Origin of the sequence: Streptococcus sp. LYSM12 (assembly GCF_004569635.1) — a bacterium.
Taxonomy (GTDB): domain Bacteria; phylum Bacillota; class Bacilli; order Lactobacillales; family Streptococcaceae; genus Streptococcus.
On sequence record NZ_SPOZ01000013.1, the window covers coordinates 1 to 57671 of the forward strand.

The following is a 57671-nucleotide window of genomic DNA, read 5'->3' on the forward strand; positions in this document are numbered from 1 at the left end:
CTCAGAGATAGTTAAGTGACGATAGCCTAGGAGATACACCTGTACCCATGCCGAACACAGCAGTTAAGCCCTAGAACGCCGGAAGTAGTTGGGGGTTGCCCCCTGTGAGATAGGGTAGTCGCTTAGCAGTCAAGGGAGAAATCCCTTAAGGGGAGTTTAGCTTAGTTGAAAGGGAGAGGGAATCGAGCTTTCAATCGGGAGATGTGGAAAGCCTTGCTTTCTACTAATCCAGCTGAGCTAGGCTTCCTCCCATGGGAGTTTAGCTCAGCTGGGAGAGCATCTGCCTTACAAGCAGAGGGTCAGCGGTTCGATCCCGTTAACTCCCATAATGATAGTACTTAGGATTAGGAACTTGTCAGAAATTTATCTTTTGTCTAAGATTTTGATTCAGGTACAAATAAGCGGGTGTAGTTTAGTGGTAAAACTACAGCCTTCCAAGCTGTTGTCGCGAGTTCGATTCTCGTCACCCGCTTTTGGATTATATCCAAATACCAAACAGGAATGTTTGGGCGCGTAGCTCAGATGGTTAGAGCGCACGCCTGATAAGCGTGAGGTCGGTGGTTCGATTCCACTCGTGCCCATTATAACAATATGGTCCGTTGGTCAAGGGGTTAAGACACCGCCTTTTCACGGCGGTAACACGGGTTCGAATCCCGTACGGACTATTTTAGCTTTTTCTCAGTGATACTGTAGTAAAGTAGTAAGCAGATGAAAAAGTAATTCTAGAGAAGACCAACTTGGTCTTTTTTTATGCAATCAACATTAGCATCTTAAAGTTTTCAAAGTGCCTGAACCCCAAGGGATTTTACCTTTAATGACTTTGCATCGATTTCTGGCCTATATGAGTAGTACAAAGAAAGGGATTCGGAATGAGGCTTGAAGTGTATACGCTAGAGTCTGAGTGATTACAGTCATTGATGAGTAGTTGAGTGATTTTTTCTTTGATGACGGTTGAGATTTTGTGGGCTTTCTGGATTGGCTAAGGTCATAGTAACAATTATCTTCCCGCAATTTTTATAAGGGAAATGTCCTTTTTTAAGAGAATAACTGTAAAACCAGCACATTCTAGATAAGGGGCTTTAGAGATGCTTTAAAAATCTTATTTAGCCCTCTGACCTTTGTAGGCTAGCTATTTAGAAGCAGGTGTAGTCCAGATAGCTATAGAGTTCCTTGTGTATCCATATGTCTTATTGCCTATTAGTATAGTCATTTCATTTATACTTAGAGGAAATTTTGTTTCCCTATTTCTCACTTCCCATAAGCAATAGTTATGGGAAGTTACTTTTTAGCAATCTCTATTTCTGACTTGATATAATGTGGTTTAATTCGAAGCAACGCGAAGAACCTTACTAGGTCTTGAGATTCCAGTGATTTTTCTATAGAAAACAGCAGTCAGGGAAGTGACTGCTGTTTTATTCTATATGCTCTCTTTCTAATGAGCTGTTTGATTGATTTTCATTGTAGAGATCATAGGCATCTTTTTTCTACCCTTAAAAAGGCTCATAATCTCCTCAGTAGCTTTTCCTACTATAGAAATTATAGAGCCAGATTTTTTGGATAAGAGGGACGAATTGTAGCTAATACATTACTTGGAATATTCTGCAGTCTCTTCACTAGAGAGAGGTATATGTCGTTGGTAGTTCTACTTTTCTATAAACATCTGCAAGAAAAAACATCTATAAATATGTCTTTATATACAATACTTGTATATAAAGTTATTGACAAAGCCAATAACTTTAACTAATTGTTCAATCGTGATTAGCTTTCTTTCAATATGCTCCATTTGGAGAATAGGAGATTGCTTATATAAGGAGGTTTTAGATGTCTCATGCTATCATTCAACAGTTTATAGGAAAAAATAAGGATAATCTCCCGCAAGACGAGATTGCATTACTACGTTACAGATTAGAATATCTGACAGAATCGGAATTAAATGGAGTTATCACTCTGAGCTTACGTCAGCCTTTCAAAGCGATGCTTTTTTGTATTTTTTTTAGATATCTAGGGATTCATAGGTTTTATATTGGACAGGTTGGACTTGGATTTCTTCATTTATTTTGTAATGTATTGATTATAGCTGTCCTTATCTTATATACTTTGGTGTTACAATTTTCATGGAAATCGTGGGGGCTTGTTGCTATCATCTTACCAGCTTGGTTACTAATCTGGTTTGTTATGGATATCTTTACGATTTGGAACGATACTAAGTTAGCGAATTTAGATAAGATAAATGAGCATGTATTATCCATCTACTCGCATTCAAGAGGAGTTTATTAATGAAAGAGTTAAAAAGAACAGATGAAAAGCTAGGACGGTTTAAGGATGCTTCCTCCAATGAACTAGGAGAGCTAGGATTTTCTAGTGATGCCTATCAATATGAGCTGAGTAAAGACAATGTGATGCGGGACTTGGAGAGGGACATCCAAAAACGTAAGCAAGAAAAGTTATTTTATGCATCAAGTATGATAGGGGTTACAATCATTCTCTTACTTCTCCCTCTCTTTTTTATAGGAAAAGAAGACCAGGGGTACTTATCCTCAGAAGATAACTTTAGCAGTGATACTGTTACAGCCTCAAACTCAACCTCTAGTTCATTCTCAATGGAAAGTAGCAGTCAGTCCACAGCTTCCGTCGCAAATGGAGGAAAACCGTCCTCATCGGCTGTTTATGACCCAAGATTTGTTGGTCAAGAATTTTCCGTTCAAGTTTCTGTAACTGACTTAAATATAAGGAGCGAGCCGCAAGATACGTCGGATATAGTAGGGAATTGTCCACCAGGAAGATATACGATAGTAGAGGTGCATCAAAATAATGGCTATACCTGGGGAAGGTTAAAATCGGGAAAAGGATGGATTGCTCTTGATTATACAGACTATATGAACGAGACAAACAAACTCAACATTGATACGAAACGTTTGACAACTCAACAGGTCAAAAATTGGGTGCAAGCAGCCTATGAGCGGTCTATGGCTCCTTATGCTAATCATGATACTATTCGTGAAATTGATGTTCGAAAGGAAAAAGATGGCTTGGTCTATGCCAGAGTTTATGAAAACCGTCATCAAGCAGAATTTCTTTTTCGGATTTCTGCCGACGGCTATTTAGAAAGGCAGTCAGCAGAAGGGCAGTGGTCAATTCTTTCACGGAAGTACTTTGAGTAGTAACGATTGATGAACAGGGAGCAATGGCAGGAATAGCAGTTCTACGGTTGGTATTGAAATCGTTACATATACAATTCATCAGGTAGGAGAATTGTTTCAGACCCTTGTTTGTCAACAACTAATAATTTGGATGGATAAAGGGGGACAAAGGGAATCTGTAAATCAACGGAGAGAGCATTTTGATAATGCTCTTGCGAAAAGGTAACGGTCATTTTCCCCTTGTTATTAGTGAGTTGGAATTGGATAATGGATTTCAAGGGGATGACGTGTTTGAGGTAGTTGTCGATAATGTACCAGATACTGTCAATAACGTTGCCAGGTAGAGAGGTAACGATACCGAAGCTAGCGTATCGTCCAGTCGTATTTGTAAATGCCATAATAGCTCCTTTTTTATTTGCAAGAAAAAAGCCTGAAAATCAGGTTTTTTCTATATGCAACTTTAACGATTTCGTAGTTCTAAATATCGTTTGTACCAAATATTGACATAGGCTTGAGAGAAAGGACCTCGTTTGTTATTGATCCAATCCACAAGGATTTTGACATTTTCTTTGAGAATAAAATCAATATCTGCTGGATAATTCATCTGCCTGCGGTGGCGTTCATATTCATCAACATCTAACAAGCGCTTTTCTCCATCAACGAAAACCTTGACATCAAGGTCATAGTCAATGTATTTGAGAGCTTCGTTATCAAGGACGAAGGGGCTTGCTAGGTTACAATAATAGGATACGCCATTTTCACGAATCATGGCAATGATATTAAACCAGTATTTCTTGTGAAAATAGACAATAGCAGGTTCTCTGGTGAGCCAACGTCTGCCATCATTTTCAGTGACTAATGTATGATTGTTGACACCGATGATCGCATTTTCTGTTGTTTTTAGTACCATGGTATCGCGCCAGGTGCGGTGCAATAAGCCATCATGTTTATAACTCTGAATTGTAATAAAGTCGCCTTCTTTTGGTAATTTCACTTGGTTACCAACTTTCTACAATTTAAGTTTAATCCTATTCATTATACCATAACTTTTAAAGAATAGGAAAAATTTTCATCGATACTATTGTTTTGTTCGGGAATTAAGGTTTAGAGATAGTCCCGCAGTGTGCTTGTTATTTGTTGGGAATCATAGCCTTTGCGCAAGAGCGCTTGGAACAAGCGTTGTTGCAATTCGTAACCGTCGTATTTGCGACTATATTTGCGGTACTGCTTGGCCAATTCTTTTTGGATGAGTTGCTCTTCTAATTCATCATCTGATTTTAAATCAAGGTTTTTGATGGCAGTTTGGGCTTGTGGGTAAGAAAATCCTTTATTTAATAAGGATTGAAGCAATTTATCTTGTAAGGCTCTGGGAGGGAGTTTGTGGGCATGTATTTTGGCAAGCTTTTGGGAAAGACGCTCTGCAATTGGTAAAAAATCAAGTTTTTGGAGTTCTTCTTCGATGAGAGAAATAGAAATTCCTTTTTGAGAGAGTTTTTGTTTGAGGGCTTGGGGCCCTTTGTCTCCTGATAATTGATTTTGGTGGAGAAAGGTTTCGACATATTTTTGGTCATTAATCCAATTATCTGCTTCAAGATTGTTCAAAATGTGAGGAATAATAGTCGGCTCAATTTCGTATTTTTCAAGGTAGCGTTGAACTTCCTTTCGGGTGCGTTGTTTGAAAGAGAGGTGGTAGAGTGCAAGATTTTTACCATAGGATAGTTGGGCAAAGGACTGGATTTCTATCAATGTTTCTGGCGTAATATCCTTGTCTTTACTGAGCATAAAGCGGACAATCGTATCTTCGGTAATATAGAGTTGTTTGTTGCTATCCAACTCTAGCAGATAGAGGCGTTTTTTCTTTTCAAGTTTTGTGATTTTCATTCTTTCATTATACATGAAATTTCGGTAAAATAGTATTATGAGTATACAAGTAAAACAACGGATTGCCTTGAAAATTAAGCGAATGGGCATCAATGGTGAGGGGATTGGCTTTTATCAGAAGACCTTGGTCTTTGTACCTGGAGCTTTAAAGGGCGAGGAAGTCTATTGTCAGGTGACAGCTGTTAAGCGGAACTTTGTAGAGGCACGTTTGCTAAAGGTGAATCGTGCTTCTAAGTTTCGTGTTGCCCCAGCCTGCCCTATATATGAAGCTTGTGGTGGTTGTCAAATTATGCATCTGCGTTACGATCGGCAGTTGGATTTCAAGACAGATTTATTACGACAGGCTCTAAAGAAATTTCAGCCAGCAGATTTTGAAGACTATGAGATTCGTCCGACTATTGGTATGAAAGAGCCGAAATATTATCGTGCAAAATTACAGTTTCAGACGCGTCTGATAAAGGGAAAAGTTCATGCAGGTCTATACGCAGAGCATTCTCATCGCCTGATTGCAATTCAAGACTGTTTAGTCCAAGATAAAATGACGCAGACGGTTATCAATCAGGTAGCAGATCTGTTAACCAAGCATCGTATTCCTATTTATGATGAGCGACGTAATGGGGGCATTCGGACAGTTATGGTGCGACGGGCTCGAGAGACTGGGGAGATTCAGTTGATTTTTGTGACTTCTAGTCAGGTCAATCTGACACGTTTGGTAGAAGAGTTGGTCGGAGAATTTCCAGAAATTGTAACAGTAGCAGTTAATTGGAATGCCAAAAAGTCTAGCGAGATTTATGGAGAAAAAACAGAGATTATTTGGGGACAAGAAACGATTGAGGAGGCAGTCCTAGGCTATGCATTTGCCTTGTCGCCACGCGCCTTTTACCAGTTGAATCCAGAGCAGACGCAGATCTTGTATGGTGAAGCTATCAAGGCCTTGGACATTCAAGGACATGAACACTTGATTGATGCCTATTGTGGTGTTGGAACTATTGGTTTTGCCTTTGCAAAAGAGGTAAAATCTTTGCGAGGAATGGATATAATTGCTGAGGCGATTGAGGACGCTAGGCGCAATGCAGTAGCATTGGGATTAGACAATACGTATTATGAAACAGGGCTGGCGGAAGAAATTATCCCGCGATGGTATAAGGAGGGGTATCGGGCAGATGCTCTGGTTGTTGATCCGCCGCGGACAGGGCTTGATGAACGATTGCTTGCGACTATTGTTCGTTATCAACCAGCAAAAATGGTCTATGTGTCTTGTAATGTTTCTACTTTGGCTCGAGATTTGGTCCAGCTGGCTAAGGTCTACAAAGTAGACTATATCCAGTCGGTAGATATGTTTCCTCATACTGCACGGACTGAATGCGTAGTGAAGCTACAACGAAAGAAAGGGTGAGAATCTTTGATTTTAGCTGCTTCTTCCCGAGTTGGTTATTAGTGAAAGGTAGCGTAGGAACGCTAAAAAGGATAGAAAAGAATAGAGATATTGTCATCTATAGTAAGGTTTATTATAGTAGATAAAAAGATAAATAAGGAGGGAGTGGGAAAGAGCTCGACAGGTCAAAAAAGAGTTCGGTTTTTAGCTTATTTCCTGTATTCTAGCTTAGGGCTGAAACTGTCTATTCCTAGACCGCTTCCCTCCCCCTCCTCGCATCATAGTTCGTAGTGACTGTTGGAGGTTGGAAATGATGCGAACGCGTTCGCATCAGTCGTAGAGGTCAGATGTGGAGTGGGAAACACCAACAAATACGAGTAAAAAGCTCCACTGGAGCTTTTTAGCCTGCTTCCTGAAAAAGAGCAGCATTTCCAACCGTCAACGGCAGGATAGCTATTATAGTCATTTCGTTTACTTTTAGTACTAGGCAAGGAGCTGCAGGCTGTACTAGAGTACGGCAAAGCGAGTGAACGAAGTAACAAAAGATAAACGAAATGACTATAAAGTAAGCAACCACTGTGTCAACATCATTGGGTTCATAAAGTTAGAAGGCTGGGATTTTTTCCCAGCCTCTTTTTTCCCCCTTTTTGTTTGAAAATAGAAAGCAAAATCTTAAAAAATAAGGAACAGCACTCAATCAACATTAAAAATAGCAAACTAATACTTGTCCAGTATTGACCTTTTCCGCCGTTAGATATCTTTTTAAATCTCAGTTCTGGAGGAGGCTAGCTTTGCTATCCTTACTCTTTCATCATTTTTTAATGGTGATGCTCGTCAGACGTAGGTGTTTATAGAGTGTAGGTAGATAGGAAGAAAGGTGATATAGAAAGGGACAGTAAACTGGCTAATGATGTTTACTTGGTAGCTTCTAATCAGACGGATACGCCCTTTTATAGTTTTTTGTTTACTTTTAGTACTAGGAAAGCTGCAGGCTGTACTGGAGTACGGCAAAGCGAGTTAACGAGGTAATAAAAGATAAACGAAAGGACTATAATGCGGAGATAAAGTTGCTGGAGCAGTACATAAGTCTTTAAAGTTTTTGATAAGCGAGCTAGCGACCGATAGGTAGGTAATGATTGCTATACTTGTTGGTGGGGAGAGAGTTGTAAATTACAATACTATTACGTTTACCTATGTAGGGACAAAGAGTGGCTACTATATGGATATAGAAAATGTCATGAGGAAGATTTTTACATACGAAAGCAGAAAGTGACAACGAGCATTGTCCAGCATTTTAAGGAGGCAAGGCTATTAAGGGGACTTCTATCGACTTTATGATTTTTTTCGAAAGTAGGTGGACAGGAATCTATCCTTAGTCTTGCCCAATCATTTCAAAGAAATGGATGCGGAATTGAACGACAACTGTCGAGTAGTAGGATGACAGGTTTTTCTGTTCTGAATGCTCCTGTTTTGTATCAAGTTTATTTTATTTGAAAGAGTCTGCTATTTTGGATGATGTAAAAGATGTCTTACAGAAACTTTCTTCAACAAGTAGAAAAGCTTGTTATTTCTTAGGTCTTGCTCACCAGTTTCAGCTATTATTTGGTAGAAAATAGCAAAAAGCATTTAAATAGTTGCAATAAATTATAGGTTATGCTATAATTTTTATATAAAATAACAAAGGAGAACTACTATGTCAGGACAAATTCGTGTATCACCAGAAATGCTAAAAATTCGTGCTAAAGAATATGGCAGAGCCTCAAATGATATTCATCAAATGGTGCATAATCTTCAACGGTTACAAGATACGCTTCGTAGTGAGTGGGAGGGTGAGGCATTTAATGGCTTTGATAGCCAATTCAATGAGTTAAAGCCAAAAGTTCAGAATTTTGCTGAATTGATGCAACAAATCAATCTTCAACTTGATAAGACTGCGGATATTATGAGAGAAAACGACCTTGCTATTAGGAGTGGATTTGGTCTTCATCATGGCTGATAGTTATAAGCATCAACTTCTTTCGTCATTAGATCCCCTTGCTGGACTTCGGTTCTACCTAGAGTATTAAAACGACAAACATAGGTGTTGGGGTGGCGAAGTTATCATTTCATACTAGGAGAAAACAGTGAACAAGAAACGATTAAGCTGGTTGGGAGTGGCTCTAGTAGTCATTACAATGTTCATGTCTTTTTGGGGGATTATAAAACCAACTCCGATCAGCAAGACTTATTCTGAACAACCGTCACAGAAGCATTCTCTAAAAATTGCAGTTGTCAATGAAGATAAGGGAAGCAGTTATAATGGAGAAGATGTAAACATTGCAGATACCTTGTTGAAATCCATTTCAACTTCAACTGACTATGATATTGAAATGGTATCTCGTTCAATTGCAAGGAAAGGTTTGGAAAACAATACCTATCAGTTAATGATTATTTTTCCAAGTAAGTTTTCAGAGGATAGTTTAGCCATTGAGGCTACAAATCCCTCGCAGGCTGTGTTTCAGTATGAAATGAAGGCTGATAAGCAACTGGTTGTAAAGCAAGCTGAACAAGCTGTGCTTGATTTTAAGAGTATTTTAAACAAAGGTTTAATCAATATTTATTTTCTTAGTATTATTGGCAATCTTCAGACTGCCCAAGCACAAATTTCAGATGTGGTGACCAATGAAGGTAGCGCCTTAGAGGCTTATCATACGAGCTTAGTGAAGCCCTTGAACTCCTATTCTCAGCGATTTACAGGATTAAGTTCGACACCACGTAATTTAGTCAAGACTTATTCTTTATTTAGCAAGGAGCTTCATCATACAAATGATGCATTTACGTCAATTATGAGCGTGGATAAAAGCTATGAAGAAGAAATCAAAACGATTAAATCTTTGCAGGAATCTTGGCAATCATCGCTTGGGACGAGAGAACAGGGTTTAAGACAGTATGATGAAGCATTCTCGAAGATAAGGCTCGAACCACAGTTGGCTCAGATGAACGCTCTCAATTCTTATATTTTAGAACAGTTAAAGGAACCAGAAGTATGGAAAGATACAACAGATCAGGTAAAGAAATTCAATACGGAATTAAGCAGTTTTGTTGCTCGTTTAAGAGAGTTAAATACCGATATTGATACAGCCTTAACCAATTATGATGAAGCGATTGCGATAGCAGTTGAAGAATCATTGAATGATACGAGTGGGCAGGTTGATAAGACTGATGAGTTTAAGCAAACACTAGGGCTATACTTCAAGACCTTGCATGATACAATGCTTTCAAAGATAGATGATGCTATTATGGCGATGCCTTTCTATCATGATGATACCATTGAGAGGATGAGTTTATCGGACGCGGATAAAGCTTACTTAAAGAACATCAATCGTTTTGTAGAATGGTATTCGAAAGAAAATGGGAAGTCTCTGCCAGTAACGCGTGTAGCTACTTTTCACCAGGAGTATTTGGCAGAAGTTAAACAGGCTGTCCTGGACTATTTCCAAACACCGAGATCTATTTCTTTTAGTGACATAGAGGGTGAGGTTACCAGTGTGCAGCTAGTCGTTCCTGCAAATTATATAGTACATGTCAGCACCTATCCTATCTCAAAGATAAGTGATACAGAATATGCAATCAGTGGTTTAAATGGAACGTCATTTATAATTCCATATAGCCTTGAGAGCGCTAGTCCAGAACAAATGGATATCTTCCAAGATGTCCAAGTACGAGCAGTTGTGAAAACCTCCCAAGAAATTGAACTACTTTCTGATGAGAATGAGGAGAAAGAGAGGAGGATGACAGTTCCTGCGGATTTAGAAAATCCAGTCTCCAAACCTCAAGAAATGGAGGTAGACACGGTTCTAGGTAACCCGAAAGCAGCAACAAAGAACCTTACGAGAACTTATTCGTATACAGATATGATTTCTACTGCTCCTGCTTATACAGTGAACAAGGGTGTACAGGCTGTTTATGATGATGTGAAAAGCTATTTAGAAGTTGCCTCTCTTGCTAATGCCTATTATGATATGGACTTGCAGAGTGGTAAAATAAAGCCAGGTCCATCTACTTTATTGAATCAGACAGATGTTGATAGTTTAAAGACAATCATTGGTCACTTAATCAAAGATGCGACGGTTTCGAGTTTGAAAGATCGATTAAAAATTCCGGAGAAAGACTTGCAACAATTTGAAGCCAAGAGTGCAAATGCTGATGGGCTTATTAAAAATATTGAAAAACTAAGAAAAGGTACGTCAGATTTACTCGTTCAGCTAGGAGCAACGATTCAAGAAACTGAGAAAATTCATACGACTATTCAGAACAAGCCTGTGTTCATTGAAACCGAAAAGCATGAGAATACAAATCTAGTGACGATCACAATGGACTTGAACAAGGATCTGACTCAGCTGATGGCAGCCAGTCAAACACTGTTGAACAATACGAAATCACATCAATCTATCTCCAAAACAATAGAAGCAGATGTAGAAAGATTGTCCTTAGATGTTGCTACTCTTGAGAGAGAAGGCGAGTCTTTATCTAATCGCGTGCTAGAATTGAAACATGTGATGGACGATAAATACCAATCGAATAAAGAGTTCTTGCAAGCCTTTTCAACTGTTTTAAGCAATACCAAGACAGGAAATAGTAAAAATGAAGCTGTGTACGACTACTTATCGAATCCAGTTGATGCTGTCAGTATTCAAAGCGTTTTGGAAAACTCTGTACCTATGAAAGTAACGACAGCGCGTCAAGATGAGCGCTCTGGTTTTCTGATTATTTTGATTTGTTATTTGGTTGCTTTAGGAATTGCTTACTTGCTACAGCATGCGGCTCGTTTAGGCTTGCAGCGAGGGAAGATGACCAGTCGAATTCATTGGAAAAATGCGACAAGGCCTCTAACATTCTTAACAATGATGGGAGCTATTACAGGTATTGTCATTGCATGTATAGCAGGCTATAAATTGGACATGAGTGTCGACCAGATTGTCGCATTCGCATTCCTGTTAGGAATCATTACTCTATTTTTTACATATGGTATCAATTTACTGTTAGAAAAGTTGCATAGTTTGGGTTTCTTGATTGGGATTGCGCTATTGCTTTTGTATCTTATGACAGCTAGTCAGTTATTAGATGCACAGTATGTTAGCTCAACTCATTTCTTAGATGCAGTTTCTCCTGTAACGCATCTAGAAAATCTCGTAACAAGTGCTATTAACCATGCCACAGGTTGGATACTGCCAGCGACTCTGGTATTCTTGATGACTATAGTTTTAGGAAGTGTGAATGTACTGGTTTATCAAAAGGTAAAAGGAGCTAAGGAATCAATATGAAAAAACGGCTTGTCTTTCTTTTATTACTTAGCTGTCTATTATCCGAATCTATTGATGCAGCTGATGGCTCATTGAAAATAGATACGACTATTCATTCAAGACAAGAAGAAACCAAGGAGCTTCAGTATAGTGAGCAGGAAAGTGAACTTGTCAAGTTGTTTCATGTAGACACAACTGAAGCGATTCAAAAAATGCAAGAACAAGCAGACGAATTGGAGATAAGAGAAAGGAATCAACTTTTCTTGCAGCACCTATCTAGCGAGAATGTGATAGAAGCTTATCAATCATTGTTGTTTACTTCAACAAGCATGGTGTCAAATACAGGAAACCATCATGGTTCATTAAGTGCAAAGTCTTCTGTCCTTTCATGGCAGGCGGTAGGAATATTAGGTGTGGGATTCTGTGTGATGGGATATTCTATCATTCGTGTCTTCACTAGAGAAAAGAAATGAGAGAGTGTATGGATGGATATGTGAATGTTAGTTTGGATTTGACTCTATTGCTCAATCGGCAATTTGATCTGAGAGTTCCCTCCTCAATGACTGTAAAAGAATTCTTGCAGATTGTATCGGACTCCTATGGTCTTTCTCTAGCTGTCATCAATCCAACTGTACGAGTTGTGCAAATAGGGCAGCTGGTTGCAAGTACAGGGACATTAGAGAAATTGAAAGATGGAGTCTTGTTACAATTAGAAAGCATCTAGGATATCATCTGGAGAGAGTGATGAACGAATTAACAATAGAGCTATCCCTAGGGGATATAAAAGGAAATCGTGAGATAGCTTATGCCTTACTAGAGGCTAGACATCCTCTTTTTCTTACGGCAGCTATCAGTGTCCAAGGGGAAATGCTGTTAGTGGAAGCTTATCTTGAAAATGGGATGTATGGCTGGGAACGCTTGAGTGGTTTAACGGTGGAAGAACGATTACGTCATCTCTTGAATATTGGTCACTTATATAAGGAATTAGAGGTTTCTAAATACACGTATTCATTTGAACCAGAATCTATCGTTTTTACGATGAATGCTAGTCCTCGATTTATCCATAGGGGAATCAAAGGACAAGTACCACCCTACGTCCCAATAACAGAGGAAGAATTTCTTCAAGGCTATAGAGCGATGATTTTATCCCTTTTAGACGATAAGACAGATTATCTTTCTTTGCTGGATGGGAAAATCTCTTTTTACAAAGGAAATCTTTTTTGTGAGACTGTTTTAGAGGCAGAAACAATCCCAGATGTGTTGAACTTACTTCAAAAAAAATATACAGCGGAGAAGCAGTTCAATGAACAGCACTATTTAAGAGTGAGTCACACACTCGTTACGAGATTGAAGCTTTCTGTCCTTATTTCCGTCATTATGGCCGTTTGTTCATTGATTGGGCTGGGCTATTTTCTATTCTTTGCTTTGCCAAGGCAGGAAATCATTTCGGCGCTTCGACTAGCATTTGTTCAAGAAGATTATTCACAAGTCATCTCAATAGTGAAATACGTAGACAGTACATCACTAAGCCGAGATGATAAATATATTGTTGCGTATTCAGTGGTGATGACAGAGCATTTAACAGACGAACAAAAAGCGGAATTAAGTAGGATATCTCGTCAATCTAATGAAGACTATCTTCGTTACTGGGTCTTACTTGGACAAGCTAAGATTGATGAAGCGATTGATATTGCCAGCTTTTTAGATGATCCACAATTATTGATGTACGGAATGACGAAGAAATTGGATGAGATTCAGCGGAATCCAGATATGACTGCTGAAGAACGGACAGAGCAGATGAATAGCTACAAGTCGAAATTACAAGAGTTGAAACTGCAATATTTGACTGTTTCTGATAATAGTGGGCAGGGAGAAGCTGTGGAGATAGACGATTCGTCATCAGCTACTACACGTTCCTCATCACATTCGAAGAGGTAGGAGGAAGAGAGATGATGTATCTTATTTATGGAGAAAATGCTTATCCTCTCTATCCAGAAAAGAATTATGTGTTAGCTCAAGAAGTGGGATCGGATATTCCAATCCCGCTTGGGACTTCTCTTTCTTTAAAAGTGGACAAAGAAATGGTGTGGTTAGCAGACCAGAAGTATACAATAGGGGTTCATGTGATTGCTTTATCAGAAACTGTAACCGTCAGGCTCATGATTCTTCCTGAACCTCAGTACTTTCTTCTCCCAAAAGATGTTCTTTACTTATCAGGTGAAAAAGAGGCGACAATTTGTCTAGGAGGTTACTCGGGAGAAATTGTCTACACTTTTCATGAGAATAGTGAGATTGCTGTTATCAGTAGTGATGTGTATTTTTTAAATGGTCGCAAGCAGTCAGGGAAACAAGCTATTCGGGAAAATGATATTCTTGTTTTAGAGGAGGGGATTGTACTATCTCTTCAGAAGCAGTTTCTTTTTCTATCGACTGTTTTTGATATTGAAACTTCTCTATTGAACTTTTTTGAGCCAGTAGTAGAGGGGCAGGCGAGAGAGTTTCATCGCTCACCTCGCATTATTTTAAGAGAGCCGGACGGGCAGATTACCATTGCCTCTGCTCCAGCAGATGAAGCTATTGTGAAACAGTCATTACTGAAGCTTTTAAGCACTCCTCTAGCGATGATTGTATGTACAGGTTTTATCTATTTCTTTTCTCGCAGTGGAGGAATGGTCTTCATGATGATGGGGATGTCCATTATCACAATTGGAACCTCTCTTTATACCTATTTCTCGGATAAGAAACACCATAAAGAAAAACAGGTACAAATACTACAGGACTACATGTCGTATTTAGATACGAAATACAAGGAACTGTCAGCGTATAAAGAGGAGCAGATAGCAGCACTCCTGTATCACTATCCAGATATGCAGACCATTCTTGAAATGGCAGAAAGAACGGATGGGCGAATGTATGAAAAAGCAGCCTACCATTTTGATTTTTTGACCTATCACTTGGGATTAGGAGAAGTATCGGCTAGCTTCCAAATTGACGATAGCAAGGCCGAGCTAACAAACTGTAATGAGGAAGCAGGACAAAAGGTGCAGGAACTGGTATCGTACTATAAAATGCTAAGTTCAGTTCCGATTCAACATACGATTGCTAGTCCCATTGGTTATATTGGAAATCGTAGGATTGTTATGGAGCAGGTTCAGCAGCAGCTGATGCAAATCGCTGCTTTCCAAAGTTACCATGATGTGCAATTTATTCCCATTTTCCGTGAAGAAGAACTGTCGTTTTGGAATTGGAGCCGTTGGTTGCCCCATATCAAGATTCAAGCCTTTAACAGCCGTGGATTTGTCTATAATCAACGGACACGAGATCAGTTACTGACCTCTTTCTATCAGATTGTTAAGGAGAGAAAGTTAGATAGGGAGCAGGATAAGGATACTGAAAAGCAGTATGCCCCTCGTTATATTTTGTTGATTACAGATCTAAGTCTCCTTTTAGACCACAATATTAGAGAATATATCAATGAAGATTTATCTCATTTGGGAATTCATTCTATTTTTGTAGAAGAAGTCATTGAAAGTTTACCAGAACATGTGCAGACCGTTGTGGATTATCAAGGAGATAAGAAAGCGATTCTTTTGCTTCAGAATGGTCGCTATGTGAATAAATCGTTTGTTCCTTTACCGATGATTGATATGCAGTCTAAGGAGGATTTTGCCCGGAATATGGCAGGGATTCATCATGTTCAAACTTTAGGCAATTCAATTCCAAATAGTGTGACTTTCTTAGAGATGTATGGGGTTAGTCGCGTTGAAGAACTGAATATAGTGACCCGGTGGTCGAAAAATGAGACCTATCAAACCATGGCAGTTCCATTGGGAGTTCGTGGACGTGATGACATTCTCTATCTAAACTTGCACGAAAAAGCTCATGGACCGCACGGCTTAATTGTTGGAACAACAGGGTCAGGGAAGTCTGAACTGATTCAATCCTATATTTTATCACTAGCTGTCAATTACCACCCATATGAAGTAGCTTTCTTATTGATTGACTACAAAGGAGGAGGGATGGCCAATCTGTTTGCGCCCCTCCCACACCTTGTAGGAACAATTACCAACTTAGACGGTAGTCAAGCCAATCGCGCCCTTGTATCCATTAAGGCAGAGTTAAAAAAACGTCAGCGAATTTTCTTAGAAAATGATGTAAACCATATTCATCACTATACAAAGCTTTTTAAAGAGGGAAAAGTAAGTGAACCCCTCCCCCAACTGCTTATTATCAGTGATGAATTTGCCGAATTAAAAGCCGATCAACCAGATTTTATAGAGGAGCTGGTTTCTATTGCCCGTATTGGTCGCTCATTGGGAGTAAAATTGATTCTAGCTACCCAGAAACCAAGCGGTGTGGTTAATGATCAAATCTGGTCCAACTCGAAATGTAAGATAGCTCTAAAAGTTCAAGATGTTGCGGATTCACAAGAAGTCATCAAAACCCCAGATGCGGCAGAAATCACTCAAATAGGCAGGGCTTACCTGCAGGTTGGGAATAACGAAATTTACGAGCTATTCCAAAGTGCCTGGTCAGGGGCGGACTATAATCCAGATGGGGAACATCAAGTCAAACGAGAAACCACAATCTATGAGATTACAGATAGTGGTCAGTACGTACCGATTAACAAAGATTTAAGTGGTTTAGTATACCAGAAAGAGGTCAAAACCATTCCAACAGAACTAGACGCGATTGTTAGAAAAACTCAGGAATTATTTGAGAGTTTGCAGCTCCCTAAAGTGGCCAGCCCTTGGTTACCTCCGCTAGAAGAGAGAGTGTATGCTCATGATTTACAATCGGTAAATTTTAACGATTATTGGAAACATAAGCCTAGTCCACTAGAGATTTTAATCGGTTATCAGGATATTCCAGAAAGGCAGGAGCAATCTCCACTTTATTTCAATATGGAACAAATAGGACACATTCTTCTAGTATCTAGTCCAGGGTTTGGGAAATCCACTTTTCTTCAGAGTTTGGCTGTAGATGCTATGAGAAAACAATCGCCAGCTAATCTGCATTTCTATCTTTATGATTTTGGGACAAGTGGTTTGATTTCTCTATCAGATTTCCCACATGTAGCAGACTATTTTACCCTCGATGAAACAGAGAAAATTCTGAAGTCCATGCGTCGTCTTCAACAGATGGTCAAGGAGCGTAAAAAGGCCTTGTCGGAATTGAAAGCGACGAATTTACACCAGTATAACCAACTATCTGCATCTAGCTTTCCGACACTCTTCATTATGATTGATGGTTTTGATAGTGTCATAGATGCACTATTTGTGGATGTTTTCTATGATGTCCTGAATATCATTGCCCGAGATGGTGCTTCATTGGGCATGTATCTTGTGACGACCATGTCTCGTCTCCATGCAATGCGATTACAGCTTCAGTCTAATTTTAAAACGAAACTTTCTCTCTTTCTGTTTGATACAGGCGATCTATCAAGTATTGTAGGACGTTCGACTATTGAACTAGATGAGATTAAGGGGCGTGCAGTCATGAAATTAGATGAAATTACCCAGTTTCAAATCGCCTTACCATACCTTAGTGAACAATATGGTGACTATATTAAAGAGGTGGCACAAGAAGTATCTGCGATGAAAGCTGCCTACCGAGGTGAATTGCCAAGTGGTGTAGCGATGTTACCTGAAAAGGTAACAGTTGATCATCTTACGGTTTCTACTAACAAATTTGTCTTTGGCTTAGAGAGGGAGTGGGTACAGCCCGTCGGTTTTCATTTTGAAGCTCCTATCTTAATGGCTGCCGAAAGGCTGGTTTCCATTCATCATTACTATAAGATCCTGGATTTTTATATCCAACGATTGAAAGAACAGTACCATGTTGTCGTACTTGATAACAATGAGAAGATACCAAGACAGTTTTTTCAGGGAGCCAATCGCTTTACAAGTGGATTAGAAGTAGGCGGTGTTTTTCGCACCATTGTGGAGGACTTAAAAGATAGGGTTGCTAATCCACAGGTGGCGTATCCAAATTGTTTAGTCCTTATTCCTGATATTGCTACAGCAGGAATGAGTGCTTGTTTGAGTGAAGTAGACATGAAGCTTCTTTTGATTGACGGAGCTAGGAACGGGATTACACTGCTCTTTATAGGAAGCTATCAAGATTTGGTCAATAACAGCTATGATAGTTATGTCAAGCTCATGCTTCAGCTAGTAGAACAAGTCTTTTTAGGTGTTCGCATCAGTGATCAGAATCATACCCGCTATCCGTATATGAACAATGAACCACCTCTCCAACCGAATCAAGGCTATATCCTCTATCCGGAAAGATATGAGTTTGTACAATTACTTGAAATGTAGAATGTGATGCGGGCAGATCTTACAGTCTTTTAGTTGGCTTTTCGTACTAGGCAAGGAGCTGCAGGAGGCTGGGTAAAAAGTCCCAGCTTTCTCACTTTATGAACCGAATGCCGTTGACGCAGTGGTTGATTGCTTCAATGGCAGGATAGTTGTTGAAGTAATCAACTAATGCGCTGAGAGGTCGATCCGAATTCTGAGAAGTGGAGATGAGTTTTTACACCCTCAAGAGTGTTGAAGCTGTATACTAAGCGGGGCTTATCTCTTTGTGAGTAAAGCAGAGGAGATGTTAGGGATGTGAAAAAAGTTATATAAAACAGTTTAAAACAAGGAGAAAGCTGTGCTTAGATGCCTATGGTAGTCATGGTTCTGTGTTTGAATTTCCTAGTTCCAGGATATTTGTCACAATTTTTAGGGAAATTGTGGGTATTCTTGTATTACAACTGAGGAGAAGTAAAAGTAACGGGGGCAGGAGTATTGTCCAGCTTGCATTTAGAGAGAAAATAGCCTATACTTATAGTGGTTATAACCAACAAAGGAGTAAATACCATGGCTGATATATCTAGTACAAAGCCTCTTTATCTTCAACTAGTCGAGACTCTTGAGACAGAAATTCGAGACAAGATGGTAGCAAATGAAAAATTGCTATCGGAAAGAGAATTGACACAGGTTTACGGTGTTAGCCGTATTACTGTCCGTTTGGCCTTGCAGGAACTAGAAAAAAGGGGATTGGTGTATAAGGTTCATGGTAAGGGGACTTTTGTGTCAGAAGTAGGGCATCAAGTAGTTGATTTATCAATGGCCTATAGCTTTACGGAACAAATGCGCAGGGTCGGTCGCGTTCCCAACACACAAATTTTATCTTTCGAGCGGATTCAGGCGACGGATTATTTAGCTCAACGCCTGCAGATTGCAATTGGTGAGCCTGTCTTTGAGTTGGAGCGTTTACGCTTAGCTGACGGAATTCCTATGATGTTAGAGCGGACCTATGTACCTGCCTTGGTGTTTGATTCCTTGTCTGAGGAGGAATTGCAGACGCGATCTTTATATGCTATTTTTGCAGAAGATTACGGTCAGATTATTCGTTTGGCAGAAGAGGAATTTTATGCCAGTATCGCACTTGAGAATGAAGCAAATCTTCTTGATATACATAATGGAGATGCGGTTTTGCACTTGGTTCGAAAAACATACAATGATAAAAATAGAATGATTGAATATACCTTTAGCATTGCACGTGCTGATCAATTTCGCTACAAGATTATCCACACACGCGGAGAATAAGGGGATAAATAAAAAGGGCTTAGCATCAAGTTTATTATAAACTATTGATGTTAAGCCTTTTCTGCTAGATTTAGTTATGATGATTAGCTATAAACTTGAGTTTTTCTCCCCGTCTTATAGTCCTTTCGTTTATCTTTTATTACTTCGTTCATTCGCTTTGCCGTACGCTAGCACAGCCTGCAGCTCCTTGCCTAGTACTAAAAGTAAACGAAAAGACTATATCTTCTAACTAGAATATTGCCTATTGGAGTCTTACAAGTCTGATTGCCTGCGCATTTGATTTATAGGCTTAAAAATAGTTAGTGTTTATTGGCTACAATTTCAAATTTGAAGAATTTCCAATGTTTGTAGGTCTCGATATATTCCAGAATTTCCTCTGTCCCTGTTCGTTTGGTTGTCCGAACCTGAAAAATACTTGGTTCGTTATCTGTCATATTGAGATGTTTTGCTACTTCTGTTGGGGTAGGAAAGACGACTTCGTTGGTTTCAGAATAGAATTCTTCGGACATGTGTAGGTTAAAGTCCAATTTAAAGCGCTGATAAATGGATTTGAAATGGGTGAGTGCTGCATCAGGTTCTTTGATATAGCGTGCTGGAATGTAGGACTGATGATAGATATAGGGTGTTTGTTCAGTCGAGCGAACGCGGATAATTTTATAATAGTAAGAGTTTTTACCAAGCTCCAATTTTTCCAGAATACGTGGGTCATTGCCTTTTTCACAGGCTAGAACCTCCACGCTATCCTTCTCAAGTGGAAAGATTTCAATATCTGAAAATTCGACGAGTTTACCCTTGCGAGAGCGGGAGACAAAGGTTCCCTTTCCTTGTTGGCGAACGAGATAGCCATCTTTGACTAATTCGTTAACGGCTCGAATGACGGTGATAGAGCTAACATTGTAGAGTTTGGTTAATTCAGCCTCGGTATAAAATTTATCACCATTTTCAAATTTTCCTGAAATAATCTGGTGACGTAAGTCATTTTGTATTTGTTGATATTTTGGTACTTTCATGATTTTCTCCTTTAGATCACACATCTTAATATACTTATTATACTAAATTTTTATGAAAATAGAAAAATTTTAAAAAAACAACTGGACATAACCAGTAAAATGTGTTAATATATTGATAGAAAACAAGAAAACGGTTACAAGGAGAGCGCAGTGAATACTTTTCAGATTCGAGAAGAATTTTATATTGATAATCAGCCTTTTAAGATTTTATCAGGGGCGATTCACTATTTTCGAGTGCATCCAGATGATTGGTATCATTCCTTGTATAATTTGAAGGCTTTAGGTTTTAATACAGTTGAAACTTATGTTCCTTGGAATTTGCATGAGCCTCAAAAGGGTGTTTTTACAACGGACGGTATCTTGGATATTGAGCGCTTTTTAACGATTGCGCAGGAGCTTGGCTTATATGCTATTGTTCGTCCGTCACCTTACATTTGTGCAGAATGGGAGTGGGGTGGTCTTCCTGCTTGGCTATTGACAGAGCAGGTACGTGTGCGCTCAAGGGATGAAGTTTATCTACGACATGTGGATGATTATTATGCTTTTCTTTTACCAAAGTTAGCCAAACATCAGCTGTCCCAAGGGGGCAATATCTTGATGTTCCAAGTAGAAAATGAATATGGTTCTTATGGTGAGGATAAAGACTATCTGAGGGCAGTAGCTGCTCTGATGAGAAAGCATGGTTTGACTGCTCCTTTATTTACCTCAGATGGTTCTTGGAGAGCGACTTTGCGAGCTGGAACCTTGATTGACGAGGATATACTGGTCACAGCGAACTTTGGTTCAAATGCTAAGGGGAATTTCGAGCAATTACAGGCTTTCTTTGAAGAACATGATAAAAAATGGCCACTCATGTGTATGGAATTTTGGGACGGTTGGTTCAATCGTTGGGATGAAGACATCATTCGTAGGGATCCAGATGAGTTGGCTCAGGCTGTCATGGAAGCAGTTGAGCTTGGTAGTGTTAATCTTTACATGTTCCACGGTGGTACCAACTTTGGTTTTATGAATGGTTGTTCGGCACGCGGACAGATTGATTTACCGCAGATTACCTCCTATGACTATGATGCGATTTTAGATGAGGCGGGCAATCCAACCAAAAAATTCTACGCCCTCCAAGCCTTAATGAAAGAGCGTTATCCGCAACTTGATTATGCAGAACCCCTGGTTAAAGAAGCAAAGGCTTATCCAATCGTAGCTTTGAATGACAAGTTGAGTTTGTTTGCCGCACTGGAAAATATAAGCGACCGCCAGAGTGCTTTTTATCCAAAATCGATGGAAGAGCTAGGTCAGAATGTTGGCTATACTTACTATAGGACACAAATTGAAAAAGATAAGCCTACTGACGAACGTTTGCGCATCATTGATGCCAGAGATAGGGTGCAAGTCTTTTTAGATGGTCAAAAGATTGCGACCCAGTATCAGGAAGAAATTGGGGAAGAGATTAGCTTTCAACAAGCTGATACAACCGCAACAGTAGGTATTTTAGTTGAAAATATGGGGCGGGTGAATTATGGTCATAAGTTGACAGCACCAACTCAATGTAAGGGACTTGGGCGCGGAGTGATTGCAGATTTACATTTTATCGGACAATGGGACATGTACCCGCTCCCACTTGAGCGATTAGATGAGCTTGTATTTACAGGAGAATGGAAAGAAAATCAACCCGCTTTCTATCGTTATCATGTAAGGATTGAGCAGTGCCAAGATACCTATCTAGATATGACAGGTTTTGGTAAGGGGGTTGTCTTTGTTAATCAAGAAAATATAGGTCGTTTCTGGGAACGAGGCCCACTTCTTTCTCTCTATATACCAAAGGGATATTTAAAGAAAGGAGAAAATGAAATTATTGTCTTTGAAACAGAGGGCAAGTATAGGGAGAACCTTCGTTTTTCACAGGAGCATGTGTATAAAGAAAAAGGAGAATAATGATGGCAATTATAGGAACACGTATTGATGGTCGATTGATTCATGGTCAAGTGGCTAATCTTTGGACAACTAAACTCAACATTTCACGAATTATGGTTGTAGATGATGAGGTGGTCAATAACGACATTGAAAAATCAGGCTTGAAGTTGGCTTGTCCTGCTGGTGTGAAATTATCTATTTTACCAGTTGAAAAGGCAGCAGCCAATATCTTAGCAGGTAAATATGACTCACAACGTCTTTTAATCGTAGGGAAGCGTCCAGCTCCATTTTTAGGATTGGTAGAAAGAGGGGTTGAAATACCTGAACTCAATGTTGGAAATATGTCCCAATCATCTGAATCTCGCTCTGTTACTCGTTCTGTAAATGTTGTAGATGCAGACATCAAGGTCTTTGATGAATTAAATGCTAAAGGTGTGAAATTGGTTCATCAAATGGTACCAGGTGATACTGCTAAAGACTTCTTACCTTTGCTTGCTAAGGTAAGATAGGCAGCTAATACCTGTCAAAAATCAGCTTCTTACATCGTTCACCTATCTTGTTGAGTGGCTGGATAAGAGATAGGAATGTCTGACACAAGTATCACTCGTTTTATTTCCAACTCTCAGCAATCTATCTTTAGACTATTGCTACCCCGCTGTTGAAGCTAGCTAGGTTCATCACAAATGAACTGTGGTGGTAGCTATCGGGCGGGTTGGCTTGCAATCAATGAACGTTATTTCTAAAGGGAGCCATAGCTCCAAAGGTATGCTATATTTGGAGCTAGCTAAGGCTAGTAGCTCTGTTCTCCTTTTTCGAAATCTTAGCTTGCGGGCGGTTTGATGTTGATTTTTGTAGAGTGTTATTTCATTTGTATATTATAAAAATTTTTAGGAGGTTACATCATGATTCAATGGTGGCAAGTTCTTTTACTTACGTTATACTCAGCATATCAAATCTGTGATGAGTTAACAATCGTATCTTCTGCAGGGTCCCCTATTTTTGCAGGCTTCATTACAGGTCTAGTAATGGGAGATTTGAAAACGGGTCTCTTGATTGGTTCAAGCTTGCAGTTGGTTGTGCTTGGCGTTGGAACTTTCGGGGGTGCATCGCGTATTGATGCAACTTCAGGTGCAGTTCTTGCGACAGCTTTCTCTGTAGCGCAAGGTCTTGATCCAGAAATTGCAATCGCAACGATTGGTGTACCAGTAGCAGGTCTCTTGGTTTATACAGATATCTTGGGTCGCTTCACAACTACCTACTTCGCCCATCGTGTGGATGCAGCGGTTGAGCGCTTTGACTATAAAGGAATTGAGCGCAACTATCTTTTAGGTGCTATTCCATGGGCTTTATCTCGGGCATTGCCGGTATTTCTAGCTCTTACATTTGGTGGTGGTCTCGTTGAAACCCTCGTTAAAAGTATTGAATTACCACAGTACAAATGGATTGCAGCAGGTCTAACTCTCGCAGCACGTATGCTTCCTGGTCTTGGATTTGCTATCTTACTTCACTATCTTCCACTGAAACGCAACCTTCACTACCTTGCAGTCGGCTTTGGGCTTACTGCTATGCTAACAGTTCTTTACGGTAATGTTTCATCTCTAGGTGGGGCTGTTGCTGGTATTGTTGGAACTCTTCCAGCAGATGCAGGTGTTGCATTTGTAAATAACTTTAAGGGTCTGTCTATGATTGGTATCGCAATCATCGGTATCCTACTTGCAGTACTTCATTATCAAAATGCGCGTCGTACCGTAGTGGCTGCTCCAGTATCAAACGTAGAAAGTGGGGAAATTGAAGATGACGAAATCTAATTACAAATTAACAAAACAAGATTTTAATCAAATTAACAAGCGTAGCTTATTTACCTACCAATTGGGTTGGAACTACGAGCGGATGCAAGGTTCTGGTTATCTTTACATGCTCTTGCCACAGCTTCGTAAGATGTATGGAGATGGCACTCCAGAATTGAAAGAAATGATGAAGACCCATACTCAATTCTTCAACACTTCCAACTTCTTTCATACCATTATCGCAGGTTTTGATCTTGCCTTGGAAGAAAAAGAGGGAATTGAAGCAAAAGATGCGGTCAACGGGATTAAAACTGGTTTGATGGGACCATTTGCACCGCTTGGGGATTCTATTTTTGGTTCGCTTATTCCGGCGATTATGGGGACGATTGCGGCTTCTATGGCAGCTGGCGGCAGCCTTGCTGGTATTGTTGGTATCGCTCTCTGGGTAGCTGTGGCCTTTCTTTATGACATCTTCCGTTGGAAACAGTTAGAGTTTGCCTATAAAGAGGGCGTGAAGTTAGTGACAACCATGCGTGACACCTTGAATGCCCTTGTTGATGCGGCTTCTGTTCTTGGTGTATTCATGATGGGGGCCTTGATTGCGACCATGGTTAACGTTGAGATTTCTTGGCTACCAAAACTTGGCGAAAAGACGATTGACATTCAAGACTTATTGAATACCATCTTCCCTCGCCTCTTGCCAGCATTGGTTACAGGAGCTATCTTCTGGTTGTTAGGTCGTAAAGGTATGAATTCTACAAAAGCAATCGGCATCATTATTTTAGTGGCTCTTGCTCTATCAGCTATTGGTCACTTTGTATTTAAAATGATGTAAGGGATGATGTATGGGTAAACATTTAGTATTAGTAAGCCATGGACAATTTTGTGAGGGGTTAAAGCAAAGTACAGAAATGATTATGGGTCCACAAGACATGATTCATACGGTTGCCTTGCTCCCTGCAGAGGGTCCAGAAGAATTTCAAGCGAAATTTTTAGATACAATTCAAGGGATAGATGACTTTGTTGTCTTTGCAGATTTGCTCGGTGGGACACCTTGTAATGTGGTCAGCAAATTGATTTTAGAGGGTCACGCGATTGAGCTCTATGCAGGAATGAACATGCCAATGGTTATTCGTTTTATCAACGATGCCCTTCTTGGGACGGCATCACGTTATGATGAAAGTACATCAGAATACATTCAGTATGTGAATGATGTACTAGCAAGCATGGCAGATGATGAAGATGAGTAAGCTTTAAGTATCCTAAAGGGTTGGCAGAAATGCCAACTCTTGTTTGGTTTCACTTGTTAACAATCAAATTCTGACATTGGGAAAGACATTTGATTTTTAACCAGTAAACTTATATTTTATGAAAATCAACTAGATACCAAGCTCATTGCTTGCAGGGCGGTATCTAGCTGGCTCCTCTCTTCATTTCATTTGTGACGAGCCTAGCTATCTTCGCAGGGGTCTCACAACGAAGCGTTTCGCTTCTGTTCGGCCGCCTATTTTCGCTTTGAGTTTTTACGGGCTTTGTATCTTGGTTTAATTGAACTCGGGCTAAAAGCTCGGAAAAAAGATAAATACTCCTAGAAGCAAACGCTTCTTTGTCGTATTTTCTATTTTTACCGTAGCTGTTGCAGGCTATGCCTGCTTTACAGATATGGAAGAAACTATCCAGCGGAGAGTTTCTTAGGCACAGGGTACATTCGCTTTTTACACGCCCTCGTATCTTGGTTTAACTGAACTCGGGCTAAAAGCTCGGAAAAAAGATAAATACTCCTAGAAGCAAATGCTTCTTTGTCGTATTTTCTATTTTTCATTCGCTTTTTACACGCCCTCGTATCTTGGTGAAAGGAGAAATGATGATAGAAGTTTGTCAATTTGGCAGTAAAAAAGCTAAAAAATACTGTTTGGTCAACGAAGCTGGAATGCAAGTGATTTTGACCAATTTTGGGGCAAGGATTGTAGAAATTTTGGTACCCGTGGAGGAAAATGGTGGTTTGCGCAATCTGACTATGACGGCATCATCAGATGAAGAGTATCTGGCTAAAGATGCCTATCCTGGTGCGACCATTGTACCAGTGGCAGGACGCATTTCTGGAGCACAGGCTAACATTAAGGGGCAGGTTTACTCCTTTACTGAAAACGAACCAGGTCGCACTTTGCATGGTGGCTTGAATACAGCTAATGAACACTATTGGGATGTAGAAGTGGACGAGGAAACCAATAGCGTTTGCTTTGCAATTGAGCTTGCGGATGGTTTTAATGGATTTCCAGGGGCTGTGCGTGTGAAAGCCTGCTATCGTTTGACCGAGGAAAATAGGGTAGAGATTTCTTATACGGCCCAATCGGATAAGGATACGATTTTTAATCCGACCAACCATGTGTATTTTAATTTGACAGGTGATATTACTCAAGATATTGCAGATCACCATGTGCGGATTGCAGCTCAGACCTATGCTCCACTTGGTGAGAATAATCTGCCACTTGGCAGGTTGGATCTTGTTGAGAAAACTCCCTTTGACTTTCGCTCAGGTGGAACATTTGCTCAAGGATTTGCCTTAGAGCACCCGCAAAATCAACTGGTTAAGGGCTATGATCATCCATGGGTTTTGGATAAGGTGGCAGAGCCAGTAGAGGTCGTCAGCCCAGATCAGAAAATTCGTTTGACGGTTGAAACCAACCAGCCAGCGGTAGTCATTTATACCTATAATTTCCCAAGTGAGGGCATGGCAGCCTTTCATGGTGCCTTTAGTTTGGAATGTCAAGGGCTTCCTAATGCTTGCAACCTGGAGGGATTTGGGTCCATTTTGTTAGAAAAAGATCAGTTATTTGAACATCGGACATGCTATCATTTTGAGTGGTAGCAGGAAAGAGGCAGGGATAGCAGTCCTTGCCTCATAAAATTTCAGAGCATGGATGATTTGCTATAATGGTACTGGTGGAGGGCTAAAATCATCCACTGGAGTATTTTAGCCCGAGCTTGGGAACTGCTATGCGAGGATACTCCAGTGGATTATTTTCTAGACACTAATAATTGAGGTCTGCTTAAAACATTACTGTAAGGCGATTGACCTACATTGTTGTTGGCAGTAGCTATCTGCTTTCTCCCTCCGTTTCATTTGTGACGACTTTTGTTATCCTCTACCTTGGTCTTATGATGAACCTAGGCGAAAAGACCATCTCCACTTCTCAGAGATTGCATCAAAATCTCTGAGAAATAGTTGTTTGCTTCAATGGCTATAAGGCCGTTGAAGTTTGGAAATAAAATGAGTGACACTTGTGTTAAACGCTTCCTAGGAAGTAGGCTGAAAACCTCCACGGGAGCTTTTCACTCGTCGTATTTCCTATTTTAACCGTAGCTGTTGCAGGCTATGCCTGCTTTACAGATATGGAAGAAACTATCCAGCGGAGAGTTTCTTAGGCACAGGGTACATTCGCTTTTTAACCGCTCTCGTGTCTTGTTTTTCTACAGCAAGATTTCTTATAAACATAAAATAACGGTTGGAAAAATTTCCTATTGGTCAATTATCCATTTCTTCCGACCTTACTTCTCCTTGCTGCATTTTGGTTTAGAGGGGTCTCGCTTGCTGATCCGTATCTTCAAGTTTTCACCACTAAGAATTGTGAAAGCTAGTCAGATATTGATTTCTATAGAGTATTATAGCCGTTTCGTTTATTTTTAGTACTAGGCAAGGAGTCGCAGGTAGTTGAAATAGTTGATAACTATTTCAAGTGACAGATAAGAAAAGTGTAACTTTTCTCAATGGTACAGCAAGACGAGTGAATGAAGTAATAAAAATATAAACGAAATGACTATAAAAGGCTTAGAATATCATTTGTGCTTTTCTAGCAGTGGGGGATAAAAACGCATTTTTTACTTGAAAATTTTCCTTTTTCTTATAGAATGTGCTATAATGGGGACGATGTGTGAAGGTGGACTTGTTTTTTTCAATCTCCTAATGTGCTGCACTATCTTTGCTAAAATGTGTCGCTCAAGCTAGGGTTAGGGTGAAGAGGGGGATTTACTTCATATTTCAGTCAATCATTGAGTACCATGGCTATTTGTCTGTGAAATAGGCTCGTTTTATCTTACAACATTTGCCAATGGAAATGGTGTTCGTTCACAAGGAGGAATAGAGTGCTGGGGTTATGAACGAAGTACTGCGCTTTAAACGGATTCCAATCTCCAAGTTGTACGACCTGTTGAAATGATTGCTAGGGTTAGCCGCTTTGCATCAAGATTGTCGAGACAAGCTTGAGATGTGAAGCGAGTCAGAAGCATGCAGGTAATTTGTCCATATAACCTACAAGGTCGTTTGCGATGTAAATGATGAATGTTAGGGAAGCTTGGAATATATTTTATATTAGATATTTGATACAGGTGTATAGGAGGATTGGCGAATGACTTATGAACAGGAATTTTTAAAGGAGTTCGAGACTTGGATCGATACTCAAGTAATGATCAATGAAATGGCTATGGAAGAAAGTCGCCGTGTCTTAGAAGAAGACAAGGATGAGCGGGCAGCAGATGCTTATATCCGCTATGAGAGTAAGGTAGATGCTTATCGCTTCATTCAAGGAAAATTTGCTAATTACGCTGCTGGTAAAAACTTCCATGACCTACCAGATGAATTATTTGCTCAGAGACAGTATTAAAAATATAAGGAATGACGATAAAAAGGAGAGTAGAAAAAATGGCGAAGAAAAAAGTAAACCGAAAAAAAGTATTGAAACGTGAGTGGGCAAAATTGAAGAAAGCTAGCCGTGAACAGTTGGAGAAAGTTGTTGATGTCGCTGAAACGGTCGTTGATAAGGCTGTTGAACAAGTCAAGGAAGTGGTAGCAGATATCAAACATCAGGCAGCTACAAATCTAGAGGAATTTCAAGCCCTACCAGAATTAGAGGGCATTCCAGTTAGTCGTTTGGAAACTTTCTATCAAGCAGGGATTAAGAGTGTGGCTGACTTTGCAGCGTGGACAGAAAAAGATTTGCTTGGTTTGAAAGGCATTGGTGCAGCAACGATTAAGCAATTAAAGGAAAAAGGCATTGCCTTGAAAGGTTAAGAACTACTTGAGCTGGGGTGAGCAGTTAGGCAGCAACGATCAGTAATTCGTGTCTGATACTTCCAATGTGCTTATTGCTGTTAAGGTAAGTAGAAGCTGCTCCATCTCTGACCTTGCAACGGTCTACGAGAGTGTTTGCAGGCCAGTATTAAAATCAAGTGGAATGACGAAGAGTGAGGGCTTGTACGGCTATCCTCGCTTTTTCTTTTTCAAATCAATCGATTGATTTATGCCTATATTATGTTAGAATGGAATTATATTTGTGAAAGGGGTATCATTGCTATTGTTACAAACGTTAGCAGACTTTCGACATACAATCTACCAGTCGTCAGAGGGTGTGATTGGAAGTAGCCTAGATGAGCTGGTCTTAGCAGATGTTTTTTTGAAAGAAGTGAATCGGAATCAAGAACAGATTATTTGGCATATTTGGCCCCTAGAACAAACGGTTATTCTAGGTATGGCAGATTGTCGCTTGCCCTATCTTGCACGGGGCTTGGAAGTGATTCGTAAGCAGGGGTATACCCCTCTTGTTCGCTCAATCGGTGGTCTAGCTGTTGTAGCAGATGCAGGGATTGTCAATCTTTCGTTGATTATCCCTGAGCGTTTGGGCGCAGATAAAGTAGATATGGGGCAGGCCTATCACCTTATGGTTACTTGTATAAAGGAGCTCCTTTCTTTAGAGGATTCTGAGGTTGAAGTGGGGGAAATCAGCGATTCTTATTGCCCTGGTAGTTATGATTTGAGTATCAAGGGCAAGAAATTTGCCGGTTTAGCCCAAAGGCGTATCAAGTCAGGCATTGCCATTTCAGCTTATATCAGTCTCTCAGGGCATCAAGCTAAGCGCGGGGAGTTAATCCGTGACTTTTACCAAGCAGCTATCGGAGAGGATGCTGCTTTCTTGACCTATCCTAGGGTCAATCCTGCTTCTATGGCAACCCTGTCAGACTTATTGGATCAGTCTGTTGGTTTGGAGGATATTGTAGCAGGTATACGCCGATTTATCATGAGGATTGGACACATACCAGCAAATTGTGCCTTGAGTATGGAAAGTCTAGCAGATTTTGCAAAGGGGAAGAAAGAAGCGATGGAGCATCATCAGAAAGTAGGACTGGGCTGATATGACAGATACAAGTAGTTTATTTAGCCCCTTTTCTTTAGGTGAGGGAATAGAGTTAGACAATCGCTTTGTCCTGTCACCCATGGTCACCAATTCTTCTAGTCAGGAGGGTTATGTTAGTCAGGAGGATTTGGCCTATGCTAGGCGGAGGGCAGCATCTGCACCCTTGCAAATTACAGGAGCAGCCTATGTCAATCCTTACGGTCAATTATTTGAATTTGGCTTTAGCGTAGCAAAGGATGAGGATATTGCGGGTCTCAGTCAATTAGCGAAAGCCATGAAAGCAGAGGGAGCGAGAGCGATTTTACAGTTGACTCATGCGGGGCGTTTTGCCTCGCACACACTAGCGCGAGAGGGCTTTGTCTATGGTCCAAGTCCTATGCGGTTGCAGTCCCCATTTCCCCATGATGTCAAAGAATTAACACTTGAGCAAATCAAGAGCCTTGTAGACGATTATCGTCAGGCAACGAAACGGGCTATTTTAGCAGGCTTTGACGGCGTAGAGGTGTCCTCAGCCCAACGTCTGTTAATTCAGACGTTTTTCTCTACTTTTTCTAATCAGCGGACGGATGTCTATGGAGCGCAGGATTTTGCTAGCAGGGCAAGGCTAACTCTTGAAATTTTAGAGGCTGTTCATGGAGTGATTGCAAGGGAAGCAACCGATCCATTTTTACTGGGTTTTAGAGCAACACCTGAGGAAACAAGAGGCAATCAGATAGGTTATTCGATTGAGGAATTTCTCCAACTGATGGATGAAGCAGTGGCGAAAGTACCACTTGCTTATCTAGCGATTGCTAGTTGGGGGCATGATGTTTTTCGCAATCGGGTGCGCTCTAAGGGACCTTACCAAGGTCTTTTGGTTAATGATGTCCTTTATCAATGCTTGGGTGGCCGTCTGCCAATCATGGCGACAGGAGGGATTAACAGTCCTGAAAAGGCAGTGGAGGCACTTGCTCATGCAGACCTAGTCGGGGCTTCAACGCCTTTCATCGTGGATCCTGAATTTGTTCATAAAATCAAGGCAGGTCGTGCTGACGAGATTCATCTGAAAATTAAGGCAGTGGACTTACCCTCTTTAGCCATTCCGAACGCTTCTTTTAAAGATATCGTGCCTTTAATGGATTATGGGGAGTCCTTACCTGCAGATTCGCGCAGTTTATTTCGAGGCTTGGCTGTCAATTACAGGGAGGAGAAATCATGAAGTTTGGCATTCTAGATTATGGGGTGATTGATGAGGGACAGACAGCAGCTGATGCCTTAGGCGCGACTCTTAAACTAGCAAAGCGAGCTGATGAACTTGGTTTCAATCGCTTTTGGGTTGCCGAACACCACAACCTCTCTGCCTTTGCCATTAGCGCTCCGGAGATTATCATGGCTCATCTAGCCAGTCAGACCAAACAAATCCGAATAGGGTCCGGTGGAATTATGGGGTTACACTACAGTCCTTATAAGGTGGCAGAAATTGCTCGTACCTTAGCAACCCTGTATCCAGGGCGGATAGACATCGGTTTGGGAAATTCGCTGGGGACAGCTCTGGTACACCAGCATATGAAGAGCCTTTATACCAACCGAGACTATGGGACATGGTTAGAGACCCTGCTTCACTATTTGGAAGATAAAAAAGAGGAGATTGTGGCCACTCCGCAGCTTACTTCTTCTCTTGAACTCTTTGTACTAGGAACAGGAGGGCGCTCGGTGCATGAAGCGGCGCGATTGGGACTAGGCTTTAGCTACGGGAGTTTTCCTTTTATTGCCCAAAACCCGCTGGAAACAGCAAGGCTACTCGGAAAAATCTATCGAGAACAATGTACAGCGTTTGCCCAGAACAAAGAGAAACTCCTTTTGGCTCTCTTTGTCGTCATTGCAGAAACCATGGACATGGCAGAAAGTTTCGCTAAACCTTTGGATATCTGGATGCTAGGGAAAGAGGATTTTAATGAGTTTTCTTGCTATCCTAGCATAAAAACAGCGCAAGCATATACCTTGACAGAAGCTGAACGAGCTCAGATTGCAGCCAACCGCACGCGGATTTTAGTTGGAGATGTCAAAGCAGTCGAGCAATCGGTTAATGAGCTTGTGAGGGTATCAGGAGCAGATGAAGTCATCTTTATTCCCTTGATACCTGACATAGCACATCGCATGAGGGCTTTGGAGCTCTTGATACAGATTCAGATGAATGATAAATAAGAAAGAAGTTATGATGAAAAAAATTGCAAATTACCTTTGGATTGAACAGGAAGACAACTATTATGTCATCAGTATGACACCAGAATTACAAGATGATATTGGAACCATTGGCTACGTGGAATTTTCAGAAGGAGACTATCTGGAAAAGGAGGATGTCATTTTGAACCTAGAGGCTTCAAAAACGGTTATGGCGATTGTAAGCCCCTTAGCTGGTACCATTCTAGAACGCAATACAGCAGCCTTGGAACAGCCTCTCTTATTGAACTCGGCAAAGCCAGAAGAACATTGGCTAGTCAAGTTGACAGATGTTGATAGTGCAGCTTTTGAAGCTCTTGAAGATGCATAAAGAACGAGAATTTCAGTTACTAAGGGAGATGATTCTCCTACTGGGTGGTAAAGAGGTCATGCTGGAACATAAGGAAGAGCTTGTCAGGGTGTGGAGAGGCTTAGTCAACCAGCGCCCAGCAGGTCCGATTTCGCAGGCTTACCTGACTTATGAACAAGAGTTCCTCACCGCCTATCATGAAAAGCACCAGTGTTCTCTAGAAGCTTGTGAGGAAACTCGTTCTCCTCATATTCTGCTTTACTATGGGGATATTTGTCACTTACAGGTGGATGCTATTGTCAATGCAGCAAACAGTGACTTACAGGGCTGCTTTATTCCCAATCACACTTGTATTGATAATGCTATTCATTTCTATGCAGGAATGGAGCTTCGTAATGCTTGTGCAGAACTGATGAAAGAACAAGGACACCGTGAACCAGTTGGACAGGTCAAGGTCACAGCTGGATATGCCCTACCAGCTAGATTCATTTTTCATACGGTAGGTCCACGGATTTCAGTTGGAAAAAGACCGTCTCTTATTCGGGAACACCTCTTGCGGCAATGCTATCTGTCTTGCCTTAATCAAGCACGTAAGAAAGACATTAGGACCATAGCTTTTTGTGCTATTTCAACAGGGGAATTTGGTTATCCTAAAGAAGAGGCGGCGTATATCGCCGTTCAAACAGTGAGGGATTGGCTGCAGGAGACAGGTTATGAGCTTACTGTTATTTTTACCTTGTATACGGCAGAAGATGCTTGCTATTATGAAGAAGAATTAGGAGTAAAGGAGAAGAGATGACCAAGTGGAAATCGCTTGATAGTGTGCAGGATGAGCCAGAAAAACTCGCGGCACTTTTGGCTGAAGCAGAAGCTATTGTTGTCGGTGTCGGGGCAGGAATGTCATCAGCAGACGGTTTTACCTATATTGGTGAGCGCTTTGAAACAGCCTTTCCTGATTTCATTGAAAAATACGGTCTATTGGACATGCTACAGGCCAGTCTTTATCCGTTTGCAGGTTTGGAAGAATATTGGGCCTTTCAAAGTCGCTTTGTTGCGTTGAACTATCTGGATCAGCCGGTCGGTCAAGCCTATCTGGATTTAAAGGAAATACTTGAAACGAAGCCCTATCATATCATCACGACCAACGCAGATAATGCTTTTGCGGTAGCGGATTATGACATGGATAAGGTCTTTCATATCCAAGGGGAGTATGGCTTGTTGCAGTGTAGTAGGTTTTGTCATCAGCAGACCTATAGGGATGATACCTTGATTCGCCGAATGGTTGCTGAACAAAAGGACATGAAGATACCGCGGCACTTGATTCCCTACTGTCCCGAGTGTGGAGCACCTTTTGAAATCAATAAGCGCAATGCTGAAAAAGGCATGGTGGAAGATGCAGATTTCTTTGCCCAAAAGGAGCGCTATACTCGCTTCTTAGCAGAGCATGAGGGGCAGCAAGTCCTCTATCTGGAGATTGGGGTGGGCTATACAACACCGCAGTTTATCAAGCATCCCTTTCAAACCTATACACAGGCCAACCCTGCAGCTCTTTTTGTGACCATGAACCAAAAGCAGTACCGCATCCCACCTGCTATTCGTTCCCAGACGGTTCAGCTAACCAGTCATATTGCCAATCTAATCGCCAACACCAAAAGATGTTATATAAGTAAAGGAGAAAATGATGTATCTTATTGAACCGATTCGAAACGGGCAGTATATCGCAGATGGTGCGGTTGCTCTAGCCATGCAAGTGTATGTCCAGCAACACGTGTTTTTAGATGATGATATTTTGTTTCCTTATTATTGTAATCCCAAAGTAGAGATTGGTAAGTTTCAAAATGTCATTGTAGAGATTAATGAGGATTATCTCAAGGAGAACAATATTTTGCTTGTTCGTCGCGATACAGGTGGAGGTGCAGTCTATGTTGACTCCGGTGCAGTTAATGTCTGCTATTTGATTCAAGACAATGGTATCTTTGGAGATTTTAAGCGAGCTTATGCTCCAGCTATTTGCGCCCTCAATGAATTGGGAGTGACGCAGGTAGAGCAGACAGGGCGCAATGATTTGGTGATTGAGGGCAAAAAGGTCTCAGGTGCTGCTATGACTATCTCTAATCATCGCGTCTATGGTGGGTATTCGCTGTTGTTGGATGTTGACTATGAGGCGATGGAGCGCGTGCTTCATCCAAACCGAAAGAAAATTGAATCAAAGGGGATTAAGTCTGTCAAAAGCCGTGTTGGCAGTATCCGTCCTTATTTAGCAGAGCAATACCAAGACATTACGACTGATGAATTTAAAAATCTGATGACTTGCAAATTGTTGGGGATTGATCGTATTGAACAGGCCAAGCGATATGAATTAACAGAGGAAGATTGGGCTGCTATTGATCAGCTGGTTGCAGATAAATACAAAAATTGGGAATGGAATTATGGTAATTCACCGCAATACAGCTATCATCGTGATGGCCGGTTTGCGGCAGGAACCATTGATATTCACTTGGATATTGATAAGGGGCGGATTGCTCACTGCCGTATCTATGGTGATTTTTTCGGAAGAGGAGATGTAGCAGAAGTTGAGCAAATCCTCGTTGGACAGCGAATGGAGAGAGACGACATCAGCCTTGTTTTGGCAGACGTAGATTTGTCCCCTTATTTTGGGAAAGTGTCAACAGAGGAGCTACTAGATTTGATGTTTAGTTGATTAGCTATCGATATCGTGTTTCGCCCTATGCTGAGCTTCTTACTGGCTGTAAGAGAAAAGGCGCTTGCTAGGCAAGGGGCGGATTTCTTTGAGAAAGTGGACGTTGATTTTTTGTGACTTCCCCCATTACCAGTTTTTCAGGATGTTGGTTCAAATGCTGTTTAAAACTTTTACCATTGAAAGGTTTAGAATCAAAAAAGATTTTAAAGCAAGGACAGAAAAGGAAGTTCTTGTCATCAAGGCATTGGAGCTAAAATGATTGAATCATTAGCGAACAATGGAGCTGTGTTTCATCAGAATAGGTTGCAATTTCTTGAGAAATCTGCTACAATAAAGCCAATCAGAGGGATAATGAGTTTGTCTGTTACAGAAAGCGGTGGTGTTGAGAAATCCGTGCAGATATCAGAGTTTGTTGCTGAGGTTAGAATAGAGTAAATTGAATAAAGATAAGAGCGGGTATATGCCCGAATCTGGGTGGTACCGCGGAAACTCCAAGGTCTCATGTCCTGTTAGTTAGCAGTTGTTTTTCTTGATAGACGGTAAGTTTTATCGGGGGAAATAGTCCTATCTAGTAACAGATGAGTTCCTTGGTTCTTTCGTCCCTGTCGTATGGCAGGGGCGTTTTTTGCTGGAAAAGGGCAGTTGTTGGAAAGAAACGGGCCTTTTATGGCACATTCTTTATAGAGTCATTTCGTTTACTTTTAGTACTAGGCAAGGAGCTGCAGGCTATACTGGAGTACGGCAAAGCGAGTTAACGAAGTAATAAAAGATAAACGAAATGACTATAGAACAAGATGATACGCTTTGAAACTCAAAAACGATGCTTCAGTTTTTGAGAAGAACTAGATTGGTTTTTGAGAGGGAAAGGATAGATACAGTTAAACAGCACTGAGACAGATTTAGAAGTACAGGAAACTGCCTAGCAGGTAATAGGAGAAATGAGGAGGCTTCAAGAAATAGCATGATTCATCATGTGGAAATTAACGTATCAAACCTTGAAAAAAGTCGTGCTTTCTATGAGAGGCTCTTTGCCGATTTGGGCTATGAACTCTATCAGGAGTGGGAAGAGGGCTTTAGTTACCGGGATAGGGAGACTTATATAGTCTTCGTTCAGACTGATGAGGCCTATAGAGAGCCCCTCTATCACCGGAAGCGGGTAGGAATCAATCATCTGGCTTTCTGTCTACCGACAAAGGTGCAGGTCGATGCCTTACACGAACGCTTGCGGGCAGACGATGTGCCGTTGCTCTATGATGAATTCTATCCGTATGCTGGTGGCGCGAACCACTATGCCGTCTTTTTTGAAGATCCAGATAGGATAAAGATTGAGGTAGTGTGGGAGGAAGTATGGTAAATGCAGTCATGATTGGCACGCAGATTTCAGGGAAGAGGTCGGTAGGTCAAGAGATTGAAAACTAGCGGATACGTCATTGTTTCATAATCACGATAGTCTTGATTTTGTGTTGTGTCTTATGGAATAAAGGAGATGAGAGGGAGGAAAGATGGCGGTTTTTCATATTAACAATCAGCAATTAGAACATCTAGAGGAAGTTCCATTTGAGCTAGAACGTGAGCTTCAGCTATTGTTTGAGGAAAATTTGGAAAAAATATCGGATTTAGAGTTTATCTCGTCCGAGTTCATTGTCCAAAACCATCGTATAGACACCTTGGCATTTGATAGGGAAAATCAAGCCTTTGTTATTATTGAATATAAACGTACCACACATTACAGTGTTTTTGATCAAGGAATTTCTTACCTCAGTACATTGCTACGATATAAAGCTGATTTTCTTTTAGAATATCAAGAAAAGACGGGAAAAATGCTATCTAAAGGACTAATTGATTGGTCTCAAAGTAAAGTTGTTTTTGTTTCTCCTCAATTTACTCATTTTCAAAAGCAGGCTGTTGATTTTAAAGACCTGTCAATTGAATTATGGGAAGTTAAGCGATTTGAAAAGGATATTCTTGTCATTAATGGAATTAAAAAATCAGTAAATGCTCCCAGTATAAAAGCATCTGTTAAAGGAGATTCTTCAGAACTATCGCTTGTCACTAAAGAGGTGAAAACATATTCAGAAGAAGATTTATTGACAAATAAGACAGAAAAAATTCAAGAACTATATGACTCTTATAAACAGGCGATTTTGCAGTTGATTGTTGATTGTGAAGTTGTACCTAAAAAATGTTATGTTGCCTTTAAAAAAGATCATCATAATATTGTTGATATTGAAGTTCAAAATAAACAATTAAAATTATTTATCAATGCTAAAATAGGTCAAATTGATGATACTAAGGGAATAACTAGAAATGTTTCACAAATTGGTCATTATGGAAACGGTGACTATGAAATCAAGGTTACAAATACTAAATATTTAGAATATATTATGAGCCTTATTAAACAAATATTATAGAAAATAGAAAGGAAAGTATATGTCAAAAGAACTTTCACCAAAATACAATCCAGCTGAGGTTGAGGCTGGGCGCTATCAGAAATGGCTTGAAGCCGATGTATTCAAACCGTCAGGAGATGAGAATGCTAAGCCCTATTCTATCGTGATTCCACCGCCAAACGTTACTGGTAAGTTACATCTTGGACACGCTTGGGATACAACTTTACAGGACATTATTATCCGTCAAAAACGCATGCAGGGCTTTGATACTCTTTGGCTGCCAGGGATGGACCATGCAGGGATTGCCACTCAAGCCAAGGTGGAGGAGCGTCTGCGTGGTGAGGGTATCACACGCTATGACCTTGGTCGTGAGAAATTCCTAGAAAAGGTCTGGGAATGGAAAGATGAATATGCTGCGACCATTAAGGAACAGTGGGGCAAAATGGGCTTGTCACTTGACTATTCGCGTGAGCGTTTCACCCTTGATGAGGGCTTGTCTAAGGCTGTCCGCAAGGTCTTTGTTGACCTATACAAAAAAGGCTGGATCTACCGCGGTGAGTTTATCATCAACTGGGACCCAGCGGCTCGTACGGCTCTTTCTGATATCGAGGTTATTCACAAGGAAATCAATGGCTTTGAACACTATTTCAAATACATGTTTGATGATAATAGTGGGAACTACTTGTCCATCATGACGACTCGTCCTGAAACCATGTTTGGAGATGGAGCCATTGCGGTACATCCAGATGATGAGCGCTATACTCACCTAATTGGAAAGTCTGTTATCGTTCCACTGACAGGTTACCGGATTCCAATTATTGCCGATGAATATGTAGATATGGAAAAAGGATCAGGCTGTGTGAAAATCACTCCTGCTCACGATCCGAATGATTTTGAGGTTGGCTTGCGCCATCATATCAAGCAAGATATTATCATGAATTTAGATGGCACCATGGCCTCTACTCATCGGGTACCTGAGAAATACCGGGGCTTGGATCGTTACGAGGCAAGAAAATTATTTATTGAGGATGCCGAGGAAGCAGGGCTCTTAGAGAAGCTGGTTCCAATTATTCATTCAGTCGGTCATTCAGAAAGAACGGGTGTTGTTGTGGAGCCACGACTATCCACCCAATGGTTTGTTAAAATGGATGAATTGGCTAAAAACGCCATTGCCAACCAAGACACGGAAGACAAGGTTGAGTTCTACCCACCACGTTTCAACGATACTTATCTACAATGGATGGAAAACGTTCACGACTGGGTTATCTCACGCCAACTCTGGTGGGGGCATCAAATTCCCGCTTGGTACAATGAGGCAGGAGAGGTCTATGTTGGAGAAGAAGCTCCAGCAGGTGATGGTTGGACGCAGGACGAAGATGTCCTTGACACTTGGTTCAGCTCTGCTCTTTGGCCATTCTCAACCATGGGCTGGCCGGATGAAGAAAGTGCAGACTTCAAACGCTACTTCCCAACTTCAACCCTTGTGACAGGCTATGATATCATCTTCTTCTGGGTTTCTCGCATGATTTTCCAATCTCTAGAATTTACAGGTCGTCGTCCTTTTGAAAACGTCTTGATTCACGGCTTAATTCGGGATGAAGAAGGACGTAAGATGTCTAAATCTCTTGGAAATGGCATTGACCCAATGGATGTCATTGACCAGTATGGTGCAGACAGTCTTCGTTGGTTCTTGTCAAACGGTTCTGCACCAGGGCAAGATGTTCGCTTTAGTTATGAGAAAATGGATGCTAGCTGGAATTTTATCAATAAAATCTGGAACATTTCTCGCTATATTCTGATGAATAATGAGGGGTTAAGCCTAGCTGATGCGACAGCGAATGTGGCTAAAGTTGCAAGCAGCCAAGCTGGAAATGTGACAGACCGTTGGATCCTCCACAACCTTAATGAAACGATTGACAAAGTAACAGAGAACTTTGACAAGTTTGAGTTTGGTGTAGCAGGTCACATCCTTTACAACTTCATCTGGGATGAATTTGCGGACTGGTATGTGGAATTGACTAAGGAAGTGCTTTACAGTGATAATGAAGCCGAAAAGGTGATGACCCGCTCCGTTCTTCTGTACACCTTGGATCAAATTTTACGCCTCCTCCACCCAATTATGCCATTTGTGACGGAGGAAATCTTCGGGCATCTCTCAGAAAGAAGTATTGTAACGGCAAGTTACCCAGTGGTGCGTCCTGAATTTGAAAATGAAGTAGCAGCAAGTGGAGTGGAGGCACTGAAAGAGGTGATTCGTGCAGTGAGAAATGCACGTAGCGAAGTTAACGTTGCCCCAAGTAAGCCAATCACGCTCTTGATTAAGCCGACCGATCGTCAGTTGGAGGAGTTCTTTAAGGCTACTATTAACTATATCAAGCGCTTTACTAACCCAGAACAGCTGGAAATTGACAGCAACCTAACTGCACCAGAGCTTGCCATGTCAAGTGTCATTACAGGTGCAGAAATCTACCTACCACTAGCTGACCTGCTCAATGTTGAAGAAGAGCTCACTCGTCTTGCAAAAGAACTAGCAAAATGGCAGAAAGAACTCGATATGGTTGGCAAGAAGCTAGCCAATGAAAAATTCGTTGCCAACGCCAAACCAGAAGTCGTTGCAAAAGAACGCAGTAAACAGCTAGATTACCAAACCAAGTACGATGCGACCGTCGCGCGGATTGAGGAGATGAAGAAGTTGGTTAAATAACAGGTTTAGACAAGATCAATAGTTGAAAACCCCACAATGATAGGATACCCCACTTTACATACTCCACAATATATTAGATAATAGTTCTATCAAGTTAGATAGGACTATTTTTATGGAAACAGCTTTTGAAGAACAGTTGTTAGAGTCGATGCAATTTGGGTTTATTGACCGAATGCGATTTCGGGATGTATCCTACGCCCCTAAGATTTTGATTAATAATGCGGAGGAGAAGCGCTTTGTTTTGACGAATTTACAGGAAGAATTGTTGAGGAGTAAGGCATTTTACTTTTCAGTAGCCTTTGTGACACAGTCTGGGATTTCTATGATTAAGGCACAGTTGGCTGATTTGGCATCGCGTGGTGTTTGTGGTAAAATCTTGATTTCACCATATCTTGATTTTAATGATCCTTTGGCCATGTATGACTTGCTAAAACTATCGAATATAGAAGCTCGAATTTCAAAGGAATCTCTGCAACTTCATTCCAAGTATTATTTGTTTGAGCAGGAACAGAGGCAAGTTTTGATTGCTGGCTCATCTAATTTGACTGCGACAGCATTGAAACAAAATTATGAATGGAATATTAAACTCAATTCGACAGACAATGGAGATTTACTCTATCAAACGAAGCAAGAATTTGAGCGTATATGGGCTTTATCAAGGCCGTTGACAGCTGAAGTTATTGAAGGATATCAACGAAAGCGTAAACCTGTTATTCAGACGGTGATTCTGGAAGAAGAGACAAGAACGGACTATCAAGTTGGTAAGATCGAGCCCAATAAGATGCAGGAAGAAGCGCTAGCTAGTTTGCAAGAAGTGCGTGATAATGGTGCCCAAAAAGCTCTGGTTATTTCTGCAACGGGAACGGGCAAAACCTATTTGTCGGCCTTTGATGTAAGGCAAGCAACTCCAGAGCGCGTGCTTTTTATTGTTCATCGGGAACAGATTTTGAGTAAGTCGTTGGAAAGTTTTCAACGTGTTCTTAGATTTTCTGACGCTGAGGCTTGTATCTATAAGTCAGGTGTAGATATTTCAGGTAAGAAATATATTTTTGTAACTATACAAACTCTTTCACGTGATGAGCACTTACAGCGTTTCACACCTGATTTTTTCAATTATATTTTGATTGATGAGGTACATAAGGCTGGTGCAGATTCCTATAGGAAGGTGATGGACTATTTTGAACCAGATTTCCTTTTGGGAATGACGGCGACACCCGAGCGTACAGATGGGCAAAATATTTATGAGTTTTTTGACTATAATATTGCCTATGAAATTCGCTTGCAGGATGCTATGGAAGCGGATTTGTTGTGTCCATTTCACTATTTTGGAGTAACGGATATTCTGGTTGATGGCCAGCTTATTAGTGATAATGAAGATTTTTCAAACTTGATTTCCAAAGAGCGAGTGAATCACATTATAGAGAAAATTGGCTATTATGGGTACAGTGGTGAGTCTGTCTGTGGATTGATGTTTTGTTCGAGTAAAAAAGAGGCGGCAGAGTTATCTATCCTTTTAAATCAGAGAGGTTTTCGGACACAAGCATTGACAGGGGAAGATAGCCAAGTAGTCCGTGAAGAGGCTGTTAAAAAACTTGAAAAGGGAGCATTGGATTACCTACTCACGGTTGATATTTTCAACGAAGGGATTGATATTCCAAGTGTGAATCAGGTAGTACTGCTTCGCAATACAGAATCAAGTATTATTTTTGTTCAGCAACTTGGTCGTGGCCTTCGCAAGCACCCCTCGAAAGATTATGTCACGATTATTGATTTTATTGGAAACTATCGTAATAACTACTTAATTCCAGTAGCCTTATTCGGCGATCAATCAATGAATAAGGATAATTATCGTCGTGAAGTGCGTGAGGCCAATTTGATTAGTGGGTTGACAACTATCAATTTTGAAGAAGTCGCTCGGAAGCAGATTTTTGAAGCGATTACTAATACCAGTCTTTCTAGTATAAAAATTTTAAGGGAAAGTTATGTAGAGTTGCAGAATAAATTAGGGCGGCAGCCATTCCTGAAAGATTTTATGACCTATAATGGGATTGATCCGCTAGCATTCTTTGACAACAATATTTTCAAAGATTACGCGGATGTTGTGACGAAGTTTGGAAAACAAGCGATTTATTTTGAAGCACTTCCTAAAAAGTTTTTGTCCTTTATCACCTTTGAATGTTTAAATGGAAAACGCAAGCATGAACTTGTATTGCTACAGTTGTTAATTGAAAATCACGGCCAGATTTCATTTGATTTTTATTTTAAAAGACTGGTTGCAAATAATTTGGATAGTTCAAACGATGTGCTTGACTCCGTTGAGGGTGTGCTGAATTTATCGTTCCTCAAAGCACAGGAGAAAAAACGTTTCGGTGCAGAACCCTTGGTATCAAAGAACAATGATGTGTACCAGTTGAATGAGCAGGTATTGGAAGCACTTCAACGTAATGTAGCTTATCGAGAATTTTTTAGAGATGTTATTGATACTGGCTTGCTAAAGTCTGAAGGTTATCCGCGGGTATTTACGCTTGGACAGAAATATTCTCGTCGCGAAGTGCTCAAGTTATTGAATGTCAAACATGATGAGCCTCCGCTCAATATTGGTGGTTACAAGATTGATAAGGAAACCAACACTTGTCCGATTTTTGTAACGTATCATAAGAGTGAAGATATTAGTGATACAATCAAGTATGAAGATGAGTTTTTTAATGAGTCAATATTGAGATGGTTTTCTAAGAACAAGCGAACTTTAGAATCTCCAGATGTGAAACAAATTATTGCTTCTAATGAAAATGGATTACGTTTAGAATTATTCGTCATCAAGGATGATGCCGAAGGCGGTGATTTCTACTATTTAGGCCCTCTGAATTATGTTGAGGGGAGCGCGGAGGAAATGAAGCGGGCAGGTGAAAGTATTGTTAGTATGCTATTTACACTTAAGGAACCGGTTAAAGCTGACTTATTCCATTATTTAACAACAAAATAAAAAGATGAGGCTTAGATAAAAATACCTAACCTCATTAAGTTTTATAGTCTGAGCAGTTTGATGAAGTGGCTGTCGAACTTGTAAAGTGCTGATAAATCAACATTCTAAAAGCTTCGATAACCGTATCAATGAGCCTATAAAATCGCTCTCTTCGGAGCATGATTTTTGTTTCATTCCTATCTTCTACTTAATAGGTTAACTGCCGGGCGGTCAACAGGAGCCCAATTAAGGGTATGGAGATTGTGGGGCTCTAACCATTTTGAATCTTGATGCTCTAACAACGTCAACCTATTAGAGAGTAGCGTTGCTTCAAAAGTTTTCATGACGACTGTTCCGAACTCATAATCATAAGAAGCCTCATTGATATAATTTACGACGTCAATATCAGCATTGAATTCCTCTTTAATTTCGCGAACAAGTGCTTCTTCAGGAGATTCTCCTTGCTCTAATTTTCCGCCCGGAAACTCCCAAAATCCGGCAAGTAATTTCCCTTCAGGACGTTGAGCACAAAAGTATTTTCCGTCTTTTAAAATAGCTGCAGCAACGACATTGATTATTTTTTGTGACATGATACCCTTCCTTTAGTTATACAGTCATTAGTTTATAAGACAGGTGAGATAATACATGAAAAGGAGCCTGGAATTTCTTTTAGATAAGCATTTGGACAAAATTCTTTAGTGCTTCCAAGAGAATTTTCATCAATTTATTGAAATGCTTTTCATGTTGAGACTGCCTTATACTATTTAGAAATGATGTGATTAAAATCTACATCATATGCCATAGGAAGAGTATAACATATTTGTTTTACAAGCTAAAGGATTATAAAATGAATTGAAGCAGGGACCATTCCTGCTTTTTTCTTTGGGATAGTAGGTAAAAGGATAATAATGAAATATATATAGTCTTTTAGTTTAGCTTTTATTATTTCGTTAATTCGCTTTGCCGTCCTCCAGTACAGCCTGTAGCTCGTTGCCTAGTACTAAAAGACTATAATAATAGCATCATTACAGTATTGTCATTATCATTAAAAAATAGTATAATGGTTGTGTAAGCGGATACAGATTTGAACAACAAAAAAGCACCGAATCGGTGCGCACCTTCACAGGGTGTATACGGACTAAGCCTTATTTTAACGTTGCTGTGTTATTTCAAATGGTTCCAACACATTCATTCTACAATATTTTGTTTTAATTTGCAAGTGGGAGGCAGGAAAATGATGAAAAAACCTTATTCTATTGGATTAGATATTGGAACAAACTCTGTTGGATGGGCGATTATGACTGATGACTACAAGGTGCCTGCTAAAAAGTTCAAGGTTCTTGGGAATACGGATAAACAATTCATCAAGAAAAATTTACTTGGAGTCTTACTATTTGATAGTGGCGAAACGGCGGAAGGGAGACGCTTAAAACGAACAGCCCGCCGTCGGTACACACGGCGTAGAAACCGTATTTTGTATTTGCAAGATATTTTTAAAGATGAAATCAACAAGATTGACGAGAGTTTTTTCCAACGCTTGGAGGATTCATTTCTTGTCCCAGGAGATAAAAAAGGTGAGCGACGTCCAATTTTTGGTAATCGGGTTGAGGAAGTCAACTATCATACTACTTTCCCAACGATTTATCACTTGCGAAAGTATTTAGCAGACTCTGCAGAAAAGGCAGATTTACGCCTAGTTTATCTAGCCTTGGCTCATATCATTAAATATCGAGGGCATTTTTTGATAGATGAGCCAATTGATATTCAAAATATGGATAGCCAAGGATTGTTTGACCAATTTTTAATGACCTATGATCTCATACAGGAAGATAGTCATGTAGCAGATATAAAAATTGATATCTCTGCCATTATCACTGCAAAAATGAGCAAAGCTCGTAAGGTAGAGACCCTATTATCCCATTTCCCAGGTCAAAAGAAAAATTCATTTTTTGGGAACCTTGTGTCTCTCGCTTTTGGCTTACTCCCAAACTTTAAAGCGAATTTTAATTTAGCTGAAGATGCTAAGCTACAACTGTCTAAGGACTCGTATGATGAAGATTTAGAGACTTTATTAGGGCAGATTGGTGATGAGTATGCGGATGTCTTTGTAGCTGCTCGAAAATTGTATGATAGTATTCTCTTATCAGGAATACTGACAGTGAATGATTTGAGCACAAAAGCGCCACTATCAGCTTCTATGGTGAAACGTTATGATGACCATCAGACGGATCTAGCCCAGCTTAAAGCATTTATTCGTAAGAATCTACCAGATAGCTATAAGGAGGTTTTTGGTGATGAAACCAAGAATGGCTATGCGGGCTATATTGAAGGTAAAACGAGTCAAGACGATTTTTATAAGTACCTAAAAAATCTGCTTGCTAAGCAAGAGGGTAGTGCAACATTTATCGAAAAAATAGATCAGGAGGACTTTTTGAGAAAGCAACGAACCTTTGATAATGGTTCGATTCCTCATCAAGTACATCTGGCTGAGATGAAAGCTATTTTAAGACGCCAAGGTGAGTACTATCCATTCTTAAAGGAGAATACGGAGAAAATCCAACAAATTTTGACCTTTCGAATTCCTTACTACGTAGGACCTTTGGCTCGCAGTGGTCGCAGTAACTTTGCTTGGGCAAGTTTTCATTCAGAAGAACAGATTAGACCCTGGAATTTTGAAAAGATTGTGAATAAAGGGAAGTCAGCAGAGGCCTTTATTAAACGCATGACCAATAATGATTTGTATTTACTGAATCAGAAAGTTTTGCCGAAACACAGTCTCTTATATGAAAAATTTACGGTCTATAATGAACTGACTAAACTCAAATATGTCACTGAAACAGGTGATGCGAAATTCTTTGATGCAAATCTAAAACAGGAAATTTTTGATGCTCTTTTCAAGCAAGAGCGAAAAGTTACTAAGAAAAAACTACTCACTTTTTTAGATAAGAATTTTGATGAGTTTAGAATTGTTGATATTCAAGGACTAGACAAGGAAACGGAAACGTTTAACGCTTCCTATACTACTTATCAAGATCTATTAAAAATTATAAAAGACAAGGCATTCATGGACAATCCTGAAAATGCCGGTATTCTTGAAGAGATTGTTCTTACCTTGACGCTTTTTGAGGACAGGGAGATGATTAAACAGCGTCTGACAGAATATGCGGAGCATCTGGATGAAAAAGTGCTTGCTAATCTCTCACGCCGTCATTATACTGGCTGGGGACGACTATCAGCCAAGTTAATCAATGGGATTCGAGATAAGCAGTCAGGTAAGACAATCATATTTGATTGATGATGGCTATTCGAATCGTAATTTGATGCAGCTCATCACTGATGAACAGTTGACCTTTAAAGATGAGATTGCGAAAGCTCGGTCTAATGATAGTGGGAATGATAGACATCAAGCGGTTCAAGATTTAGCTGGTAGTCCTGCTATTAAAAAAGGTATTTTACAAAGCCTGAAGATTGTTGATGAGTTGGTTAAGGTCATGGGATATGATCCAGAACAGATTGTGGTTGAAATGGCGCGTGAACATCAGACTACAGCTAAAGGGCGACGAAATTCCCAACAACGGTTAAAAGGATTGACAGATGCTATAAAGGAGCTTGGTAGTAATATTCTCAAACAGCATCCTGTTGACAATGATCAGTTACAGAATGATAGACTCTATCTCTACTATCTTCAAAATGGTCGAGATATGTATACGGGAGAACCGCTTGATATTGAACGGTTAAGTAACTATGATATCGACCATATTATTCCACAGGCTTTTATGAAAGATAATTCGATTGATAATCGCGTTCTAGTATCCTCAGCTAAAAATCGTGGTAAATCAGATGGTGTACCAAGTGAAGATGTCGTTACTATGATGAGACCCTTTTGGAATAAATTGTTGCGCAGTGGCTTGATTTCTCAACGGAAATATAGCAATTTAACCAAGAAAGAATTGACACCAGATGATAAGGCAGGGTTCATTAAACGCCAATTAGTTGAAACACGACAAATTACCAAACATGTAGCACGGATTCTCGATGAACAGTTTAATAAAAAACGTGATGACACAGGTAAACGTATTCGTAATGTAAAAGTTGTGACCTTAAAATCAAACTTGGTATCAACATTCCGTAAGGAATTTGCGCTATATAAAGTTCGTGAAATCAATCATTATCATCATGCACACGATGCTTATCTCAATGCAGTTGTAGCTAAAGCACTTCTAGTGAAATATCCAAAACTAGAGCCAGAATTTGTCTATGGCGAGTACCCAAAATACAATAGCTATCGAGAACGTAAAACAGCAACTCAGAAAGTGTTTTTCTATTCAAATATCATGAATATGTTCAAAACGAAAGTCACATTAACTGACAATCGAACTATTGAACGCCCGACGATTGAAGTGAATGAAGAAACAGGTGAAATTGCTTGGGATAAAACAAAACATATCACCACGGTTAGAAAGGTCCTCTCCTATCCACAAGTCAATGTTGTGAAAAAAGTCGAAGAACAGACCGGCGGATTTTCTAAAGAATCCATTTTGCCAAAAGGTGAATCTGATAAATTGATTCCACGTAAAACTGGATGGGATACAAAGAAATATGGTGGTTTTGATAGCCCAACCGTTGCCTACTCTATTATTTTTGTAGCCGATATGGAAAAGGGGAAGACAAGGAAGTTAAGAACCGTTAAAGATATCATTGGAATTACGATTATGGAGCGGTCTAGATTTGAAGAAAATCCTATTGCATTCCTAGAAGCCAAAGGGTATCAAAATATACGTGAGCACACGATTATTACACTACCTAAGTACAGTCTGTTTGAATTGGAGAATGGAAGAAGACGACTGTTGGCAAGTGCTAAAGAACTCCAAAAGGGCAATGAGTTAGTTATTCCAATAGATTGGGTGAAGTTTTTATACCTAGCCGAACGATTTGAATCGCTGACAGGTCAAATAGAAGCTGTTGAAAGAAAGAGAGATTTTGTACTTCGAAATAGTCATTACTTTATTGAGATGATGAATTATATTAAACTTTTCTCTAGCAAGAATATTCAAGCAGAATCTAATTTAGAAAAAATTGTCAACATTTTCGAGAATGCAGCAGACAGACCTGTTAATGAGAAAGCAAAGCAATTCAAATCATTATTTACGTTTACTGCTATGGGGGCACCAGCTGCTTTTAAATTTTTCGACAAAAATATTGAGCGAAAACGGTATACATCTACTGCCGAAATTCTCTCGGCCACTCTCATTCATCAATCCATCACTGGACTCTATGAAACACGGACTGATCTTAGTAGGTTAGGAGAAGAAGGATGGGATGGCGAACAGTAGTTGTGAATACACATTCAAAATTGTCCTACAAGAATAATCATCTGATTTTTAAGGATGCTTATAAGACAGAGGCGATTTACCTGTCGGAGATTGATATTCTGTTGTTAGAAACCACGGATATTGTCTTAACAACAATGCTAGTAAAGCGTTTGGTGGATGAAAATATTTTAGTGATATTTTGTGATGACAAGCGCTTGCCAACAGCTATGCTCCTACCTTATTATGCCCGACATGACTCGAGCTTACAGTTGAGTAATCAGATTTTGTGGGAAGATGACATCAAATGCGAAGTTTGGACAACGATTATTGCGCAGAAAATTTTGAATCAAAGTTTGTATTTGGGAGAGTGTTCTTTCTTTGAGAAATCGCAATCCATTATGGATTTATATCATACTTTAGAACCATTTGATCCGAGTAATCGTGAGGGGCATGCCGCACGTATCTATTTCAATACCTTGTTTGGAAATGATTTCTCACGAGAGCAGGAGAATGATATTAATGCTGGTCTTGATTATGGCTATACTCTTTTGTTGAGCATGTTTGCACGTGAGGTTGTTATTTGTGGATGTATGACGCAATTTGGTCTCAAACATGCGAACCAGTTTAATCAATTTAATCTTGCTAGTGATATTATGGAGCCTTTCCGCCCTATTGTTGATAGGATTATTTATGAAAATAGAGAATGTTCATTTGTGAAAATGAAGCGTGAGTTGTTTACCCTATTTTCGGAAACGTATCCCTATAATAACAAAGAGATGTATCTATCGAACATTGTCAGTGACTATACAAAAAAGGTTATAAAAGCTTTGAATAATCAAGGGAAAGGAGTTCCTGAGTTTAGGATATGAGTTATCGGTATATGCGAATGATAATCATGTTTGATATGCCAACAGATACAGCTGAGGAACGTAAAGCATATCGTAAATTTCGGAAGTTCCTGTTAAGTGAAGGATTTATCATGCACCAATTTTCAGTTTACAGTAAATTGGTGCTAAACAATTCTGCTAATCAAGCTATGATCAATCGTCTTCAAGAGAATAATCCTAAAAAGGGGAGTATCACCTTATTGACCGTAACGGAGAAGCAGTTTGCTAGGATGCTTTACTTATATGGTGAACAAAATAAGAGTGTTGCAAATTCAGATAGTCGTGTGGTGTTTTTAGGGGAGACTTATGATGAAGATTAATTTCCCGCTGTTGGATGAGCCACTGATGTTAGAAAATGGGACGATTCTTGTTGTTGAAGATGTGAAAGTATTTTCTGCCTTGGTTAAACATTTTTATAGTTATAATGAGGATGGAGAGTTAAAGGTATTCGATCATCATTTCAAAGCGCTTAAAGAATCCGAGCTCATGGTAATAACGGATATCTTAGGGTATGATGTCAATGCGCCTGCATTGTTAAAGCTCATTCATGCTGACTTAGAATCTCAATTTAATGACAAACCAGAAGTGAAATCAATGGTTGAAAAATTAGCTGCTACTATTACAGAGTTGATTGCCTTTGAGTGTTTGGAAAATGAGCTGGATTTGGTATTTGATGAGATTACGATTTTGGAACTGATTAAAGCCCTGGGTGTGAAAATTGAAACAGAGAGTGATAGTATTTTTGAAAAGTGTTTTGAAATACTACAAGTTTACAATTATCTCAGTAAAAAGAGACTCTTGATTTTTGTGAATAGCGGATCTTATTTAACACAAACTGAAATGAAAAAATTGATGGAATACATCGAATTATCTCATCAAACGGTATTGTTTTTAGAACCACGACGCTTATATGAGCTTCCTCAATATGTTTTGGATAGTGACTACTTCTTAATGGTAGAAAATAGGCATTAGCATATGAAAATGGTGGATAGAGATAGGTGTGAGAGGGGATTATCAAGAGGAACCTTGGTCATGGAAAGCAGTCCTAGAGTAGAACATTGAGGGGGGTAATAAGGAGATAAAAATGTAGCTAACAATGTTTTATAAAGAAGCGGTGGTAGTTACGGGGGACATTTTCAAATGTAGGTGGTGGTACAGAGGGGATGCGATGATGAAATGCTAGAAAGTGTTTTAGCATCTTTCTCAGTAGCTATAATTGTTGAAATTCTAAGAATAGAAAAGGAAATGTAGCTATTTGATACATATTTGAAGATATGCCGAGCGATTTGCAAAAATGTAGTGGCTCCACAGTGGTAGTTGGGTTTGTAGATAGAAAGTCGACCGCTTATTCAGGAAGATTAATGAAAGCACTAGAAAAACAAGTATAACTGTAATATATTGTGCTTGGAACGATTGATTAAAACAGCTGTTTAAGGTATAATGATAGGTAAGAGATAGAACCATTTGAAATTGAAGTCTAGCTGGGATGAATGGCGCGATTACGAAATGTTCTGGATAAAAATTGTCCACGAGGTTTTAGAGCTGTGTTATTTCAAATGGTTCCAAAACCGTCTGGACTAATTATTCGCTCATAGTAGCGTTTTAGAGCTGTGTTATTTCAAATGGTTCCAAAACCGGTAAGTAGTGCTGTGCGCAACACCGTCTGTTTTAGAGCTGTGTTATTTCAAATGGTTCCAAAACAGGAGGTTTATGAAGAAATTGAATTAGCGAGTTTTAGAGCTGTGTTATTTCAAATGGTTCCAAAACTTTTAAATCTCTTAATCCCTTGTGGCTCTAGTTTTAGAGCTGTGTTATTTCAAATGGTTCCAAAACTGAAGCCTTGCAAGCCTGGGCAATGTTCTCGTTTTAGAGCTGTGTTATTTCAAATGGTTCCAAAACCAGAGATTAAAATAACTCTTAAAGTTGAGGGTTTTAGAGCTGTGTTATTTCAAATGGTTCCAAAACTGCAGGAATTGCTTCTGCTATGATAATTGTGTTTTAGAGCTGTGTTATTTCAAATGGTTCCAAAACAAGATGATGACTTCGAAGATGACGAAGAAGGTTTTAGAGCTGTGTTATTTCAAATGGTTCCAAAACCACCGAGTTATGCGTGCATGATGTGCAAGATGTTTTAGAGCTGTGTTATTTCAAATGGTTCCAAAACCGAATGTTAAATCCAAAACGTACGACAGTTGGTTTTAGAGCTGTGTTATTTCAAATGGTTCCAAAACAACAATGACAATCGAGATAACAGATTATAAGTTTTAGAGCTGTGTTATTTCAAATGGTTCCAAAACAGCAGCTAAAAGCAATGCACGGATACAAGCGTTTTAGATCTGTGTTATTTCAAATGGTTCCCAAATGTTCGGGCTTTCTGTCGTGTTCATTCGAAAGTTGGTAGAGCTTGCTTTGAAAATAGGAGTCTAAAAGGTAGAGGCTCTCAAATTTTGAAGGCTTGAGTTTCCCTTAAAATTCTGTTATACTGAATGTCAATAAATCGAAAAAAGTGCTAGATAGTGCTTTTTTCTTGTTATGAGAGGGAGGAGATATGAATTACATTTGGTCTTATTTGAAAAAGTATCCTAGGTGGTTGGTCTTGGACTTGGTTGGTGCCATTTTTTTTGTGGTTGTCAATTTGGGTCTGCCGACCGTTTTGGCTCGAATGATTGATGAGGGAATCAATAGCAGAGATACAGAACGTTTGTATTTTTGGGCAATGATGATGCTTGTTGTGATTGTCCTTGGTACCTTGGGGCGGATCGTCTTGTCGTATGCAGCCAGTAAACTGACTACGAGTATGGTCCGCGATATGCGAAATGACCTCTATGCTAAGCTGCAGGAATATTCACATCATGAATATGAACAAATCGGGGTTTCCTCCTTGGTGACACGGATGACCAGCGATGCATTTGTCTTGATGCAATTTGCAGAACAGGTCTTGAAATTAGGGGTTATTACTCCTTTGATGATGTTTTCAAGTGTGATGATGATTTTCTTGACCAGTCCATCTATGGCTTGGATTGTGGCTTTAGCCATGCCATTTTTAGCCATGGTTGTCTGGTATGTGGCAGTGAAGACCCGTCCGCTATCTGAAAAGCAACAGAAAACCTTGGATAAAATCAATCAGTATGCGCGGGAAAATTTGACTGGTTTGCGGGTTATTCGTGCCTTTGCCAGGGAGGGATTTCAGGAAGAACGTTTTGCCGAGCAAAATAATCTATATGCGCAAAATTCCAATCGTCTGTTTAAATTAACCGGCTTGACGGAGCCTTTGTTTGTACAGATTATCATTGCCATGATTGTCTCCATTGTCTGGTTTGCTCTGGCACCACTAGGTCGAGGCGATTTGCAGATTGGGGATTTGGTTGCCTTTATTGAGTACAGTTTCCACGCTCTATTGTCTTTCCTCCTCTTATCGAATCTCTTTACCATGTATCCTCGGACCGCGGTTTCAAGTGAGCGGTTGAAAGAAGTCATGGAGATGCCAATTTCTATTCATCCGAATGAAGACGGAGTGACAGACACGAAGACCAAGGGGTACCTGGAATTTGATAATGTAACCTTTGCCTATCCTGGAGAAACAGAAAATCCGGTCTTACACAACATTTCGTTTAAGGCAAAACCGGGTGAAACCATTGCCTTTATCGGCTCAACAGGATCTGGGAAGTCTTCCTTGGTACAGTTGATTCCCCGTTTCTATGATGTAACTCTCGGAAAAATCTTGGTTGACGGTGTGGATGTTCGCTCTTACAATCTCAAGGCTCTTCGGCAGAAGATTGGCTTTATTCCGCAAAAGGCCCTCCTCTTTACCGGAACGATTGCTGAGAATCTCCGCTATGGAAAAGAAGATGCGAGCCATGAGGAACTGCATCAAGCAGCAGATGTAGCGCAGGCACGCGAATTTATCGAAAGCAAGGAAGAACAATTTGAAACTCACTTGGCAGAAGGGGGAAGCAACCTGTCTGGTGGTCAAAAGCAACGGCTATCTATTGCCCGTGCAGTGGTCAAAGAGCCCGCTATCTATATCTTTGACGATTCTTTTTCGGCCTTGGACTATAAGACAGATGCCATTTTACGCCGCCGTTTGAAAGAAGTAACGGAAAATGCAACGGTTCTTATTGTAGCTCAGCGTGTGGGAACGATTATGGATGCGGATCAAATTATCGTTCTTGATAAGGGAGAAATTATCGGTCGTGGTACGCATGAAGAATTGATGAAAAGTAATAGTATCTACCGTGAAATAGCCAATTCTCAGCTAAATAGCCAATCATTGGCAGAAGAATAGGAGGAAGCATGAAACAATCATCTAGTTTTGCTCGTTTATGGAGCTATTTGAAAGTGTATAAACTGGCTTTTTTTGCAGCAGTTTTCCTCAAGATTCTCAGTGTCGTGATGAGTGTCTTGGAGCCCTTTGTACTAGGACTTGCTATTACTGAGTTGACTAAAAATCTGCTGGATATGGCAAAAGGTGTGGTAGGTGCTAGTATCAACGTGACCTATATTTTCTGGATTTTGTTGGTGTATTTCATTCGAGCGCTTTTTTATGAAATTGGAGCCTATTATTCCAATTATTTCATGACCAATGCTGTCCAGCAGACGGTGGCAGATTTGCGTAATGATTTGAGTCGAAAAATCAATCGCATTTCGGTGGCTTACTTTGATAAGCAACAATTCGGTGATATCTTGGGACGTTTTACTAGTGATGTGGAGACGGTGTCTAATGCTCTCCAGCAAAGTGCGCTTCAGTTGGTCAATGCGATTTTTACCATTAGTCTTGTGGTTGTTATGATGCTCCTTTTGAATCTCAAATTGGCACTAATTGTTATGGTGAGCATTCCTATAACATATATTGGTGCTCAGCTTATCCTCAAAAAATCACAGCCTTATTTCAAAGAGCAGGCAGCCATTTTAGGACGGCTCAATGGCTTTGTCCAAGAGAACTTATCAGGTTTCAATGTCCTAAAACTCTATGGTCGTGAAGAGGCTTCAACGGAGGATTTCCAAGAGATTACCAATACCTTGCAACGGGTTGGCTTTAAGGCCAGTTTCATCTCCGGCTTGATGATGCCCATTTTGCATGCAGTATCTGATTTGACCTACTTGCTGGTCGCTGTGGTCGGTGGTTTGCAGGTCATTGCAGGACGTTTGACTATAGGAAATATGCAGGCCTTTGTCCAGTATGTATGGCAGGTCAGCCAGCCCATCCAGACCTTGACTCAATTAGCGGGGCCTTTGCAGAGTGCCCAGTCGTCACTTGAGCGGATTTTCCAAGTCTTAGATGAACCTGATGAGCCAATGGAAGTAACAGAGGAGCTAGCTCATGATTTGACAGGGCAAGTCAGCTTCAAGCATGTGGATTTCCAATATGTGGAAAATAAACCCTTAATTCGGGACTTTAATCTGGAAGTAGCTCCAGGAGAAATGGTGGCGATTGTTGGCTCGACAGGGGCTGGAAAGACCACGCTGATCAATCTCTTGATGCGTTTTTATGATGTGACAAGTGGAGCGATTACGGTGGATGGTCATGATATTCGGAACCTCTCGCGTCAGAAATACCGCCAGCAATTTGGGATGGTCTTGCAGGATACCTGGCTCTATGAGGGAAGTATCAAGGAAAATCTTCGCTTTGGGAATTTACAGGCAACAGATGAGGAGATCGTCGTTGCAGCCAAGGCTGCAAATGTCGATCACTTTATCCGAACCCTGCCGGGTGGTTACAAGATGGAGATGAACCAAGAATCCAGCAATATTTCGCTTGGTCAAAAGCAGCTCTTGACGATTGCACGAGCACTCTTAGCAGATCCTAAAATCTTGATTTTGGATGAGGCGACGAGCTCGGTTGATACCCGCTTGGAGCTTTTGATTCAAAAAGCCATGAAGAACCTGATGAAAGGTCGGACCAGCTTTGTCATTGCCCATCGCTTATCAACCATTCAAGAAGCTGATAAGATTTTAGTTTTGAAAGAGGGCCAAATCATTGAACAGGGAAATCATCAGAGCCTCCTAGCTGATAAAGGTTTCTATTATGAACTCTACAATAGTCAATTCGCAAAAAGAGAAGAAAATACATAAAAGATATACTTGATTCTTTCAAGGTATAGATAACCCCTCTAAATGGCAAAAAATCTAAAAATGAGTGTGGAATGACACGATTTACTAAACTCTTCTAAAGCTGATTTTATATTAGTTACAAGAGTTTCCATATTCTGAACGATTAAGAAAAAGGTTGAAGAAAACGTCTATTTTTGATGGTTTTCTTCAACCTTTTTCTTATTTAATGGAGTACGGCAAAGCGAGTGAACGAAGTAATAAAAGATAAACGAAATGATTATATAATTGACAAATACCATTTTCTTTCGTTACTAGTTCATCTTGCTGAACTTTCGTTCTATTCGCTTTGAAGAGACCAGCTTTGTTAGTTTTAACTCCAATCTTTTATCATGAGAATGGGAAAGATTTTCAGATGCTGATGTTTAGAGGGTAGGAACTCATAAAAATTCAAAAACGAGGCTGGGCAAAAAATCCCAGCTTTCTAACTTTACGAATCGAATTGCGTTGACGCAGCGGTTTCTTGCTTCAATGGCTATCCTGCCCTTGAAGGTTGGAAATGAAATGTTGCACTTTTTTCAGGGAGCAGGCTCAAAAGCCCCACTGGAGCTTTTGATAGTCTTTTAGTTTGCTTTTAGTACTAGGCAAGGATGTATTAGAGTACGGCAAAGCGAGTGAACGAAGTAATAAAAGATAAACGAAATGACTATACTCATATTTGTTCCTGTTTCCCACTCCAACTCTGACCTCTGCGACGGATGCGAACGCGTTCGCATCCTTTCCAACCTCCAACAGTCAGAGTAGTGACTGTTGGAGCTATGCGGGGGTGGGAGTGAAACGGTCTGGAAATAGACCGTTTCAGCCCGAAGCTAGAATGTAGGCAATAAGGAAAACCCAACTCTTTCTTATGTGTTTTGAGTTCTTTCCCACTCCCGATAGTGGGAATTGGTTTGTTTGATTTTTTATGTAATGAATTAGAAAAAGAATGAACGAATCCATGACAAAATAGTTATTCCGATAATGATAGCGTGCCATTTCCAATACATGAGAAAGAGACCAGCTGTTTCACGAATCCAGGCACTTGGTAGGTAGTAGAGGGCTGTTTTTGATCCTACGCTACGACCTTTGAGCTTTAGTTTGCGCATATAGATTCCAGCCCGTAATGAATGAAAGCTATTGGTTACAACAAGAAAACGTGGCCTAGTATCTGGACTTTCACCAATGAGATTTCGAGAAAAGGTCAGATTTTCAAGGGTGGTCGTGGATTGCTTTTCAAGAAGAAGCTTGTCGCTCGCTAGCCCCTTATCCAGCAGATAACGAGACATAGCCTCAGCTTCAGAAATAGCTTCATCCTTTCCTTGACCGCCAGAAACAATAATGGTCGGTTGTTTGCCAAATTTTTCATAGTAGAAGAATCCCTTATCCAGACGTTGGGCAAGGAGAGGTGGGACCTTATCTCCCATTAGCCCAGACCCTAGTATAATGATATAGTCTGGTTGGTAGGTGAGGGGAAATAGATTATAAAAGAGTCCGTAAGCGATATAGGATAGGTAGATAAAACTTCCGTAGATGAGCAAACTATCCAGTAATTCGGTTATTTTTCCAATAAGGAAATAATGATTCAAGAAATGTAGAGCTAGGGTAATCAGGATTGTGAGACCATAAAAGAGTGAGAGGAGATTGGCTAACCGACGTCCTTCAAAAGTCATCATCTGTCTGCCATTAAACAGGAGATAGATAGTGGATAGGATTACACTCAATGGAATGAGTAGGAGTCCGCCGATAAGGAAGATGATAGCGGTCTGTTTATCCCAAAGACTCAGTTGGACAACAAAGAATCCTGCAATGGTAAAAGCAAAGAGGATGAAGACAATTAAAAAGAGATAGGCATTGATGAGGCGTCTTGGCTCGATGAGAACGAGCGCGATAAGTAAGAGGGCAGGTATGAGCCAAACAAGGTGAAGAATCATAAATGGGAAGAGCCTTTCC

The 57671-nt window shown here is 40.2% G+C and carries 41 protein-coding genes, 4 tRNA genes, 1 rRNA gene, 1 pseudogene and 1 CRISPR repeat array; of the genes and pseudogenes, 41 read left to right on the plus strand and 6 right to left on the minus strand.

From position 1 onward, the window contains the following. Window positions 1–11: 11 nt before the first annotated feature. The 7 genes from rrf (at window position 12) to E4T79_RS05415 (ending at window position 3161) form a co-directional block, all read left to right on the plus strand. A 5S ribosomal RNA gene (rrf, locus tag E4T79_RS05385) occupies window positions 12–127 on the plus strand. 126 nt (window positions 128–253) lie between these two features. Next, a tRNA-Val gene (locus E4T79_RS05390) sits at window positions 254–326 on the plus strand. 75 nt (window positions 327–401) lie between these two features. After that, a tRNA-Gly gene (locus E4T79_RS05395) sits at window positions 402–472 on the plus strand. A gap of 35 nt (window positions 473–507) precedes the next feature. Continuing rightward, window positions 508–581 (plus strand) — tRNA-Ile (locus E4T79_RS05400). Window positions 582–593: 12 nt separating this feature from the next. Further along, a tRNA-Glu gene (locus tag E4T79_RS05405) sits at window positions 594–665 on the plus strand. 1156 nt (window positions 666–1821) lie between these two features. Then, window positions 1822–2277, plus strand: coding sequence for a TM2 domain-containing protein (locus tag E4T79_RS05410; RefSeq protein WP_135028406.1), 456 nt, complete (start codon window positions 1822–1824; stop codon window positions 2275–2277). Further along, window positions 2277–3161: a hypothetical protein gene (locus E4T79_RS05415; protein ID WP_135028408.1), complete on the plus strand. Its 885-nt coding sequence runs from the start codon at window positions 2277–2279 to the stop codon at window positions 3159–3161. Before E4T79_RS05410 ends, E4T79_RS05415 begins: the two co-directional genes overlap by 1 nt. Before the next feature lie 62 nt (window positions 3162–3223). On the opposite strand, the gene E4T79_RS05420 is transcribed toward E4T79_RS05415, so the two are convergent. From E4T79_RS05420 to recX, 3 genes are all read right to left on the minus strand, one after another. After that, complete coding sequence (locus tag E4T79_RS05420; protein WP_135028410.1) at window positions 3224–3538, minus strand: DUF960 domain-containing protein; 315 nt, start codon at window positions 3536–3538, stop codon at window positions 3224–3226. Between the two features lie 62 nt (window positions 3539–3600). Then, window positions 3601–4134 (minus strand): DUF402 domain-containing protein, encoded by a 534-nt coding sequence (locus E4T79_RS05425; protein WP_135028412.1) that lies wholly within the window; start codon window positions 4132–4134, stop codon window positions 3601–3603. Window positions 4135–4244: 110 nt separating this feature from the next. Then, window positions 4245–5021, minus strand: a complete 777-nt coding sequence (gene recX, locus E4T79_RS05430; RefSeq protein ID WP_135028414.1) for a recombination regulator RecX — start codon at window positions 5019–5021, stop codon at window positions 4245–4247. Window positions 5022–5058: 37 nt separating this feature from the next. On the opposite strand from recX, the gene rlmD reads away from it, so the two are divergent. From rlmD to E4T79_RS05470, 8 genes are all read left to right on the plus strand, one after another. Next, window positions 5059–6417 carry a 23S rRNA (uracil(1939)-C(5))-methyltransferase RlmD gene (gene rlmD, locus E4T79_RS05435; RefSeq protein ID WP_135028416.1) on the plus strand — a complete coding sequence of 453 codons (1359 nt, stop codon included), beginning with the start codon at window positions 5059–5061 and terminating at the stop codon, window positions 6415–6417. A 1672-nt stretch (window positions 6418–8089) separates the two neighbouring features. Continuing rightward, window positions 8090–8392: a WXG100 family type VII secretion target gene (locus E4T79_RS05440; RefSeq protein WP_135028418.1), complete on the plus strand. Its 303-nt coding sequence runs from the start codon at window positions 8090–8092 to the stop codon at window positions 8390–8392. 127 nt (window positions 8393–8519) lie between these two features. Further along, entirely contained in the window at window positions 8520–11699 is a 3180-nt protein-coding gene (esaA, locus tag E4T79_RS05445; RefSeq protein ID WP_135028420.1) for a type VII secretion protein EsaA, read from the plus strand. Then, entirely contained in the window at window positions 11696–12151 is a 456-nt protein-coding gene (essA, locus tag E4T79_RS05450) for a type VII secretion protein EssA (protein ID WP_135028422.1), read from the plus strand. The genes esaA and essA overlap by 4 nt, the downstream gene beginning before the upstream one ends. 8 nt (window positions 12152–12159) lie before the next feature. After that, the gene (locus tag E4T79_RS05455; protein ID WP_135028424.1) at window positions 12160–12402 is read left to right on the plus strand and encodes a type VII secretion protein; all 243 of its coding nucleotides are present in this window, start codon (window positions 12160–12162) and stop codon (window positions 12400–12402) included. A gap of 20 nt (window positions 12403–12422) precedes the next feature. Next, window positions 12423–13616, plus strand: coding sequence for a type VII secretion protein EssB (gene essB, locus E4T79_RS05460; protein WP_245168057.1), 1194 nt, complete (start codon window positions 12423–12425; stop codon window positions 13614–13616). 11 nt (window positions 13617–13627) lie between these two features. Further along, a complete protein-coding gene (essC, locus tag E4T79_RS05465; RefSeq protein WP_135028428.1) occupies window positions 13628–17998 on the plus strand; it encodes a type VII secretion protein EssC in 4371 nt (1456 codons plus the stop codon). Between the two features lie 546 nt (window positions 17999–18544). After that, a complete protein-coding gene (locus E4T79_RS05470; RefSeq protein WP_135028430.1) occupies window positions 18545–19276 on the plus strand; it encodes a GntR family transcriptional regulator in 732 nt (243 codons plus the stop codon). A 299-nt stretch (window positions 19277–19575) separates the two neighbouring features. Here the strand turns inward: E4T79_RS05470 and E4T79_RS05475 are convergent, their stop codons facing one another. After that, the gene (locus tag E4T79_RS05475) at window positions 19576–20286 is read right to left on the minus strand and encodes a GntR family transcriptional regulator (protein ID WP_135028432.1); all 711 of its coding nucleotides are present in this window, start codon (window positions 20284–20286) and stop codon (window positions 19576–19578) included. A gap of 150 nt (window positions 20287–20436) precedes the next feature. Between E4T79_RS05475 and E4T79_RS05480 the strand changes: the two genes are divergently transcribed. From E4T79_RS05480 to E4T79_RS05575, 20 genes are all read left to right on the plus strand, one after another. Next, window positions 20437–22215 carry a beta-galactosidase family protein gene (locus E4T79_RS05480; protein WP_135028434.1) on the plus strand — a complete coding sequence of 593 codons (1779 nt, stop codon included), beginning with the start codon at window positions 20437–20439 and terminating at the stop codon, window positions 22213–22215. A 2-nt stretch (window positions 22216–22217) separates the two neighbouring features. Further along, window positions 22218–22703, plus strand: a complete 486-nt coding sequence (locus E4T79_RS05485; RefSeq protein ID WP_135028507.1) for a PTS sugar transporter subunit IIB — start codon at window positions 22218–22220, stop codon at window positions 22701–22703. A 393-nt stretch (window positions 22704–23096) separates the two neighbouring features. Continuing rightward, window positions 23097–24002 (plus strand): PTS mannose/fructose/sorbose/N-acetylgalactosamine transporter subunit IIC, encoded by a 906-nt coding sequence (locus tag E4T79_RS05490; protein WP_135028436.1) that lies wholly within the window; start codon window positions 23097–23099, stop codon window positions 24000–24002. After that, window positions 23989–24816: a PTS system mannose/fructose/sorbose family transporter subunit IID gene (locus E4T79_RS05495; protein ID WP_135028438.1), complete on the plus strand. Its 828-nt coding sequence runs from the start codon at window positions 23989–23991 to the stop codon at window positions 24814–24816. The genes E4T79_RS05490 and E4T79_RS05495 overlap by 14 nt, the downstream gene beginning before the upstream one ends. A 10-nt stretch (window positions 24817–24826) precedes the next feature. After that, window positions 24827–25231 (plus strand): PTS sugar transporter subunit IIA, encoded by a 405-nt coding sequence (locus tag E4T79_RS05500; protein ID WP_135028440.1) that lies wholly within the window; start codon window positions 24827–24829, stop codon window positions 25229–25231. A gap of 614 nt (window positions 25232–25845) precedes the next feature. Beyond that, window positions 25846–26850, plus strand: a complete 1005-nt coding sequence (locus E4T79_RS05505; protein ID WP_135028509.1) for an aldose epimerase family protein — start codon at window positions 25846–25848, stop codon at window positions 26848–26850. Between the two features lie 1537 nt (window positions 26851–28387). After that, a complete protein-coding gene (locus E4T79_RS05510) occupies window positions 28388–28642 on the plus strand; it encodes a DUF1912 family protein (RefSeq protein WP_135028442.1) in 255 nt (84 codons plus the stop codon). Between the two features lie 38 nt (window positions 28643–28680). Next, window positions 28681–29049: a helix-hairpin-helix domain-containing protein gene (locus E4T79_RS05515; RefSeq protein WP_135028444.1), complete on the plus strand. Its 369-nt coding sequence runs from the start codon at window positions 28681–28683 to the stop codon at window positions 29047–29049. 283 nt (window positions 29050–29332) lie between these two features. Then, window positions 29333–30166: a protein--protein lipoyl transferase gene (locus E4T79_RS05520; protein WP_135028446.1), complete on the plus strand. Its 834-nt coding sequence runs from the start codon at window positions 29333–29335 to the stop codon at window positions 30164–30166. Window position 30167: 1 nt separating this feature from the next. Further along, window positions 30168–31367, plus strand: a complete 1200-nt coding sequence (locus tag E4T79_RS05525) for an NADH-dependent flavin oxidoreductase (RefSeq protein ID WP_135028448.1) — start codon at window positions 30168–30170, stop codon at window positions 31365–31367. Next, window positions 31364–32353, plus strand: a complete 990-nt coding sequence (locus E4T79_RS05530) for an MsnO8 family LLM class oxidoreductase (protein WP_135028450.1) — start codon at window positions 31364–31366, stop codon at window positions 32351–32353. Before E4T79_RS05525 ends, E4T79_RS05530 begins: the two co-directional genes overlap by 4 nt. Window positions 32354–32366: 13 nt before the next feature. Next, on the plus strand, window positions 32367–32699 hold the full coding sequence (locus E4T79_RS05535; RefSeq protein ID WP_135028511.1) for a glycine cleavage system protein H: 333 nt from the start codon (window positions 32367–32369) through the stop codon (window positions 32697–32699). Beyond that, the gene (locus E4T79_RS05540) at window positions 32692–33477 is read left to right on the plus strand and encodes a protein-ADP-ribose hydrolase (RefSeq protein WP_135028452.1); all 786 of its coding nucleotides are present in this window, start codon (window positions 32692–32694) and stop codon (window positions 33475–33477) included. The genes E4T79_RS05535 and E4T79_RS05540 overlap by 8 nt, the downstream gene beginning before the upstream one ends. After that, complete coding sequence (locus E4T79_RS05545; protein ID WP_135028453.1) at window positions 33474–34373, plus strand: NAD-dependent deacetylase; 900 nt, start codon at window positions 33474–33476, stop codon at window positions 34371–34373. Before E4T79_RS05540 ends, E4T79_RS05545 begins: the two co-directional genes overlap by 4 nt. Then, window positions 34360–35379 (plus strand): lipoate--protein ligase, encoded by a 1020-nt coding sequence (locus E4T79_RS05550; RefSeq protein ID WP_135028514.1) that lies wholly within the window; start codon window positions 34360–34362, stop codon window positions 35377–35379. The genes E4T79_RS05545 and E4T79_RS05550 overlap by 14 nt, the downstream gene beginning before the upstream one ends. 255 nt (window positions 35380–35634) lie before the next feature. Then, window positions 35635–35814 carry a hypothetical protein gene (locus E4T79_RS05555; RefSeq protein WP_135028455.1) on the plus strand — a complete coding sequence of 60 codons (180 nt, stop codon included), beginning with the start codon at window positions 35635–35637 and terminating at the stop codon, window positions 35812–35814. Between the two features lie 526 nt (window positions 35815–36340). After that, on the plus strand, window positions 36341–36733 hold the full coding sequence (locus E4T79_RS05560) for a VOC family protein (RefSeq protein ID WP_135028457.1): 393 nt from the start codon (window positions 36341–36343) through the stop codon (window positions 36731–36733). A gap of 148 nt (window positions 36734–36881) precedes the next feature. Next, window positions 36882–37790, plus strand: coding sequence for a DUF5655 domain-containing protein (locus E4T79_RS05565; RefSeq protein ID WP_135028459.1), 909 nt, complete (start codon window positions 36882–36884; stop codon window positions 37788–37790). Window positions 37791–37809: 19 nt separating this feature from the next. After that, complete coding sequence (locus E4T79_RS05570) at window positions 37810–40473, plus strand: valine--tRNA ligase (protein ID WP_135028461.1); 2664 nt, start codon at window positions 37810–37812, stop codon at window positions 40471–40473. Between the two features lie 112 nt (window positions 40474–40585). After that, window positions 40586–43456 carry a DEAD/DEAH box helicase gene (locus E4T79_RS05575; protein WP_135028463.1) on the plus strand — a complete coding sequence of 957 codons (2871 nt, stop codon included), beginning with the start codon at window positions 40586–40588 and terminating at the stop codon, window positions 43454–43456. Between the two features lie 176 nt (window positions 43457–43632). On the opposite strand, the gene E4T79_RS05580 is transcribed toward E4T79_RS05575, so the two are convergent. Next, complete coding sequence (locus E4T79_RS05580) at window positions 43633–44025, minus strand: (deoxy)nucleoside triphosphate pyrophosphohydrolase (protein ID WP_135028465.1); 393 nt, start codon at window positions 44023–44025, stop codon at window positions 43633–43635. A 647-nt stretch (window positions 44026–44672) separates the two neighbouring features. Between E4T79_RS05580 and cas9 the strand changes: the two are divergent. The 6 genes and pseudogenes from cas9 (at window position 44673) to E4T79_RS05610 (ending at window position 55706) form a co-directional block, all read left to right on the plus strand. Continuing rightward, window positions 44673–48768, plus strand: a pseudogene (cas9, locus tag E4T79_RS05585) (type II CRISPR RNA-guided endonuclease Cas9). Beyond that, entirely contained in the window at window positions 48750–49616 is an 867-nt protein-coding gene (gene cas1, locus E4T79_RS05590; RefSeq protein WP_135028467.1) for a type II CRISPR-associated endonuclease Cas1, read from the plus strand. Before cas9 ends, cas1 begins: the two are co-directional and overlap by 19 nt. Beyond that, window positions 49613–49954: a CRISPR-associated endonuclease Cas2 gene (cas2, locus tag E4T79_RS05595; protein ID WP_135028469.1), complete on the plus strand. Its 342-nt coding sequence runs from the start codon at window positions 49613–49615 to the stop codon at window positions 49952–49954. The genes cas1 and cas2 overlap by 4 nt, the downstream gene beginning before the upstream one ends. Beyond that, window positions 49941–50606: a type II-A CRISPR-associated protein Csn2 gene (csn2, locus tag E4T79_RS05600; protein ID WP_135028471.1), complete on the plus strand. Its 666-nt coding sequence runs from the start codon at window positions 49941–49943 to the stop codon at window positions 50604–50606. Before cas2 ends, csn2 begins: the two co-directional genes overlap by 14 nt. A gap of 561 nt (window positions 50607–51167) precedes the next feature. Continuing rightward, window positions 51168–51997: direct repeats of the CRISPR family, unit length 36 nt; unit sequence GTTTTAGAGCTGTGTTATTTCAAATGGTTCCAAAAC. A gap of 185 nt (window positions 51998–52182) precedes the next feature. Next, entirely contained in the window at window positions 52183–53919 is a 1737-nt protein-coding gene (locus E4T79_RS05605) for an ABC transporter ATP-binding protein (RefSeq protein ID WP_135028473.1), read from the plus strand. An 8-nt stretch (window positions 53920–53927) separates the two neighbouring features. Then, window positions 53928–55706 carry an ABC transporter ATP-binding protein gene (locus tag E4T79_RS05610; RefSeq protein WP_135028476.1) on the plus strand — a complete coding sequence of 593 codons (1779 nt, stop codon included), beginning with the start codon at window positions 53928–53930 and terminating at the stop codon, window positions 55704–55706. 950 nt (window positions 55707–56656) lie between these two features. Here the strand turns inward: E4T79_RS05610 and E4T79_RS05615 are convergent. Further along, window positions 56657–57652: a YdcF family protein gene (locus E4T79_RS05615; RefSeq protein ID WP_135028478.1), complete on the minus strand. Its 996-nt coding sequence runs from the start codon at window positions 57650–57652 to the stop codon at window positions 56657–56659. Window positions 57653–57671 lie beyond the last annotated feature (19 nt).

Coding starts and splice junctions, on each gene's coding strand:
- E4T79_RS05525 (WP_135028448.1), top strand. CDS start 30,168: ATGACAGATACAAGTAGTTTATTTAGCCCCTTTTCTTTAGGTGAGGGA.
- E4T79_RS05535 (WP_135028511.1), top strand. CDS start 32,367: ATGAAAAAAATTGCAAATTACCTTTGGATTGAACAGGAAGACAACTAT.
- E4T79_RS05495 (WP_135028438.1), top strand. CDS start 23,989: ATGACGAAATCTAATTACAAATTAACAAAACAAGATTTTAATCAAATT.
- E4T79_RS05580 (WP_135028465.1), bottom strand. CDS start 44,025: ATGTCACAAAAAATAATCAATGTCGTTGCTGCAGCTATTTTAAAAGAC.
- E4T79_RS05500 (WP_135028440.1), top strand. CDS start 24,827: ATGGGTAAACATTTAGTATTAGTAAGCCATGGACAATTTTGTGAGGGG.
- essC (WP_135028428.1), top strand. CDS start 13,628: ATGATGTATCTTATTTATGGAGAAAATGCTTATCCTCTCTATCCAGAA.
- cas2 (WP_135028469.1), top strand. CDS start 49,613: ATGAGTTATCGGTATATGCGAATGATAATCATGTTTGATATGCCAACA.
- E4T79_RS05475 (WP_135028432.1), bottom strand. CDS start 20,286: ATGAAAGTACCAAAATATCAACAAATACAAAATGACTTACGTCACCAG.
- E4T79_RS05515 (WP_135028444.1), top strand. CDS start 28,681: ATGGCGAAGAAAAAAGTAAACCGAAAAAAAGTATTGAAACGTGAGTGG.
- E4T79_RS05610 (WP_135028476.1), top strand. CDS start 53,928: ATGAAACAATCATCTAGTTTTGCTCGTTTATGGAGCTATTTGAAAGTG.
- E4T79_RS05570 (WP_135028461.1), top strand. CDS start 37,810: ATGTCAAAAGAACTTTCACCAAAATACAATCCAGCTGAGGTTGAGGCT.
- E4T79_RS05565 (WP_135028459.1), top strand. CDS start 36,882: ATGGCGGTTTTTCATATTAACAATCAGCAATTAGAACATCTAGAGGAA.
- csn2 (WP_135028471.1), top strand. CDS start 49,941: ATGATGAAGATTAATTTCCCGCTGTTGGATGAGCCACTGATGTTAGAA.
- E4T79_RS05540 (WP_135028452.1), top strand. CDS start 32,692: ATGCATAAAGAACGAGAATTTCAGTTACTAAGGGAGATGATTCTCCTA.
- E4T79_RS05575 (WP_135028463.1), top strand. CDS start 40,586: ATGGAAACAGCTTTTGAAGAACAGTTGTTAGAGTCGATGCAATTTGGG.
- cas1 (WP_135028467.1), top strand. CDS start 48,750: ATGGGATGGCGAACAGTAGTTGTGAATACACATTCAAAATTGTCCTAC.
- E4T79_RS05560 (WP_135028457.1), top strand. CDS start 36,341: ATGATTCATCATGTGGAAATTAACGTATCAAACCTTGAAAAAAGTCGT.
- E4T79_RS05490 (WP_135028436.1), top strand. CDS start 23,097: ATGATTCAATGGTGGCAAGTTCTTTTACTTACGTTATACTCAGCATAT.
- E4T79_RS05615 (WP_135028478.1), bottom strand. CDS start 57,652: ATGATTCTTCACCTTGTTTGGCTCATACCTGCCCTCTTACTTATCGCG.
- essB (WP_245168057.1), top strand. CDS start 12,423: ATGAACGAATTAACAATAGAGCTATCCCTAGGGGATATAAAAGGAAAT.
- E4T79_RS05530 (WP_135028450.1), top strand. CDS start 31,364: ATGAAGTTTGGCATTCTAGATTATGGGGTGATTGATGAGGGACAGACA.
- E4T79_RS05550 (WP_135028514.1), top strand. CDS start 34,360: ATGTATCTTATTGAACCGATTCGAAACGGGCAGTATATCGCAGATGGT.
- E4T79_RS05510 (WP_135028442.1), top strand. CDS start 28,388: ATGACTTATGAACAGGAATTTTTAAAGGAGTTCGAGACTTGGATCGAT.
- E4T79_RS05545 (WP_135028453.1), top strand. CDS start 33,474: ATGACCAAGTGGAAATCGCTTGATAGTGTGCAGGATGAGCCAGAAAAA.
- E4T79_RS05410 (WP_135028406.1), top strand. CDS start 1,822: ATGTCTCATGCTATCATTCAACAGTTTATAGGAAAAAATAAGGATAAT.
- rlmD (WP_135028416.1), top strand. CDS start 5,059: ATGAGTATACAAGTAAAACAACGGATTGCCTTGAAAATTAAGCGAATG.
- E4T79_RS05485 (WP_135028507.1), top strand. CDS start 22,218: ATGGCAATTATAGGAACACGTATTGATGGTCGATTGATTCATGGTCAA.
- E4T79_RS05455 (WP_135028424.1), top strand. CDS start 12,160: ATGGATGGATATGTGAATGTTAGTTTGGATTTGACTCTATTGCTCAAT.
- E4T79_RS05555 (WP_135028455.1), top strand. CDS start 35,635: ATGATTGAATCATTAGCGAACAATGGAGCTGTGTTTCATCAGAATAGG.
- E4T79_RS05605 (WP_135028473.1), top strand. CDS start 52,183: ATGAATTACATTTGGTCTTATTTGAAAAAGTATCCTAGGTGGTTGGTC.
- E4T79_RS05505 (WP_135028509.1), top strand. CDS start 25,846: ATGATAGAAGTTTGTCAATTTGGCAGTAAAAAAGCTAAAAAATACTGT.
- E4T79_RS05420 (WP_135028410.1), bottom strand. CDS start 3,538: ATGGCATTTACAAATACGACTGGACGATACGCTAGCTTCGGTATCGTT.
- recX (WP_135028414.1), bottom strand. CDS start 5,021: ATGAAAATCACAAAACTTGAAAAGAAAAAACGCCTCTATCTGCTAGAG.
- essA (WP_135028422.1), top strand. CDS start 11,696: ATGAAAAAACGGCTTGTCTTTCTTTTATTACTTAGCTGTCTATTATCC.
- E4T79_RS05440 (WP_135028418.1), top strand. CDS start 8,090: ATGTCAGGACAAATTCGTGTATCACCAGAAATGCTAAAAATTCGTGCT.
- E4T79_RS05470 (WP_135028430.1), top strand. CDS start 18,545: ATGGCTGATATATCTAGTACAAAGCCTCTTTATCTTCAACTAGTCGAG.
- E4T79_RS05415 (WP_135028408.1), top strand. CDS start 2,277: ATGAAAGAGTTAAAAAGAACAGATGAAAAGCTAGGACGGTTTAAGGAT.